At 63.9% G+C, this 57,039-nt stretch carries 50 protein-coding genes, 1 pseudogene and 1 riboswitch (1 of these 52 cut by a window edge); of the genes and pseudogenes, 29 read left to right on the plus strand and 22 right to left on the minus strand.

Annotated elements, in window-relative coordinates; all coding sequences use genetic code 11:
* From L610_RS03895 to L610_RS03920, 6 genes are all read right to left on the minus strand, one after another.
* The coding region (locus L610_RS03895) for an Hpt domain-containing protein (RefSeq protein ID WP_186441311.1) at positions 1-419 on the minus strand (419 nt) is incomplete at its 3' end.
* An 18-nt stretch (positions 420-437) separates the two neighbouring features.
* Complete coding sequence (locus L610_RS03900) at positions 438-803, minus strand: response regulator (protein ID WP_024848945.1); 366 nt, start codon at positions 801-803, stop codon at positions 438-440.
* A 2-nt stretch (positions 804-805) separates the two neighbouring features.
* Entirely contained in the window at positions 806-1,090 is a 285-nt protein-coding gene (locus L610_RS03905) for an STAS domain-containing protein (protein ID WP_024848946.1), read from the minus strand.
* Between the two features lie 12 nt (positions 1,091-1,102).
* Complete coding sequence (locus tag L610_RS03910; RefSeq protein ID WP_024848947.1) at positions 1,103-2,710, minus strand: globin-coupled sensor protein; 1,608 nt, start codon at positions 2,708-2,710, stop codon at positions 1,103-1,105.
* Between the two features lie 262 nt (positions 2,711-2,972).
* A complete protein-coding gene (locus L610_RS03915; RefSeq protein ID WP_024848948.1) occupies positions 2,973-3,320 on the minus strand; it encodes a RidA family protein in 348 nt (115 codons plus the stop codon).
* A gap of 61 nt (positions 3,321-3,381) precedes the next feature.
* Positions 3,382-4,263 carry a LysR family transcriptional regulator gene (locus L610_RS03920; RefSeq protein WP_024848949.1) on the minus strand — a complete coding sequence of 294 codons (882 nt, stop codon included), beginning with the start codon at positions 4,261-4,263 and terminating at the stop codon, positions 3,382-3,384.
* A 145-nt stretch (positions 4,264-4,408) separates the two neighbouring features.
* Between L610_RS03920 and L610_RS03925 the strand changes: the two genes are divergently transcribed.
* Together L610_RS03925 and L610_RS03930 are read left to right on the plus strand one after the other, a co-directional pair.
* A complete protein-coding gene (locus L610_RS03925) occupies positions 4,409-5,905 on the plus strand; it encodes a CoA-acylating methylmalonate-semialdehyde dehydrogenase (protein WP_024848950.1) in 1,497 nt (498 codons plus the stop codon).
* Between the two features lie 166 nt (positions 5,906-6,071).
* On the plus strand, positions 6,072-6,437 hold the full coding sequence (locus L610_RS03930; RefSeq protein WP_024848951.1) for a hypothetical protein: 366 nt from the start codon (positions 6,072-6,074) through the stop codon (positions 6,435-6,437).
* Here L610_RS03930 and L610_RS03935 read toward each other — a convergent pair whose 3' ends face one another.
* Positions 6,438-7,091, minus strand: a complete 654-nt coding sequence (locus L610_RS03935) for a GntR family transcriptional regulator (RefSeq protein WP_256366531.1) — start codon at positions 7,089-7,091, stop codon at positions 6,438-6,440. It lies immediately after the preceding gene.
* Positions 7,092-7,193: 102 nt separating this feature from the next.
* Here L610_RS03935 and L610_RS03940 point away from each other — a divergent pair, with 102 nt between their 5' ends.
* From L610_RS03940 to pyc, 10 genes are all read left to right on the plus strand, one after another.
* Complete coding sequence (locus tag L610_RS03940) at positions 7,194-8,087, plus strand: dihydrodipicolinate synthase family protein (protein WP_024848953.1); 894 nt, start codon at positions 7,194-7,196, stop codon at positions 8,085-8,087.
* Between the two features lie 36 nt (positions 8,088-8,123).
* Positions 8,124-9,368 carry an FAD-binding oxidoreductase gene (locus L610_RS03945; protein ID WP_024848954.1) on the plus strand — a complete coding sequence of 415 codons (1,245 nt, stop codon included), beginning with the start codon at positions 8,124-8,126 and terminating at the stop codon, positions 9,366-9,368.
* A gap of 5 nt (positions 9,369-9,373) precedes the next feature.
* Positions 9,374-10,375 carry a 4-hydroxyproline epimerase gene (locus L610_RS03950; protein ID WP_024848955.1) on the plus strand — a complete coding sequence of 334 codons (1,002 nt, stop codon included), beginning with the start codon at positions 9,374-9,376 and terminating at the stop codon, positions 10,373-10,375.
* Between the two features lie 316 nt (positions 10,376-10,691).
* The gene (locus tag L610_RS03955; protein WP_024848956.1) at positions 10,692-11,621 is read left to right on the plus strand and encodes a branched-chain amino acid ABC transporter permease; all 930 of its coding nucleotides are present in this window, start codon (positions 10,692-10,694) and stop codon (positions 11,619-11,621) included.
* A 3-nt stretch (positions 11,622-11,624) separates the two neighbouring features.
* On the plus strand, positions 11,625-12,983 hold the full coding sequence (gene livM / locus L610_RS03960) for a high-affinity branched-chain amino acid ABC transporter permease LivM (RefSeq protein ID WP_144702658.1): 1,359 nt from the start codon (positions 11,625-11,627) through the stop codon (positions 12,981-12,983).
* Entirely contained in the window at positions 12,983-14,308 is a 1,326-nt protein-coding gene (locus tag L610_RS03965; protein WP_024848958.1) for an ATP-binding cassette domain-containing protein, read from the plus strand. Before livM ends, L610_RS03965 begins: the two co-directional genes overlap by 1 nt.
* Positions 14,305-15,042, plus strand: a complete 738-nt coding sequence (locus L610_RS03970) for an ABC transporter ATP-binding protein (RefSeq protein WP_144702661.1) — start codon at positions 14,305-14,307, stop codon at positions 15,040-15,042. The genes L610_RS03965 and L610_RS03970 overlap by 4 nt, the downstream gene beginning before the upstream one ends.
* Before the next feature lie 10 nt (positions 15,043-15,052).
* A complete protein-coding gene (locus L610_RS03975; RefSeq protein ID WP_024848960.1) occupies positions 15,053-15,415 on the plus strand; it encodes a DUF6867 family protein in 363 nt (120 codons plus the stop codon).
* A 183-nt stretch (positions 15,416-15,598) separates the two neighbouring features.
* On the plus strand, positions 15,599-16,699 hold the full coding sequence (locus L610_RS03980) for a branched-chain amino acid ABC transporter substrate-binding protein (RefSeq protein WP_024848961.1): 1,101 nt from the start codon (positions 15,599-15,601) through the stop codon (positions 16,697-16,699).
* Between the two features lie 133 nt (positions 16,700-16,832).
* A complete protein-coding gene (gene pyc, locus L610_RS03985) occupies positions 16,833-20,291 on the plus strand; it encodes a pyruvate carboxylase (RefSeq protein ID WP_144702664.1) in 3,459 nt (1,152 codons plus the stop codon).
* A 3-nt stretch (positions 20,292-20,294) separates the two neighbouring features.
* Here pyc and L610_RS03990 read toward each other — a convergent pair whose 3' ends face one another.
* Entirely contained in the window at positions 20,295-21,044 is a 750-nt protein-coding gene (locus L610_RS03990; protein WP_186441312.1) for an SH3 domain-containing protein, read from the minus strand.
* Positions 21,045-21,291: 247 nt separating this feature from the next.
* Here L610_RS03990 and L610_RS03995 point away from each other — a divergent pair, with 247 nt between their 5' ends.
* Positions 21,292-22,410, plus strand: a complete 1,119-nt coding sequence (locus tag L610_RS03995) for an MFS transporter (protein ID WP_245263748.1) — start codon at positions 21,292-21,294, stop codon at positions 22,408-22,410.
* A gap of 59 nt (positions 22,411-22,469) precedes the next feature.
* Here L610_RS03995 and L610_RS04000 read toward each other — a convergent pair whose 3' ends face one another.
* The 3 genes from L610_RS04000 to L610_RS04010 all read right to left on the minus strand — a co-directional run bounded on the left by L610_RS04000 (position 22,470) and on the right by L610_RS04010 (position 27,053).
* The gene (locus tag L610_RS04000; RefSeq protein ID WP_034330441.1) at positions 22,470-22,628 is read right to left on the minus strand and encodes a DUF3309 family protein; all 159 of its coding nucleotides are present in this window, start codon (positions 22,626-22,628) and stop codon (positions 22,470-22,472) included.
* 92 nt (positions 22,629-22,720) lie between these two features.
* Complete coding sequence (locus L610_RS04005; RefSeq protein WP_024848965.1) at positions 22,721-25,897, minus strand: efflux RND transporter permease subunit; 3,177 nt, start codon at positions 25,895-25,897, stop codon at positions 22,721-22,723.
* 10 nt (positions 25,898-25,907) lie between these two features.
* Positions 25,908-27,053, minus strand: a complete 1,146-nt coding sequence (locus L610_RS04010) for an efflux RND transporter periplasmic adaptor subunit (protein WP_024848966.1) — start codon at positions 27,051-27,053, stop codon at positions 25,908-25,910.
* A 631-nt stretch (positions 27,054-27,684) separates the two neighbouring features.
* Between L610_RS04010 and ispG the strand changes: the two genes are divergently transcribed.
* On the plus strand, positions 27,685-28,938 hold the full coding sequence (gene ispG, locus L610_RS04015; protein WP_144702725.1) for a flavodoxin-dependent (E)-4-hydroxy-3-methylbut-2-enyl-diphosphate synthase: 1,254 nt from the start codon (positions 27,685-27,687) through the stop codon (positions 28,936-28,938).
* Between the two features lie 9 nt (positions 28,939-28,947).
* Here ispG and L610_RS04020 read toward each other — a convergent pair whose 3' ends face one another.
* Both L610_RS04020 and L610_RS04025 read right to left on the minus strand, forming a co-directional pair.
* Positions 28,948-31,431, minus strand: a complete 2,484-nt coding sequence (locus tag L610_RS04020; protein ID WP_246658913.1) for a response regulator — start codon at positions 31,429-31,431, stop codon at positions 28,948-28,950.
* Between the two features lie 103 nt (positions 31,432-31,534).
* The gene (locus L610_RS04025; protein WP_144702670.1) at positions 31,535-32,452 is read right to left on the minus strand and encodes a polyprenyl synthetase family protein; all 918 of its coding nucleotides are present in this window, start codon (positions 32,450-32,452) and stop codon (positions 31,535-31,537) included.
* Between the two features lie 149 nt (positions 32,453-32,601).
* On the opposite strand from L610_RS04025, the gene mtgA reads away from it, so the two are divergent.
* The 3 genes from mtgA to L610_RS04040 all read left to right on the plus strand — a co-directional run bounded on the left by mtgA (position 32,602) and on the right by L610_RS04040 (position 34,137).
* Positions 32,602-33,297 (plus strand): monofunctional biosynthetic peptidoglycan transglycosylase, encoded by a 696-nt coding sequence (gene mtgA, locus L610_RS04030; RefSeq protein WP_144702731.1) that lies wholly within the window; start codon positions 32,602-32,604, stop codon positions 33,295-33,297.
* A gap of 146 nt (positions 33,298-33,443) precedes the next feature.
* Positions 33,444-33,626, plus strand: coding sequence for a 50S ribosomal protein L32 (rpmF, locus tag L610_RS04035; protein WP_024848972.1), 183 nt, complete (start codon positions 33,444-33,446; stop codon positions 33,624-33,626).
* Positions 33,627-33,735: 109 nt separating this feature from the next.
* Positions 33,736-34,137, plus strand: coding sequence for a hypothetical protein (locus tag L610_RS04040; protein WP_024848973.1), 402 nt, complete (start codon positions 33,736-33,738; stop codon positions 34,135-34,137).
* A 56-nt stretch (positions 34,138-34,193) separates the two neighbouring features.
* Here the strand turns inward: L610_RS04040 and L610_RS04045 are convergent, their stop codons facing one another.
* Together L610_RS04045 and phaR are read right to left on the minus strand one after the other, a co-directional pair.
* Positions 34,194-34,625 (minus strand): heme-binding protein, encoded by a 432-nt coding sequence (locus L610_RS04045; RefSeq protein ID WP_024849318.1) that lies wholly within the window; start codon positions 34,623-34,625, stop codon positions 34,194-34,196.
* A 138-nt stretch (positions 34,626-34,763) separates the two neighbouring features.
* Entirely contained in the window at positions 34,764-35,363 is a 600-nt protein-coding gene (gene phaR / locus L610_RS04050; protein WP_024849317.1) for a polyhydroxyalkanoate synthesis repressor PhaR, read from the minus strand.
* Positions 35,364-35,589: 226 nt separating this feature from the next.
* On the opposite strand from phaR, the gene L610_RS04055 reads away from it, so the two are divergent.
* Both L610_RS04055 and L610_RS04060 read left to right on the plus strand, forming a co-directional pair.
* Positions 35,590-36,768, plus strand: coding sequence for an acetyl-CoA C-acetyltransferase (locus L610_RS04055; protein ID WP_024849316.1), 1,179 nt, complete (start codon positions 35,590-35,592; stop codon positions 36,766-36,768).
* Between the two features lie 115 nt (positions 36,769-36,883).
* Positions 36,884-37,606 carry a beta-ketoacyl-ACP reductase gene (locus tag L610_RS04060; RefSeq protein WP_024849315.1) on the plus strand — a complete coding sequence of 241 codons (723 nt, stop codon included), beginning with the start codon at positions 36,884-36,886 and terminating at the stop codon, positions 37,604-37,606.
* Positions 37,607-37,820: 214 nt separating this feature from the next.
* On the opposite strand, the gene aqpZ is transcribed toward L610_RS04060, so the two are convergent.
* Positions 37,821-38,510 carry an aquaporin Z gene (gene aqpZ, locus L610_RS04065; protein WP_024849314.1) on the minus strand — a complete coding sequence of 230 codons (690 nt, stop codon included), beginning with the start codon at positions 38,508-38,510 and terminating at the stop codon, positions 37,821-37,823.
* A 710-nt stretch (positions 38,511-39,220) separates the two neighbouring features.
* Between aqpZ and L610_RS04070 the strand changes: the two genes are divergently transcribed.
* The 5 genes and pseudogenes from L610_RS04070 to L610_RS04090 all read left to right on the plus strand — a co-directional run bounded on the left by L610_RS04070 (position 39,221) and on the right by L610_RS04090 (position 45,103).
* Positions 39,221-42,313, plus strand: coding sequence for a helicase-related protein (locus L610_RS04070; RefSeq protein ID WP_144702673.1), 3,093 nt, complete (start codon positions 39,221-39,223; stop codon positions 42,311-42,313).
* Positions 42,314-42,598, plus strand: a pseudogene (locus L610_RS04075) (RNA-binding S4 domain-containing protein); the annotation flags it as partial.
* Between the two features lie 128 nt (positions 42,599-42,726).
* Positions 42,727-43,065, plus strand: coding sequence for a ferredoxin FdxA (fdxA, locus tag L610_RS04080; protein ID WP_144702679.1), 339 nt, complete (start codon positions 42,727-42,729; stop codon positions 43,063-43,065).
* Between the two features lie 385 nt (positions 43,066-43,450).
* Positions 43,451-44,023 carry a CarD family transcriptional regulator gene (locus L610_RS04085; protein ID WP_024849311.1) on the plus strand — a complete coding sequence of 191 codons (573 nt, stop codon included), beginning with the start codon at positions 43,451-43,453 and terminating at the stop codon, positions 44,021-44,023.
* A 222-nt stretch (positions 44,024-44,245) separates the two neighbouring features.
* A complete protein-coding gene (locus L610_RS04090) occupies positions 44,246-45,103 on the plus strand; it encodes an RNA polymerase factor sigma-32 (protein WP_144702682.1) in 858 nt (285 codons plus the stop codon).
* 11 nt (positions 45,104-45,114) lie between these two features.
* Here the strand turns inward: L610_RS04090 and L610_RS04095 are convergent, their stop codons facing one another.
* From L610_RS04095 to thiB, 4 genes are all read right to left on the minus strand, one after another.
* Positions 45,115-46,602: a M48 family metalloprotease gene (locus tag L610_RS04095; protein WP_144702685.1), complete on the minus strand. Its 1,488-nt coding sequence runs from the start codon at positions 46,600-46,602 to the stop codon at positions 45,115-45,117.
* Positions 46,603-46,776: 174 nt separating this feature from the next.
* Positions 46,777-47,487 (minus strand): thiamine ABC transporter ATP-binding protein, encoded by a 711-nt coding sequence (thiQ, locus tag L610_RS04100; protein ID WP_144702688.1) that lies wholly within the window; start codon positions 47,485-47,487, stop codon positions 46,777-46,779.
* Positions 47,484-49,127 carry a thiamine/thiamine pyrophosphate ABC transporter permease gene (thiP, locus tag L610_RS04105; RefSeq protein ID WP_246658914.1) on the minus strand — a complete coding sequence of 548 codons (1,644 nt, stop codon included), beginning with the start codon at positions 49,125-49,127 and terminating at the stop codon, positions 47,484-47,486. Before thiP ends, thiQ begins: the two co-directional genes overlap by 4 nt.
* Positions 49,103-50,104, minus strand: coding sequence for a thiamine ABC transporter substrate binding subunit (gene thiB, locus L610_RS04110; protein WP_144702691.1), 1,002 nt, complete (start codon positions 50,102-50,104; stop codon positions 49,103-49,105). Before thiB ends, thiP begins: the two co-directional genes overlap by 25 nt.
* Before the next feature lie 35 nt (positions 50,105-50,139).
* Positions 50,140-50,265: riboswitch (TPP riboswitch) on the minus strand.
* Between the two features lie 74 nt (positions 50,266-50,339).
* On the opposite strand from thiB, the gene L610_RS04115 reads away from it, so the two are divergent.
* From L610_RS04115 to L610_RS20820, 3 genes are read left to right on the plus strand one after another with little or no spacing between them, the layout of a single operon-like run.
* Positions 50,340-50,999 carry a thiamine diphosphokinase gene (locus L610_RS04115; protein ID WP_024849305.1) on the plus strand — a complete coding sequence of 220 codons (660 nt, stop codon included), beginning with the start codon at positions 50,340-50,342 and terminating at the stop codon, positions 50,997-50,999.
* A gap of 3 nt (positions 51,000-51,002) precedes the next feature.
* Positions 51,003-52,820 (plus strand): ABC-F family ATP-binding cassette domain-containing protein, encoded by a 1,818-nt coding sequence (locus L610_RS04120; RefSeq protein WP_144702695.1) that lies wholly within the window; start codon positions 51,003-51,005, stop codon positions 52,818-52,820.
* A gap of 45 nt (positions 52,821-52,865) precedes the next feature.
* Entirely contained in the window at positions 52,866-53,003 is a 138-nt protein-coding gene (locus L610_RS20820) for a type II toxin-antitoxin system CcdA family antitoxin (protein ID WP_084466131.1), read from the plus strand.
* Between the two features lie 3 nt (positions 53,004-53,006).
* On the opposite strand, the gene L610_RS04130 is transcribed toward L610_RS20820, so the two are convergent.
* Positions 53,007-53,378, minus strand: coding sequence for a cell division protein ZapA (locus L610_RS04130; RefSeq protein ID WP_024849303.1), 372 nt, complete (start codon positions 53,376-53,378; stop codon positions 53,007-53,009).
* An 11-nt stretch (positions 53,379-53,389) separates the two neighbouring features.
* A complete protein-coding gene (locus L610_RS04135; RefSeq protein WP_024849302.1) occupies positions 53,390-53,662 on the minus strand; it encodes a DUF4164 domain-containing protein in 273 nt (90 codons plus the stop codon).
* A 249-nt stretch (positions 53,663-53,911) separates the two neighbouring features.
* Between L610_RS04135 and tkt the strand changes: the two genes are divergently transcribed.
* Together tkt and gap are read left to right on the plus strand one after the other, a co-directional pair.
* The gene (tkt, locus tag L610_RS04140) at positions 53,912-55,903 is read left to right on the plus strand and encodes a transketolase (protein ID WP_024849301.1); all 1,992 of its coding nucleotides are present in this window, start codon (positions 53,912-53,914) and stop codon (positions 55,901-55,903) included.
* Between the two features lie 153 nt (positions 55,904-56,056).
* Positions 56,057-57,039, plus strand: partial view of a type I glyceraldehyde-3-phosphate dehydrogenase gene (gene gap / locus L610_RS04145; protein WP_024849300.1) — the 5' portion only. 28 nt of this gene lie beyond the right edge of the window; only the first 983 of its 1,011 coding nucleotides appear in the window; it begins with the start codon at positions 56,057-56,059; its stop codon lies beyond the right edge, outside the window.

The following is a 57,039-nucleotide window of genomic DNA, read 5'->3' on the forward strand; positions in this document are numbered from 1 at the left end:
GGCGCGGCCGCTGCCGGAGCCGCAGGAGCGGGCTCGATGCCGCAGGCCTTCTGCAGTTCCTCAGTCATCTGCGCGACACGAGCCTCGTCGGCCGCACCGCCATCACGGGAGATGCGAACGAGGTCGGACAGGACGTCCGCCGAGCGCAGCATCAGCTTGATGATCTGCTGCGTGATCTCGATGCGGCCACTGCGCATGCCGTCGAGCGTCGTCTCGAAGGTGTGGGCGAACCGCACCAGGGCGTCGAGGCCGAATGCGCCGGCGCCGCCCTTGATCGAATGAACCGCGCGGAACACCGCATTGATGGTCTCGACGTCGCCTTCCTCACGCTCGATGGTGAGAAGGCCGTCCTCGAGTTCGGCAAGCTGCTCCTCGCATTCCTGGAAGAAGGTCTGCTTGATGGCTGCCATGGTATCCATGGGGCGATTCCTCTGGCCTCAGGCTGCGACTCGGTTGATGGCGGAGACGAGCTTGACCGGATCGAACGGCTTGATGATCCAGCCGCTGGCGCCGGCACGGCGCGCGCGATCCTTCTTGTCGTCGGTGCTCTCGGTGGTCAGCACCAGGATCGGTATGGCCCGGTGCTTCTCGCTGCCGCGGACGGCCTCGATGAAGCCGAAGCCATCGAGCCGCGGCATGTTGATGTCGGTGATGATGACGTCCGGGGCGCAGGTCTCCAGCACCTCGAGGCCGTGGATGCCGTCTTCGGCCTGAACGACTTCCATGCCAGCATCGATCAGCGCCGCCTTCAGCATCTCGCGAATGGTCCGCGAATCATCGACGGTCAGAATGGTCTTCGGCATCGTCAGTGGTTCCTTGCCGTAAAGTTTGAAATTTCAAGACCGGCAATTTCGATGGCGTCCGTGAAAGCGGGCGATGGTTCGGAAATCGTCAGTTCAGAGCCGTCAGCGGTCCAAGTAGCGGCCGCCGACAGCAGGATCTGCAGGCACTGTGCGCCGACGCGTTCGATGTGCGATGCATTCAGCATCACATCCTTGCCGCGCAGAGCCAGCAGCTGGCTGGCCAGCGGCCCGGCGGCCTTGATGTCGAGCTCCGTCGGGAGCGTTATGCACTCAGCGGCATTCCCCATTGCCACTCTCCCTTAGAATTCTTCCCAGTCATTTGCGTCCGGTGCGGCGGCAAGCGCGGCTGCACCCTGGCTGCGGTAGGTCGTCTGGCGCGGCGAGGGCAGCGGCGCGACGGCCGGACGGGCCGGCTTCTCGACGCGGCGAGCCCTCTTCGCGCCTTCGCCAAGCATGAAGGCGGAGACATTCTGGGCGAGCGTCGCGGCCTCGTTGCGCAGCGAATGCACGGCAGCCGTCGTCTCCTCGACCATGGCCGCGTTCTGCTGCGTGCCCTGATCCATCTCGCTGACGGCGGTGTTGATGTCGGAAAGGCCGATCGACTGCTCGCGGGACGAAGAGGCGATGCTGGCGACCAGCTCATCGATCTCGATCACGCTTGCGATGATGCGCTCGGACACCTCGCCGGTTTCCGCCATCAGCTTCACGCCCTGCTCGACCTGTGCGGAGCTGGTGGAGATCAGGCCCTTGATCTGCTTGGCAGCCTCGGCGGAACGCTGCGCCAGCGCGCGGACTTCCGAAGCAACAACCGCGAAGCCGCGGCCAGCCTCGCCGGCGCGGGCTGCCTCGACGCCGGCGTTGAGCGCCAGCAGGTTGGTCTGGAACGCGATCTCGTCGATGACGCCGATGATCTGCGAGATTTCCTGCGAGGACTTCGCGATCTCGCTGATGGCGTGGACGGCGTTGCGGACGATCTCGCCCGAATGCTTGGCCTCGTCACGGGTCGACACCACCTTGGCGGCGGCCTGCGAAGCGCCCTCGGCGGCGCGCTTGACGCTTGCGGTCAGCTGATTGAGCGCGGCAGCGGTCTGCTCGAGACGCATTGCCTGGTGCTCGGTGCGCTGGGCGAGGTCATCGGCGGCATTGCCGATTTCGGACGAGCTCGAACCGATGCTGTCGGCCGACTGCGCAACCTGCGACAGTGTCGACGACAACGAGGCGATCGCCGCGTTGAAGTCGTCCTTGAGCTGGCCGAATTCCGGCGCAAGGTCGCCCTCAAGGCGGGTGGTAAGATTGCCGGCGGCGACGTTACGCAGCGCCGCGGTGATGGCTGCGACGGCCTCCTGCTGGCGGCGCTCAACTTCCTTGCGCTCGGCCTCGGCCTTCTGGCGCTCTTCTTCCTGCGCCTCAAGGTAGGTCGAGATGGCCAGATCCATGTCCAGCATGACCGCCTTCATCACGGCGGTGAGCGACTCGCTTACAGCCTCCGGCGTGGAGCGGCGCGCAAACAGCGTCGGCCACTGCTCCTGCACGATGGCTTTGATGAGATGTTCAAAAACCAGCGCGTAGCCGCCGATGTACCAACTCGGCTCGAGGCCGAGGCGCGCGTGCGCACGGCCGATTCGGGTGCTGGCTGCTTCGTAATCCGGGCCGAAATTTCCGTCGGCGATGACGTTCCAGTGCGACTCCTGCAGGCGCTTGGCCGTCGCCATGTGGGCATCGGACTTGAAGAAGTGCGAAATCTGCGGAGTCCGGCTGATCTTGCCATAGAACTCGGTCAGGGCAGGACCGATCGCGCGGGCGAGCGTCGGCTTCAGGTCCCGAATCTTCTGACGCATGGAAGAATCAAGAGCAATGAACGCAAGACGGTCTTCGAGCGACGTCCGGTTGGCATGCGAAACGGCCATATCCTGATAGTCCCGAGCCGCCGGGAAGCGGCTTAATGCTGAATGAAAGTTCGCATTCCGGCGAATCCGGATCGGGTGCGCGGCATCATGCCTTTGGTATCCCCACCAAGCCCCTCCTGAGGGAATAGAGAGGATTTGTTTCTCCATTCTTAACGCAAGCCCTTGGCGCGCAAGGGGTTGGGTGCCCAAGGGGAAGGCTGGCAGCATAAAAAAGAGGCCGGATGTGACCCGGCCTCTTCGGTGTCAGCGTGTCGAAAGGAGCTTACGCGTTCTGCGCGGCGACGACGATGATCTCGACGCGGTATTCCGGCGCTGCCAGCGGCACCTGGCCGGTTGCACGCGCCGGGGTGTTCGCCGGGTCGACCCAGGCTTCCCATGCCGCGTTCATCTCGGCGAAGTCGTTGATGTCGGCGAGCCATACCTGGGCCGACAGGATGCGCGACTTCGACGAGTTCGACAGAGCTAGCAGACGGTCGATCTCGGCCAGCGCGGATTCAGTCTGCTCCTTGACGGTCTTGCCCTCGCCAACCTGGCCAGCGAGGTAGACGATGCCGTTGTAGGCAACGGCCTGGCTCATGCGGGGACCGACTTCGTGACGGATGATGCTCATGAAACTCTCCTGATTGGGCGCCATCTACTACTTAATTTGAGGCCGCTTCCGCAACGGCTGTTCAGACGAAGCTGGATCTTTTGCCATCGACGGCATCGGCGATGAAGGCGGCGACGGTCTGGATGCGGCGCAGCGTGCGGACGGACTCGTGGTAGACCAGCCAGTAGGCGCGGCGGATCGGCGGCGTTACCGGCACCTGCACCAGTTCGTCGTGCATGCGGGCGATAAAGGTGTGGAGGATGCCGATGCCTGCGCCCGAGCGCACCGCCTCGACCTGACCGAGTGCCGAGGAGACCGCAAAGCTCGCGTGCCAGTCCGGCAGGATTTCCGGGCCATAGTCGAGCGACGGGCTGATGACGAGGTCGGGTACGTAGCCGATCAGACGATGCTGCCGCAGCTCCGCGCGGTTCGCCGGGAGACCATGCTTTTGTGCATAATCCCGTGAGGCGTAGAGGCCGAGTGTGTAGTCGACCAGCTTTGAGGCGACCAGCCGGCCTTCGGTCGGACGTTCCACGGTGATGGCGATGTCGGCCTCGCGTCGCGACAAGGAAAACGAGCGAGGCACCGGAACCAGCTGGATCGACAGCGAGGGAAAGCGCTGGGTGAGCGCGCCCAACCGCGGGGCCAGGAAGGCGACGCCGAAGCCGTCCGGAGCGCCAACGCGGACGGTGCCGGAAACGTCGTCGCTTTCTCCGGCGATCTCGGATCGCGCGGCGATCATGTCGGCCTCAATGCGCTCGGCGACGGTGAGGAAGCGTTCGCCCTGCTCGGTCAGCTCCGAACCAGTGGTGAGGCGGCGAAACAGTTTTGCGCCGAGGCTTTCCTCAAGCGCTGCGATCCGGCGCGAGACGGTCGCGTGGTTGAGCTCGAGCCGCCGCGCGGCACCAAGGATCTGACCGGCCCGCGCCACGGCGAGGAATATACGAACGTCGTCCCAGTTCATCGGCACCTCACGTCAGGCATTGCAGCAGATCATGTGCCGCGACGCAAGGAAATCGAATTTTTGCACAACGGATGCGAACTTCCTGACGTTGCATTGCCCGAGGGTAAGCATGACAATGCGGGTAACTTTCGAGGGAGAACGCACCATGATCGAAGTCGGTCACTTTATCGGCGGCAAGCGAGTCGCGGGCACCAGCGGCCGCAGCCAGGATTTTCTGCAGCCGCTCGACGGCACCGTGCGCGGCCGCGTCGCGCTGGCATCCGCAACCGAGGTTCGCGCCGCGGTCGCAAACGCCAAGGAGGCGCAGCCGGCCTGGGCGGCCACCAACCCGCAGCGCCGCGCGCGCGTCCTCATGAAGTTCCTTGAACTCGTCCACGCCGAGTATGACGAGCTTGCCGAGACGCTCGCCCGCGAGCACGGAAAGACCATCGCCGACGCCAAGGGCGACATTCAGCGCGGCCTCGAGGTTGTCGAGTTCTGCATCGGCGCGCCGCACCTGCTGAAGGGCGAGTACACCGACGGCGCGGGTCCCGGCATCGACACCTTCTCCATGCGCCAGCCGCTCGGCGTCGTCGCCGGCATCACCCCGTTCAACTTTCCGGCGATGATCCCGCTGTGGAAGATCGCGCCGGCGATCGCCTGCGGCAACGCCTTCATCCTCAAGCCGTCGGAGCGCGACCCGTCCGTGCCGATGCGCATTGCCGAGCTCTTCATCGAGGCAGGCCTGCCGGCCGGCGTCCTCAACGTCGTCAATGGCGATAAGGAAGCGGTGGACGCGATCCTCGACGATCCGGACATCAAGGGCATCGGCTTCGTCGGCTCGACGCCGATCGCGCAGTACATTTATGCGCGCGGCTGCGCCAACGGGAAGCGCGTTCAGTGCTTCGGCGGCGCCAAGAACCACCTCATCATCATGCCGGACGCCGACATGGACCAGACCGTCGACGCGCTGATCGGCGCGGGATACGGCTCTGCCGGCGAACGCTGCATGGCGGTGTCGGTCGCGGTTCCGGTCGGCCAGGAGACGGCGGATCGTCTCATCGAGAAGCTCGCCCCGCGCGTCGAGGGCCTCAAGGTCGGCCCGTCGACGGACTCTTCCGCCGACTTCGGGCCGCTGGTGACCAAGGAAGCGCTCGCCCGCGTCAAGAATTACGTCGACATCGGCGTGCAGGAAGGCGCGAAGCTGGTGGTCGATGGCCGCAACTTCACGCTGCAGGGCTACGAGAACGGCTATTACATGGGCGGCTGCCTGTTCGACCATGTCACGCCGGACATGCGCATCTACAAGGAAGAGATCTTCGGGCCGGTGCTGTCGGTCGTACGCGCCAATACTTACGAGGAGGCGCTGCGTCTGCCGACCGAGCACGAATACGGCAACGGCGTCGCGATCTTCACCCGAGACGGTGATGCGGCCCGCGACTTCGCCTCGCGCGTCCAGGTCGGCATGGTCGGCATCAACGTGCCGATCCCGGTGCCGATCGCTTACTACACCTTCGGGGGCTGGAAGGCCTCGGGCTTCGGCGACCTCAACCAGCACGGTCCGGACGCCTTCCGCTTCTACACCAAGACGAAGACCGTCACCGCGCGCTGGCCGTCCGGCATCAAGGATGGTGCAGAGTTCGTCATCCCGACAATGCGGTAATCCTCCGAAAAGACTTGAAGATGCGGGCGCCCACGTGGCGCCCGTTTCGCTTCAGCATGTTCCATTGCGCCGCGTCATAAAATCGTGATGGAACGGCACACCCGTCGCTGCCTTTCCACTCCATGACGACTCCCGCTATGCGGGTAGAGAAAGTGGAGGCGTAGCGATGAAACGCATTCCGATATTTGTGGCGATGATCGCGGCAGGCGTGACCCTGGGCGCCTCCCCGCTTGCCTCGGCGGACAACCAGCAGCCGCAGCAGGCACAGCCCGCACCCGCGGGTGAAGCAGCCGATATGATGTCGCTGTCCATGTGCGGCGAGCGCGAGCAGGTTCTCTCCGCGCTCAAACAGCAGTTCAGCGAGGACCCGATGGCCGTCGGCCAGGTCGACGATCAGGCGGTGATGGAGATCCTGGTCTCCGACACCGGCACCTGGACAATACTCGCGACCGGTACCGATGGCGTCAGCTGCATTCTGTCGGCCGGCGAGGGCTTCCAGAGCAACATGCTCGTGCGCGGTGTGGATATCTGATCAGCGGCGAGCGGCGGCTTCCGCAAGCTCGCGCAGCATGACCATGAGCTTTTCCGCTTCGAGTGCGGCGCGGATTTCGTCGCGGTCAAGCACCGCATGGATGAGTGCGACGTGATGGCCGGCGGCGCGGGCAAGTCCCGCCTCGCTGTGGTAGCGGTACCAGAAGCGGCGGCTGTGGGTCTGCAACGGGGCCGCGACGCGGGTTGCGAAGATGTTCTCTGATGCCTCGCCAATGATCTCATCGAGCATCTTGTCGGCTTCGAGGAAGGTGAGCACGTCCGCCTGGACGACCGCCGCGTGCATGGCGCGGGCGGCTTCTTCGAGACGCAGACGATTGGTCGGCGAGGCGTGTCGGGCGGCGGCGCGTGCCAGTACCGTTTCAACTCCCCGGCGTGCTTCCACGATCAGCACCCAGTCCTGTGCACGCAGCGGAGCGATCGCAAGACCCGCGCGAGGTCGGATCTCGATCAGCCCCTCCCAGGCCAGACGCTGGATCGCCTCGCGCACAGGTGTGCGGCCAAGATCGAGGCTGTCGATCAGGACGCGTTCGGTGACCACCGCAGCCGGCGGCAACTCCAGAGTGACGATCATTTTTTCAAGCGCACGATAGGCGCGCTGCGCAGCCGGCTCGGCCACCAGGTTGCGGGTAGGCACTGCTATCTCCTTTACTGCGCAATGATATATCAGAGTGGAGTTGTGCTTGACAGGCATATCAGCGGCGCGATATCGATCTGATATATCAGAGGAGGCATCCCCATGTGGTCTGGCGTATTTCCCGCGGTAACGACGAAATTCACGGACGTGGACAAGCTAGACCACGCTGAGATGGAGCGCTGTTTTGGGCTGTTGATGGAGGCCGGTTGCGATGGGCTGATCGTCGCCGGCTCGCTCGGCGAAGGGCCGATGCTGACCCATGGCGAGAAGCTCGACCTTCTGAAAATCGCCCGCAGCGTTGCCGGCGGCAAGCCGGTGCTGCTGACTGTGAATGAGGCTGCGACGCGCGATGCCTGCATGCTGGCGCAGGCCGCTCGAGTGGCGGGTGCCGACGGCATCATGCTCGTGCCATCTCCGATATATCACACCGATCCGGACGAGACGGTCGAGACGCTGAGGGCGGTCGCGGCGGCCAGCGATCTGCCGATCATGATCTACTCGAACCGCATCGCCTATCGCGTCGATGTCACCGTGCCGGTCCTTGAGCAGCTAGCCGGCGTCGAGAACATTGTTGCGATCAAGGAATCGTCTGACGACATCCGCCGCACAACCGACATCATCAATGCCTTCGGCGACCGCTTCGATGTCTTCACCGGCGTCGACAACCTCGCCTTCGAGGCGCTGGCGCTGGGTGCTGTCGGCTGGGTGGCTGGCCTTGTCACCGCCTTCCCGCGCGAAACAGTCGCGATCTACCAGCTGATGAAGCAGGGGCGCTACGACGAGGCGCTGAAGATCTACCGCTGGTTCCGGCCGCTGCTCGACCTCGATGTTTCGACCTACCTCGTCCAGAACATCAAGCTCGCCGAGGTGCTGGCGATCGGTTCGAACGACCGGGTGCGCATGCCGCGCAAGCCGCTGTCTGGGGAACGTCGCGCCGCGGTGGAGAAGATCATCACGCAGGCCCTTGCGACGCGGCCCGAACTGCCGTCATTCTGAGGCACCCCCAACCGCTTCCAGATTGCGTGCATCTCGATGAGTTACAATGAAATTGCGGTGGTCGGTGCCGGCGTCGTTGGCATCTGCGCCGCAACCTATCTCGCCGAAAGCGGCCAGCGCGTCGTCCTGTTCGACCGCACTGGCGTCTGCGAGGAAACCAGTTCCGGCAACGCCGCCGCCCTTGCCTTCTCCGACGTGCTGCCGCTCGTGCAGAAGGGCATGATGCGCAAGCTGCCGCAGTGGCTGAAGGACCCGCTCGGCCCGCTTTCCATCCCGCCGGCCTATCTCCCGAAACTGATGCCGTGGCTGTGGCGCTTCTGGCGTGCCTCTGCCGACGAACATTACGAGGCAAGCCTTTCGGCGCAGACGGCGCTGATGGGTGTGGCCGAGCGCGAGTGGATGGCGCTCATCAACCGCTCCGGAACGCGTGCCATGCTCAACGAGCACGGTTCGCTCGATCTCTATGAGAGCCAGGCCGAGTTCGCGGCCGAGCTGCCGGGCTGGGAAGCCAAGGCCCGCCACGGCATCGAGTTCCGCCATCTCGACATGGAGGAAGCGGCTGAGATCCAGCCGGGCCTGTCGCCGAGCTTCGTGCGCGCGACCTTCGTGCCGGGCTGGAAGAATGTCAGCGACCCGAAGCTGTTCAGCAAAGCGATCTATGCCTACGCCGAAACCACCGGCCGGGTCCTCTTCGACCGAAAGACGATCACCGGGATCGTCCCCGGCGTCCAGGGCGCGGCGGTGCGGTTCGATGACGGCGGCAGCGAGGACTTCAAGGCGGTCGTGGTCTGCGCAGGCGCCTGGTCGAAGAACCTTGCGGCCCAGCTTGGCGACCGCGTGCCGCTCGAAACCGAGCGCGGGTACAACACGACGCTGCCGCCCGGTGCCTTCGACGTGCGCTGCCAGCTGATCTTCCCGGCGCACGGCTTCGTCATCACGCCGCTGTCGACGGGCCTACGCGTTGGCGGCGCGGTCGAGCTCGGCGGCCTCAAGCGCCCGCCGAACTATGCGCGCTCGCGGGCCATGCTGGAAAAGGCGAAGCGTTTCCTGCCCGGCCTTCGGGCCGAGGGAGGACGCGAATGGATGGGCTACCGCCCGTCGCTGCCGGATTCGCTGCCGGTCATCGGCAAGTCGACCGCATCGCCGTACGTCACCTACGCCTTTGGCCACGGCCATCTTGGACTGACGCAGGCCGCCGCCACCGGCGCGCTGGTGCGCGACCTGGTGCTTGGCCGCACGCCGCCCATATCGCTCGATCCATACTCACCTCAGAGGTTCTGACCAACATGGCGCGCCACTCCTTCTTCTGCCTTGACGGACACACATGCGGTAATCCGGTTCGGTTGGTAGCAGGAGGAGGCCCGCTGCTGCAGGGCTCCACGATGATGGAGCGGCGCGCCCATTTCCTCGCCGAGTATGACTGGATCCGCAAAGGGCTGATGTTCGAGCCGCGCGGACACGACATGATGTCGGGCTCGATCCTCTATCCGCCGACGCGGCCCGACTGCGACATCGCCATCCTCTTCATCGAAACCTCCGGCTGCCTGCCGATGTGCGGCCACGGCACGATCGGCACCGTGACGATGGCCTTGGAGCATGGGCTCGTCACGCCGAAGGAGCCGGGCAAGCTGCGCCTCGACACGCCGGCCGGCCTCGTGCTGGCTGAGTACAAGCAGGAGGGGCAATATGTGGAGGAGGTGCGCATCACCAACGTGCCGTCCTTCCTCTATGCCGAAGGCCTCGAGGTCGAGTGCCCGGACCTCGGCATGCTCAAGGTCGACGTCGCCTATGGCGGCAATTTCTACGCGATCATCGAGCCGCAGGAGAACTTCCGCGACATGGCCGATTATTCGGCCGGCCAGCTGGTCGCCTGGAGCCCAATCCTGCGCGAGCGGCTGAATGCGGCCTACAAGTTCGAGCACCCCGAAAACCCCGCCATCAACCGGCTGACCCACATTCAGTGGACCGGCAAGGCGCAGACGCCTGAGGGCGACGCACGAAACGCGGTGTTCTACGGTGACAAGGCGATCGACCGTTCACCCTGTGGCACCGGCACCTCGGCGCGCATGGCGCAGCTCCACGCCAAGGGCCGCCTGAAGGTCGGCGACACATTCATGCACGAATCGATCATCGGCTCGATGTTCGCCGGCAAGGTGGAAGCCGAAACCGCCGTCGGCGGGCGCAAGGCGATCATTCCTTCGATCGGCGGCTGGGCGCGAATGACCGGCATCAACACCATTTTCATCGACGACCGCGACCCGTTCGCGCACGGCTTCACGGTGCTCTGAAAGCACCGCTTCGCACTTCCCTTGCGTCACGGCGCCGCGTCGTTTGATGTCGCACAGAGGACAATGAAACCAGATAATCGTGAGATGTTTTGGTTTCCAATTTCCTTTTGCGAATAACGCCTTAGCAATAGCTGAGGCGCAGGGAGTCAATCATCTTGTCAGTTCCCGACACGTGTGCAGAAACGCGCCGAAAGTGCGTGTTTTTTTACATGAAGCCGAATTGGGGAGTTGCAATCCGATAGCCGCGTAATAGGACTAAGGAACCAAAGAAAAAGAATGCGCCTCTCGCGGCGACATTCTCGGGGAGCACATACTGATGGAGTATTTTGTCCAGCAGCTTATCAACGGGCTGACGCTCGGCTCGATTTATGGCCTGATCGCGATCGGCTACACGATGGTGTACGGCATCATCGGCATGATCAACTTCGCCCACGGCGACATCTTCATGATCGGCTCGTTCATCGCCCTGACGATGTTCCTGGTGCTGACGTCGGTCCTGGGCTTCACCTTCCTGCCGGTTGTACTTCTGATCGTCTTGATTGTGGCGATGCTGTTTACTTCCGCATGGGGATGGACGGTCGAGCGCCTGGCCTACCGACCCTTGCGCGGCTCGTTCCGCCTCGCGCCGCTGATCACCGCGATCGGCATGTCGATCCTGCTGCAGAATTTCGTGCGCGTCACCCAGGGCGCGCGCGTCAAGCCGTTGCCGCCGCAGATCCAGGGCGGCATCACCCTTTTTGAAGGCAATGCGGAGACGGGCGCGATCGTCGTGCAGCTCTCCTACATGCAGCTGATCATCATCGTGACCACTGTCGTCCTGATGACGATCTTCTCGCTGATCATCGCGAAGACCCCGCTCGGTCGTTCACAGCGTGCCTGCGAGCAGGACCGCCGCATGGCGGCGCTGCTCGGCGTCAATGTCGACCGCACGATCTCGCTGACCTTCCTGATGGGCGCAGCGCTCGCGGCGGTCGCCGGCCTGATGTTCCTGCTTCTCTATGGCGTGATCGACTTCTACATCGGCTTCCTCGCCGGCATCAAAGCCTTCACCGCGGCCGTTCTCGGCGGCATCGGCTCGCTGCCCGGCGCAATGCTCGGCGGCCTGCTGATCGGCCTGATCGAGGTGTTCTGGTCGGGCTACTTCACCGTCGAGTACAAGGACGTCGCGGCGTTCTCTATCCTCGCCATTGTGCTCATCTTCCTGCCGTCAGGTCTCCTCGGCAGGCCGGAAGTGGAGAAGGTCTGAGCCATGGCAACCGCTACAGACAACCGTATTGCGGATTCCGTCCGCGACGCCTTCATCGCCGCGCTTCTGGTTGGGGTGCTGGGTTTCTTCTTCCTGGCGCTTCGCACCGAGATCGCGCCCGGCGGCCTTGCGCTGTCGACGCGCTGGGGGCTCTGGTTCTCGGCCATCGCGATCGTCTTCGTCATTCGCCTGGCGCTGAACCTGTTCCTCTTCAAGGCCAACCGGCCGGTGAGGACGGGTCCAAGCACCTTCGCGAAGATCGGGGCCAGCCTGCCTGACCTCAGCGGCTGGACCGGCACCATTATGCTGGTGGTGGCAATCGCGTTGCCGTTCCTGGTCACGACGTTCCTGCCGGCACAGCAGCGTCAGTTCATCGACCTGATGATCCTGATCCTCACCTATGTGATGCTGGGCTGGGGCCTGAACATCGTGGTGGGCCTTGCCGGCCTGCTCGACCTCGGCTTCGTCGCCTTCTACGCGATCGGCGCCTATTCGTTCGCGTTGCTCGCGCACTACTTCGATTTTTCGTTCTGGATGGCGCTGCCGGTCGCCGGCATTCTTGCCGCGTTCTGGGGCATGATCCTGGGCTTCCCGGTTCTGCGCCTGCGCGGCGACTATCTGGCGATCGTTACGCTCGCCTTTGGTGAGATCATCCGCGTCGTGCTGCTCAACTGGTACGACTTCACCGGCGGCCCGAACGGCATCTCGGGAATTCCGAAGCCGACCTTCTTCGGGCTCGACTTCGGCCGGGGCGAAGGCAATTTTGCCGCCGTCTTCGGCATCCCGTATTCGACGATCCACCGCTTCATCTATCTCTACTTCATCATCCTCCTTCTCGCCGTCATCACCTATTTCGTGACGAACCGCCTGCGCCGGCTACCCATCGGCCGTGCTTGGGAGGCGCTGCGCGAGGATGAGATCGCCTGCCGCTCGCTCGGCATCAACACCACCAACACCAAGCTGACGGCATTCGCCATCGGCGCGATGTTTGGCGGCTTTGCCGGTGCGTTCTTCGCCACCCGTCAGGGCTTCGTATCGCCCGAGAGCTTCACCTTCATCGAGTCAGCGATCATCCTCGCCATCGTGGTGCTGGGCGGGCTCGGCTCGCAGTTCGGCGTCGTCGTGGCGTCGACCGTGATGATCGGCGGCATGGAGATCCTGCGAAATCTCGGCTTCCTGAAGGGCGCCTTCGGGCCTGACTTTGACCCGGTTCAGTACCGCATGCTGATCTTTGGCCTGGCCATGGTGCTGATCATGGTCTGGAAGCCGCGCGGTCTGGTCACGACCCGCGAACCTACCGCCGTCCTCAAAGAGAAGAAGAAGATCGGAGCCGATCTGGTTGCACAGGGCGAGGGGCACTGATGAGCGTAATCTCGCAAGACATCACGAACGGCGAACTCGCCAACTGGGACAGGGATCCGGTGCTCAGCGTCGAGCATCTCACCATGCGGTTCGGCGGCCTCGTCGCCATCGACGACCTTTCCTTCAATGTCGGCCGCGGTGACATCACCGCGCTGATCGGGCCGAATGGCGCAGGCAAGACCACCGTCTTCAACTGCGTCACCGGCTTCTACAAGCCGACCGAGGGGCGCATCGTCATGCGGCACGGACCCGGACGCCAGCAGGAGGCGGTCGACGCCGTCACTGCCGGTGACGGAGCCTGGGCGCGCAGCGCGGAGGGGGCCGTGTTCCTGCTCGAGCGCATGCCGGACTTCGAAATCTCCCGGCATGCCAAGGTGGCGCGTACCTTCCAGAACATCCGCTTGTTCGGCGGCATGACGCTGCTCGAAAACCTGCTGGTTGCCCAGCACAACAAGCTAATGGCCGCATCCGGTTTCACGGTGGGCGGCATCTTCGGCATCCCCCGCTTCCGGCGCGAGGAGAAGGAAGCGGTCGAGAAGGCCGTCTACTGGCTGGAGCGCACCAAGCTGATCGACCGCGCCGACGATCCGGCCGGCGACCTGCCCTATGGCGACCAGCGCCGTCTCGAAATCGCCCGCGCGATGTGTACCGAGCCGCACCTGCTCTGTCTCGACGAGCCCGCGGCGGGCCTCAATCCGCGTGAATCGGCGGAACTCAACGAACTGCTGCAGTTCATCCGCCGCGAGCACAACACGTCGATCCTGCTCATCGAGCACGACATGGGCGTGGTGATGGAAATCTCGGACCACGTCATCGTGCTCGACTATGGCGTGAAGATTTCGGACGGCAGCGCCGAGTTCGTCCGCACCGATCCGCGCGTCATCGCCGCCTATCTCGGCGTCGAGGACGAGGAGATCGAGGACAAGCCGGAGATCGCCTCGCTTGTGGTCGAGGCACTGGGCGAGGAAGCGGCGGAAGAGGCCGGCATCGACGTTCCCACGGATGTAACCCCGGAAGACGTCGCGGCACTTGCCGAAACCGCGTCGCCCGAACAGGCCGCGCATCCCGGCAGGCGTCCCGGCGGCATTGAAGGGCCGCGAGAAGGCGGCTCCGACAAGCTGACCATCATCCAGGGCATTGGACCGGTCAACGAACGCAAGCTCAACGAACTCGGCATCTGGCACTTCGACCAGATCGCTGCTTGGACGCCGGAGGAAATCGAATGGGTAGGGTCCTACCTTGCCTTCCCCGGCCGGATCGAGCGGGAGAACTGGGTCGGACAGGCTCAGGAACTTGCACGTAAGAAGTCGGGGGCGGGCGAATGAACGCGCAACAGGAACAACCGCTCCTGAGTGTGAGGGGCGTGGAGACTTACTATGGCAAGATCGTCGCCCTGCGCGGCGTCGATCTCGACGTGATGAAGGGCGAGATCGTCACGATGATCGGCGCGAACGGCGCCGGCAAGTCGACGCTGATGATGACGATCTGCGGCGACCCGCGCGCCCGCACTGGCCAGATTATCTATGACGGCACCGACATCACCGGCATGCCGACGCACGAGATCATGCGGCTCGGCATCGCCCAGTCTCCGGAAGGCCGCCGCATCTTTCCGCGCATGACGGTGCTGGAAAACCTGCAGATGGGCGCGCAGCTGGTCGACCCGAAGTATTTCGACGACGACCTCAAGCGCGTCTATGACCTCTTCCCGCGCCTCAAGGAGCGCGCGATGCAGCGCGGAGGCACCCTGTCGGGCGGCGAACAGCAGATGCTGGCGATCGCCCGCGCGCTGATGAGCCGGCCGAAGCTGCTTCTGCTCGACGAGCCGTCGCTGGGCCTGGCGCCACTGATCGTCAAGCAGATTTTCGAGGTCATCAAGGAACTCAACCGCAACGAGGGCCTGACGGTGTTTCTCGTCGAGCAGAACGCGTTCCACGCGCTCAAGCTCGCGCACCGCGGCTATGTGATGGTCAACGGCAAGATCACCATGAGCGGCACCGGCGCCGAACTCCTGAAACGCGAAGAGGTGCGCGCGGCCTACCTCGAAGGCGGAAGGCACTGAGGAGCGCGACATGGAAACAGTCGAACATCAGAACTCGCTGATCTGGGAAGTCACTTTCTGGGAATTCGCGCTCGTCACCGTCATCCTGGCGGGCGGCGCGGCGTTCCTCACCGGACGGGCGATGGGCCGGACCTGGCAGAGCGACAAGGTGCTGGTCATCTACATGATCCTGCTGGCGGCGGCGACGCGGTTCATCCACTTCGCGCTGTTCCGCGGAACGCTCCTTTCGCTCCATTACTACATTGTCGACCTGATCGTGCTGCTCGTCATCGCCTTCATCGGCAAGCGGATGATGCGGGCACGCCAGATGGGCCGCCAGTACAGCTTCATCTACGAACGGTCTGGTCCGTTCGGATGGCGGCGAAAGGCCTGAAAGCTAAAGGCGGCCGCTCTACTTCGGCCGCTTCATGAAAATCGGCTAAAACTTCTTCCCTAAGGGACAGAATTGAGATTTGATGCCGATCAAGCGGGGTGAAACCCGCGCTTTGCGGCAACCGGAACAGCAACACCGTCCGGAACCGCTACGGGAACATCAGGGTGTTTAAAGGGAGTAGTCATGAAGAAACTTCTTCTTGCAGGTGCAGCGCTGGGCCTTCTGATGTCCGGCTCCGCATGGGCAGATATCAAGATCGGCACGGCTGGTCCGATGACCGGTCAGTATGCGACCTTCGGTGCCCAGATGAAGGCCGGTGCTGAACTGGCGGTCGAGCACATCAACGCCGCTGGCGGTGTGCTCGGCGAGAAGCTGGTCCTGGAGATCGGCGATGATGCCTGCGACCCGCGCCAGGCGGTGAACGTCGCCAACCAGATGGCCGGTAACGGCGTGGTCTTCATGGCTGGTCACTTCTGCTCCGGCTCGTCCATTCCGGCATCGCAGGTTTATGCCGAGGAAGGCATCATCCAGATCTCGCCGGGATCGACCAACCCGACCTTCACCGATGAGCGTCCGGGCGACGGCATCTTCCGCATGTGCGGCCGCGACGACCAGCAGGGTGAAGTGGCGGGCAAGTACCTGCTCGACAAGTTCCCCGACAAGAAGGTCGCCTTCATCCACGACAAGACCGCGTACGGTCAGGGTCTCGCTGACGCGACCAAGGCTGTCTACGAGGCCAACGGCGGCAAGCCGGCCCTCTACGAAGCCTACACCGCCGGTGAAAAGGACTACACCGCGCTGGTCTCTAAGCTGAAGTCGGAAGGCGTCGGCGTTCTCTATGTCGGCGGTTACCACACCGAGGCCGGCCTGATCCTGCGCCAGATGCGCGAGCAGGGCATGGACACCATCCTCGTCTCGGGTGACGCGCTCGTGACCGACGAATACTGGGCAATCACCGGCGACGCGGGCGAAGGCACGCTGATGACTTTCTCGCCGGATCCGCGCAAGAACCCGGATGCGACGGACATCGTCGAGCAGTTCCGCGCCAAGGGCATTGAGCCGGAAGGCTACGTCCTCTACACCTACGCTGCCGTTCAGGCATGGGCGCAGGCAGCCGAGAAGGCTGGTTCGATCGACTTCGAGCCGGTGGTCGAGAAGCTCCATTCCGAGACCTTCAAGACCGTGCTGGGCGACTCCTCCTTCGACGACAAGGGCGACAGCCGTCTGCCGGGCTACGTCTTCTACGAGTGGAAGGGCGGCAAGTACGACTATGTGAGCGAGTAATCTCGCTCTCATAGGTAGAAACGATGCCTGGCCCCATGCGGCCGGGCATTTTATTTGGCACCTGCCCAACAACTATTGCGATGCAGCATTTTCGGACTAATCTCGGCCAGTCGTCTTTGCCGGAGTGAAGTTCTTGAAGATCCGCAAGCTGCTTGTCGCCAATCGTTCCGAGATTGCCATTCGCGTCTTCCGCGCAGCAAATGAGCTGGGCATCAAGACGGTCGCCATCTGGGCCGAAGAAGACAAATATGCGCTCCACCGCTTCAAGGCAGACGAGAGCTATCCGATCGGCCGCGGCCCGCATCTGAAGAAGGATCTCGGCCCGATCGAGAGCTACCTGTCGATCGACGAGGTGATCCGCGTCGCCAAGCTTTCCTGTGCGGACGCGATCCACCCGGGCTATGGCCTGCTTTCGGAAAGCCCTGAATTCGCCGACGCCTGCGCCGAGGCCGGCATCGTCTTCATCGGTCCGAAGCCAGAGACGATGCGGCGGCTGGGCAACAAGGTGGCCGCGCGCAACCTCGCGATCGAGATTGGCGTGCCGGTGGTTCCGGCAACCTACCCGCTGCCCGACGACATGGACGAGGTCGCGAAGCTTGCCGCCGAGATCGGCTATCCGCTGATGCTGAAGGCGTCGTGGGGCGGTGGCGGGCGCGGCATGCGCGCGATCCGCTCCGAAGCCGACCTTGCCCGCGAGGTGATGGAAGCCAAGCGTGAGGCCAAGGCCGCATTCGGCAAGGACGAGGTCTATCTCGAGAAGCTGGTCGAGCGCGCGCGCCACGTTGAGGTGCAGGTGCTGGGGGACACGCACGGCAATGCCGTGCACCTGTTTGAGCGTGATTGCTCGATCCAGCGCCGCAACCAGAAGGTCGTCGAGCGCGCGCCAGCGCCGTATCTCAACGATGCGCAGCGGCAGGAGCTGTGCGGCTACGCGCTGAAGATCGCGAAGGCCACCGACTATGTGGGCGCCGGCACCGTCGAATTCCTGATGGATGCCGATACCGGCAAGTTCTACTTCATCGAGGTCAATCCACGCATCCAGGTCGAGCACACCGTCACCGAGGAGGTGACGGGCATCGACATCGTCAAGGCGCAGATCCGCATTCTCGAAGGCGAGGCAATTGGAACGCCGGAATCCGGCGTGCCGGCGCAGGAGGACATTGGCCTGCATGGCCATGCCCTGCAGTGCCGCATCACCACGGAGGACCCGGAGCAGAATTTTATCCCCGACTATGGCCGCATCACCGCCTATCGGTCGGCGGCTGGCTTCGGCATCCGCCTCGATGGCGGCACCGCCTATACCGGTGCGATCATCACCCGCTACTACGACCCGCTGCTGGTCAAGGTGACGGCGTCGGGCGGCACTCCCGAGGAAGCGATCGCGCGCATGGACCGTGCGCTGCGCGAGTTCCGCATCCGCGGCGTTGCGACGAACCTCACCTTCCTCGAGGCGATCATCGGCCACCCGAAATTCCGCGACAATTCCTACACGACGCGGTTCATCGACGAGACGCCGGAGCTGTTCAGCCAGGTCAAGCGGCAAGACCGCGCGACCAAGCTGCTGACCTATCTCGCGGATGTCACCGTCAATGGCCATCCCGAGACGAGGGGCCGTCCGAAGCCGAACAGGGATGCCGCGCGGCCGCGCGTACCTTACATCGAAGCGCCGGTGCCGGAGGGTACCAAGCAGCTGCTCGACCAGCTGGGCCCGAAGAAGTTCGCCGAGTGGATGCGCAACGAAGAGCGTGTTCTCGTCACCGACACGACGATGCGCGATGGCCACCAGTCGCTGCTGGCGACGCGCATGCGCACCTTCGACATCGCCGGGATCGCCGGCGTTTATGCCCGCGCGTTGCCGCAGCTGCTCTCGCTCGAATGCTGGGGCGGCGCCACCTTCGACGTGTCGATGCGCTTCCTGACCGAGGATCCGTGGGAGCGCCTGTCGAAGGTCCGCGAGGCAGCGCCAAACCTTCTCCTGCAGATGCTGCTGCGCGGCGCGAACGGCGTCGGCTACACCAACTACCCCGATAACGTCGTCCGCTACTTCGTCAGGCAGGCGGCCCAGGGCGGCGTCGATCTTTTCCGCGTGTTCGATTGCCTCAACTGGGTCGAGAACATGCGCGTCGCGATGGACGCGGTGATCGAGGAAGGCAAGCTTTGCGAAGCGGCGATCTGCTACACCGGCGACATCCTCGATCCGAACCGTGCCAAGTACGACCTCAACTACTACGTCAATCTGACGAAGGAGCTCGAGGCCGCCGGCGCGCACATCATCGCGGTGAAGGACATGGCGGGCTTGCTGAAGCCTGCGGCCGCGAAGGTGCTGTTCAGGGCACTGCGCGAGGCGACGGATCTTCCGATCCACTTCCACACGCATGACACCTCCGGCATTGCGGCCGCCACCGTGCTGGCCGCTGTGGAGGCAGGTGTCGATGCGGTCGATGCGGCGATGGACGCATTCTCGGGCGGTACCTCGCAGCCCTGCCTTGGCTCGATCGTCGAGGCCCTGAAGGGCGATCCGCGCGACACGGGCCTCGACACCGAGTGGATCCGCCGCATCTCGTTCTACTGGGAAGCGGTGCGCAACCAGTACGCCGCCTTCGAAAGCGACCTGAAGGGGCCGGCCTCGGAAGTCTATCTGCACGAGATGCCGGGCGGCCAGTTCACCAACCTAAAGGAACAGGCGCGTTCGCTCGGCCTCGAGACACGCTGGCACGAGGTGGCGCGCGCCTATCACGACGCCAACCTGATGTTCGGCGACATCGTCAAGGTGACGCCGTCGTCGAAGGTGGTCGGCGACATGGCGCTGATGATGGTCTCGCAGGAGCTGACCGTCGAGGACGTGCTGAACCCCGCTCGCGACATTGCCTTTCCGGATTCGGTCGTGTCGATGCTGCGCGGTGACCTCGGCCAGTCGCCGGGCGGCTGGCCGGAAGCGCTGCAGAAGAAGGCGCTGAAGGGAGCGAAGCCGATTACGGTGCGCCCGGGCTCGCTGCTCGCCGATGCCGACCTTGAGGCCGAGCGCAAGCAGATCGAGGAAAAGCTCGAGCGCGAATTGAGCGATGCCGAGTTTGCCTCGTTCCTGATGTACCCGAAGGTGTTCACCGACTTTGCCGCCGCGCAGGCCGAGTACGGCCCGGTGAGCGTGCTGCCGACGCCGTCCTACTTCTACGGCATGGCACCGGAGGAAGAGATCTTCGTGGACCTCGAGCGCGGCAAGACGCTGGTCATCCGCTGCCTCGCCATCGGCGAGACCGATGATCAGGGCATGGTGACGGTGTTCTTCGAACTCAACGGCCAGCCCCGCCGCGTCAAGGTGCCAAACCGCAACGCCGGTGCGAGCGCCGCCAAGGTTCGCCGCAAGGCCGAGGCTGGTAATGCCGCGCATGTCGGCGCGCCGATGCCGGGCGTCATCTCGACCGTTGCGGTGGCTCAGGGCCAGAGCGTCAAGGCAGGCGACGTGCTGCTGTCCATTGAAGCGATGAAAATGGAAACGGCCCTCCATGCGGAGCGAGATGGCGAGATCGCCGAGGTGCTGGTCAGGACCGGCGAGCAGATCGACGCCAAGGACCTGCTGATCGTCTATGCCTGACGATCAGCGGTAGTCGACGAAGTTCTTGTAGATGTAGCCGGTCTTGCCCTCGTAGCTGACGGCGCACCAGCTCTTGCAGTCGGACTCTGCCTTGATCTCTGCATTGGCGGGAACGATTGCCAGAACCTCGGCTTCGTCGCTGGGGCCGGCACGCATGTTGACCGACGCTGACGCGACGGCTGTGCGTAGCGGATCCGCATCCGCCGGAGCGTCGCCTGACGGCTGGCGCTGTTCACGCGCGCCTTCATTCTGCTGCAGCTGCATCTCCTCCAGCCGCTCGATGTCGTCCTCGGTCTCCGCGACCGGCACCGGCGGCACGAATGTGCTTTCGTGCGGCATCGCTTGCAGGATGGAGTTGGTCTGGGCGGGATCGGCGAGCTGCAGCGGCTTGGCGGACTGGATCAGCTGCGCGGCGGTCTCGACCGGGGGCGAGGCCTTTGCCGGCTGCGCGGTCTTTACCGGTTCTGCCGGTACAGCGGCGGGCGCATCCGGAAGGATCGTTGCCGTCGCGGGCGGCGCCTCGACGCTTGCTTCGGGTGCGGCTGCCTCCCCGGCAACGTCGTTGCCGTCCGACAGGGCTCCAAACAGGAAGAACAGGGCCACGGCACCAAAGACCGTCACCGCGAGCGGGGCCGCAGCGGGCGGCAAGTCATCGATGAAGATCTGGGTTCTCTTACGGGGCCGGCCCTCGGATGTGAGCGGGGCGAGGAAAGGTTCGGGCTTCTGGCGTTTGCGCCAAGGTAACTTTTCCACTGGGCTACTCCTTGCGAAGCGATCAGCCGCGCTGCGCAAAACTCTGGACGCGGAATCCATGGAATCTGAATGTGGCCTCGTTTGGTCGCCTTTGTGGCAGTTGATCCGGCTCCCCCGGAAATTGGCCCCTGTGGCCCATTGACCGGCCCCGCGAACGCTTTAGGTTCCGCGCGTCACGCAGGGATTTCACTGAACAATGCAGGATCAAAGACAAGCAGCGCGCCTCGGTCGCTGGGCGGTTGCAGCGATGTTTTTCGCGAACGGTTTTGTCACTGGCAGCTGGGCGCCGCAGGTGCCGGTTCTCCTGTCACGCTTTGACATTGCCGAGACGGTGGTCGGCCTGCTGATCCTGATCTTCGGCATTGGCGCGCTGGTGGCGATGCCGACCTGCGGCTGGCTGATGGGCCGCCATGGTTCGCGCGCGGTCCTGCGCGGGTTTGCGGCGCTGCTGGGGTTGGTGCTGCCAGCCGTGGCACTGGCGCCCAATCTCGTTCTCGTCATCCCGGCGATCTTTGCGCTCGGGGCGATCGTCGGCGGCATGGACGTCGCGATGAACACGCATGCGGTGGAGACCGAGCGCCAGCTGGGCAGGGCAATCATGTCCTCTTCGCACGGCTTCTGGAGCCTCGGCGGCTTTGCCGGAAGCGCCACCGGTGGCCTGCTCATCCAGAACACGGGACACATCATGCAGGCGCTCATCGTCGGCGCGATCGCCTACGTCCTCGTCGCCGGCGCCTGGCTACGGCTCGTCGACGGCGAGATCCGCACAACGTCAGGCAAGCGCGAGCCGTTCTCCTTCCCGAAGGATCCGCTGATTTACTTGGTGGGCATCGTCTCGCTGTTCTGCATGATCCCGGAGGGCTCGGTGCTCGAATGGGGCGCGCTGCATCTCCAGCGTAGCCTTGGCGCGGAGATCGGCCTTGCCGGCTTTGCCTTCGGCGGCTTTGCCGTAACGATGGCGATCATGCGCTTTATCGGCGACGGCATCCGCAACCGCTTCGGCGCGGTGAAGACGCTGCGCGTCTCGGCGCTGATTGCCGGCGTCGGCGTCTTGATGGCTGGCCTTGCGCCCAATCCCTACATGGCGATCGCGGCGTTTGCCTTCGCAGGCATTGGTGTTGCTAACCTTGTGCCAATCGTCTTCTCGGCCGCGGGAAACCATGCAGGCGTTGCTTCGGCGACCGCGGTGAGCGTCGTCACTACCATGGGCTATTCCGGCATGCTGGTGGCGCCGTCCGCCATCGGCTTCATCGGCGAGCATCTCGGCTTCCCGGTTGTCTTCGCCGGCCTGTCGCTGTTCCTGTTCGTCGTCAGCGCGATGGCCCGCATCGTCAAGCGCGCGGACTTCGTGCACTCGCAAGAGTAACCGCCAAAACGGAAGAGGCTGCCCGCAGGCAGCCTCATCACGTTACGCAATAATCAAAGCTATAGCCGTCCCATAAGGACCAGTATCAACACGATGACAAGGACCACGCCGAGGATGCCGGAGGGTCCGTATCCCCATCCGCGCGAGTAGGGCCAGGCCGGAACCGCGCCCAGCAAAATCAGGATGAGGATGATGATAAGAATTGTACCGAGGGTCATCTCGTCGCCCTTTCATGACCAATCACGCATCAACAATGTGATCTTCACGATATTGTTCCCGAACGAGTTTTTCGGGCGGCGCTGGCGGCGGATTACTCCGCCGCCCGGCTGTAGGCAGGAGTGGCGCCGACAGGTTCGTCATTCGAGGCCTTGTCGCCGCCGGCGCTGCGGCGCCGCCAGAAGAACAGGCGTCCGAGCAGGCTGCGGTTTTCCTCGCCCTCACGTGGCGTCTCGCGGGTAAACACCATCAGCGCCGCCGGGGTTACTATCAGCGTCAGGACCGTCGCGAAGGCGAGGCCGAAGACAATCGCCGAGGAGAGCGAGATCCACCACTGTGTCGACGGCGCGTTGATCGTCGTCTCATGGTGGAAGAGCTCGAGGCCAAGGCCCATCGCGATCGGCAAGACGCCGAGGATCGCCGCCGCCGCCGTCAGCACGACGGGGCGTGCACGCTCGCGGCAGGTCTGCAGCACCGCGTCCATCTTGCTCCAGCCCTCGTGGCGCAGACGGTCGTAGGTGTCGATCAGCACGATGTTGTTGTTCACCACGACACCCGCGAGTGCGATGACGCCGATGCCCGACATGATGATGCCGAAGGCCTGACCGGTGATCAGCAGGCCGAGGAACACGCCGATCGTCGCCATCACCACAGTCATCAGCACCAGGAACACGCTGGTGAACTTGTTGAACTGGGCAAGCAGCACGATGAAGATCAGGAACACGGCCGCGCCGAATGCCCGCGAAAGGAAGGCGCTGGCCTCATCGCTTTCTTCGCTCGAACCGGCGAGCTTCCAGCGTGCGTTGCCGAGGTCCATCTCGCCTACAGCCTTCGCCACTTCCGCCTGCACGGCGGCGACCTGGAAGCCGTTGGCGACATTCGCCTGAACCACGATCGTCCGCTGGCCGTCGATGCGGTTGAGGACGCCCGTGCGCGGCTCCGCCTTACGCGAGACGAAGTTCGAGATCGGCACGGAGCCCTGCGGGGTCTCGACGCGCAGCTGGTCGAGGGTCGAGAGCGTGCGCCGGTCCTCGGGCAGCCGCAGCCGGATATCGACCGCGTCATCCGCGCCGGCCGGGCGGTAGTCGGTCAGTTTGAGGCCCGTGGTGACGAGCTGGACGACTGTGCCGACCGCGATGGGGCTGATGCCGTACTGCGCGGCCTTCGTGCGGTCGACCGTCAGTGCCCAGTCCACACCGGGGGGCGGCAGACCGTCGGCAATGTCGATCACGCCGGGGACCTGTCCGATGCGCGCAGCCACTTGCCGCGCCTTGTCCTCAAGGCCGGCCGGATCCGCCGCGGAGATGCGAAGCTGGATCGGCTTGCCGGTCGGCGGGCCAGCATCCGGGACGCGCACCTCGACGTCGACGCCGGGAATGCCGGCCATCGTAACGCGCAGGTCATCCAGAATCTCGTTGGCAGGCTTGCGCTCACGCCAATCGACGAACTCGTACTGGATCACGCCGACCACGTCTTCGGGGACGTCCTGCCCGCCGCCGCGCGTCTGGCCCACCGTCGTGTAGACGGACTTGATGCCCGGCCAGCCGAGCAGCCGGTCCTCCGCAACGCGGGTCGCCTGGTCCATTTCCGCGAGCGAAAGGTTGCCGCGTGCGTGGACGTACAGCAGGCCATAGTCCGGCTCGACGTTCGGGAAGAACTCGACGCCTGCGCCATAGTGCGAATAGGTGTACATGACGCCGAACAGCAGGGCGACCGCGCCCACCAGCACCGTCTTCGGGTAGCTGACCGCCTTCTTGACGAGCGCCATGTAAGCGCCGTCGCGGCGCTCTTCCTCTGGAATGACGTGCGCGTGAGCGAACTTCGCGCCAATGGTCGGCGTGAAGACCAGCGCGTACAGCATCGAAGCGGCCAGCGTCACGATCAGCGTGATCGGCATGTACATCATGAAGCTGCCGACGATGCCGGGCCAGAACAGCAGCGGCGAGAACGCCGCAATACGCGTCAGCGTCGCGGCCGCGACCGGGCCTGCCATGCGCTTGGCGGCAAGCTCGAACGCCTGCTCGCGCGGCATGCCTTCCGACATGCGCCGCTCGGCGAACTCAACGACGATGATCGCGTCGTCGACCAGCATGCCGACCGCAAGGATGAGGCTGAACAGCACGATCATGTTGATCGTGAAGCCCATCAGTGCCAGCAGCAGGATGCCCATCAGGAACGATGACGGGATCGCCAGGCCAATGATGAGCGAGGACCTTCCCGACAGCGCATAGAGGATCACGATGAAGACGAGGATGACCGCGATCAGCACGTGGTTCTGCAGGTCGCCAAGCAGCTGGATGATGAAGGTGGACTTGTCCTGCGTGTAGGTGACCTGCATCCCCTCGGGCAGGTTCTTCTGGAACTCGTCGGCAAGCGCCTTCACCTGATCGACCGTCTCGACGAGGTTCGAGCCGATGCGCTTCTTCACCTCGATCGCGATCGCAGGTTTGCCGTCGATGCGGCTGATCGTTTCCGCGTCCTTGTGGGTCGAGCGGATGGTGGCGAGGTCCTGCGCGCGCACGATGGCGTTGGGACCGGCAACGACCGGCAGGGTGGCGACGTCTTCGACCGTCTCGATCAGCGCCGGGACCTTGACCGAATAACGGCCTTCAGAGCCTTCGAGTGCGCCGGCGGCGACAAGGCTGTTCGAGGCGCCGACGCCCTGAATGAGCTGGTCAAGCTGGAGTCCATAGGACGAAAGCTTCATCGGGTCGATGACGACCTCGACGAGATCGTCACGGGCGCCCTTGAGCACAGCCTCGAGCACGCCCGGTACTTCCTCGATGCGGTCGCGCAGCTCGCGTGCCGCGGTCGTCAGGGTGCGCTCAGGCACGTCACCCGAAAGCGTGACGACCAGCACGGGGAACTCGGAAATGTTGACCTCGTGCACGGTTGGCTCTTCCGCGCCTTGCGGGATGTCGGGCCGCGCGTCGGAGACCTTGTTGCGCGTGTCGTCGAGCGCCGTCTTCAGGTCCGTCGACGGGTCGAACTCGAGCAGGACGTAGCCCCCGCCTTCATAGGCGGCCGAGCGCATTTCCTTGACGCCCTTGATCGTCTTCAGCTTCGTTTCAATCGGGCGCAGCAGGAGCCGCTCCGAGTCCTCGGGCGAGATGCCCTGATAGATCAGGCTCACATAGATGATCGGAATGGGAACGTCGGGCTCTGCTTCCTTCGGGATCGAGATGTAGGAAAGCGCGCCCGCGATCATCAGGAACACGAGCGTGGTCAGCGTCAGGCGCGCGTTCCGGACCGCAAGTCGTACGATATCCATGACATGCCCCTTAGAGGGTGCCGCCAGCCGCTACTTCGGCCAGCTTCTTGATGGTTTCCGGGTCGGCGTCGACCGGATTGACCGTGTCGCCCTCGGAGATCATCTCCTGCCCCGCCACGATGATGCGCACGTCGTCGGGAATACCGGCGAGGACGAGGCCGTGAGGGGTGTCGTCGACGAGGTCGATCGGGAAGAACACCACCTTGTCGCTGGCGTCGACCGCACGGATGCCGAGGTCGCCGTCGGCGCTGAGCGTGACGACGGAACGCGGCAGGATCGTTGCGGGCACCGGATCGGCACGCAGCGTAATCTCTGCGGTCATGCCCGACGGAACCTTGCCGTCCGGGTTCGGGATCGCGATCTCGACGCGGAAGGTGCGTGTGGTGGTCGTGGCGTCGCGGCTCACATGCCGCAGTTCGCCCTCGACCTGCATGCCATTGACCAAGCGCACTTCGGCCTTGTCACCGGGCTCGACGAAGCCAAGGTCACGCTCCGACACCTCGCCGCGAGCAAGGATCGGATCGAGATTGAGGATCGTTGCCACCGGCGCTCCGACCTGCACCGCGGTCCCGAGCTCGACGTCGATCTTGTCGATCGTGCCGGGGAAGGGGGCGCGCACGATGTTGCGGTTGAGTTCCGCCTCCGCGGCTTCGAGCCCGGAACGGGCAAGCGCAAGTGCGGACATTGCCGTATCGAGCTGCTGCTTGGAGACGCTGCCCTGCTTGTGGAGCTTTTGGGCCGCTTCGGCTTCGGTCTCGCGCTGCTTCAGCGTCTGGCGCGCGGCCTCGACCGCGGCTTCCTTGCCCTCAGCCTCGAGCTTCAGGATGACGTCGCCGCGATTGACGCGATCGCCGAGCTTGACCGGCAGTTCCTCGATAACACCAGCCGTGCGTGCCGCCAGGACCGCGCGCTGGTCGGCGTCGGTATAGCCGGACATGCGGATGGCGCGCGAATGCTCGATACGGATTGGCTTGAGAACGCCGACGGTGCGCAGCGGCGTGGAGACCTGCTGCTCTTCAGCCGGTTTCTTTGCAGCCGCAGCCGGATCCTCACCGGCCGCGCTGCCGACCGAGGAGAATTCCCCGGTGGCAACCCACGCAACAGTACCGATCAGGACGGCAATCGCCGCAACCTTGTGAAACTTTATCCTGGGCATTCGAGATATCCAGCGCACGCTTCTCGTTCAGGCCCCACGCCGAGCGAGTGATATGGAGGTCACGGGGGCCGCGTTCAATAGATCTCAGGTTCTGACCTTATGAGCGCGTGACCTTTACAGTAGTAATCATCCTCGAAATAGTCAGAAAAACTGAAGTGATCATCAATGCGGTGGCAGTAATGGCTCATAACTGTTAACAGAACAACGGTTTCGCCCACGAGACTCGCCTTCGCGGGAGGGATGGCTTGTTCCTGAAACACGATGCGCGCGAGAGCAGGCCACGACGATCCCATCGCCGACTTCAGGGCTGCTCCGCGTAGCCAATCGCTACATGCCCTAGCGTGATGCGCAACCCTTCATCCTGAAGGCTGGTGACAGGGTTTGTCAGGAGGAGTTGCCGTAACGTCAGTTCTTCTGTCAGCTTGTACGGAATTTCCGCCGGACACTGGCAATTGCGACCTATGCGCGTTCTCGCAGCGGCGACACCGCGAAATGGTCACGATCCTCATGTTGAGGGATACGGGCGGCGACCACTTGCCTCGCGACTTTGTCATGTGCGCGCGCGCGGTTTGTGCTAGAAGGCCGCAAATCCCCATTCCGCCGCTGACAGGCGAAAACGAGTTTGACCGCGATGTTTGAATTCCTCGACCGTCCGCTGGAGCGCCGCATCACAGTTGGCGTGAAGGTTGGCGACGTGATGGTAGGCGGTGGCGCACCGGTCGTCGTCCAATCCATGACCAACACGGATACTGCCGACGTCGATTCCACCGTTGCCCAGGTGGCGGCGCTGCATCGGGCAGGTTCCGAAATTGTCCGCATCACCGTCGACCGCGATGAATCGGCTGCCGCGGTGCCGCACATTCGCGACCGTCTGGTCCGGCTCGGCATCAACGTGCCGCTGGTCGGCGACTTTCACTATATCGGCCACAAGCTGCTTGCGGACCATCCGGCCTGCGCCGAGGCGCTGGCGAAGTATCGCATCAACCCGGGCAATGTCGGCTTCAAGGACAAGAAGGACAAGCAGTTCGGCGCGATCGTCGAGACGGCTATCCGCCACGACAAGCCGGTGCGCATCGGCGTCAACTGGGGCTCGCTCGACCAGGAGCTGCTGACGCGGCTGATGGACGAGAACCAGAAGAACGGATCGCCCATGACCGCGCAGGAAGTCATGCGCGAGGCGATCGTGCAGTCGGCGCTGATCTCGGCCGAGATGGCCGAGGAGATCGGCCTGCCGCGCGATAAGATCATCCTGTCGGCCAAGGTCAGCCAGGTGCAGGACTTGATCGCGGTTTATGTCGAGCTGGCCAAGCGCTCGAACCACGCGCTGCATCTGGGTCTCACTGAAGCCGGTATGGGTTCGAAGGGCATCGTCGCCTCGTCGGCCGCGATGGGCATTCTGCTCCAGCAGGGCATCGGCGACACGATCCGCATTTCGCTGACGCCGGAGCCCGGCGGCGACCGCACCCGTGAGGTGCAGGTGGCGCAGGAACTGCTGCAGACAATGGGCTTCCGCCAGTTCGTGCCGATCGTTGCCGCTTGCCCCGGCTGCGGCCGCACCACCTCGACCGTATTCCAGGAACTTGCCGCGACGATCCAGGAAGACATTCGCCGCAACATGCCGGAGTGGCGTAAGAAGTATCCGGGCGTCGAGGACCTGAAGGTCGCGGTGATGGGCTGCATCGTCAACGGCCCGGGCGAGTCGAAGCATGCCGACATCGGTATTTCGCTGCCGGGAACGGGCGAGACGCCGACGGCACCCGTGTTCATCGACGGCCAGAAGGCCGCGACGCTGCGCGGCCCGAACATCGCCGAGGATTTCCAGAAGATGGTCGCCGATTATATCGAGCGCCGCTTTGGTATCGGCAGCCAACGCGCCGCCGAATAGGCCTGCGCGTCAGGCGCTGAGCGCCACCGGCGCGCGAGGACGATCCAGCCAGGCGTCGAGCTTGTCAGCGAGCTTGTCCGGTGAGATCGGCTTGGACAGGTAGTCGTCCATGCCGGCCTCGATGCACTTCTCGCGGTCCCCCTTGAGCGCGTGGGCGGTAACACCCACGATCGGGGTGTGGATACCGAGGCTGCGCTCCATGCGGCGGATCGCGGCGGTGGCCTCAAGGCCATTCATCTCCGGCATCGACACGTCCATCAGGATCAGCTTCGGTTTGAGCTCCGAGTGGAGCTCGACCGCCTCGCGTCCGTTCTGCGCGATGCGGTAGCTGAGGCCGAGCCCGTTGAGGATCTGGGAGAAGACCAGCTGGTTCACCTCGTTGTCCTCGGCAACGAGGATGTCGACGTGGCCGGGATGATCGGCGACCTTATCTTCCGGCCCTGCCGTCGCTGCGGCACGGGGCAGCGGGATCACTTCCGTGTTGCCGGCGTCGGTCTGGCGTGACGCCTGCATCACATGGACCAGCGTTTCCAGCAGCACCGCCGAGCGGACAGGCTTCGGCAGGTGAGCTGTAATGCCGGTTTCTGCCGTGATACGTCCCGCTGCCTGGTCGACCGAAGACAGCACCACGATCGGGATATGGCGCAGTGCCGGGTTGGCGACGATGCGTTTCGCCACCTCGACGCCGTTCATGCCCGGCATCTGGTAATCGAGAACGATGCAGTCGACATGCGCGCCAAGCTCGATGCAGCGGTCGAGGAAGGCAAGGGCGATCTCGCCGTCCTCTGCGGCGGCGCAGTCGAAGTTCCAGCCGCGCAGCTGCTCGAGCAGGATGTTGCGGTTTATCTTGTTGTCGTCGACGATGAGGACGCGCGCACCGGACACGTCGACGGGGACTGGCTTCGGACGACGGACGTCCTCGTGAACGGGAAGCGGCAGCATCACCCAGAACACCGAGCCCTTGCCGAGTTCGCTCTCGACGCCGATCTTGCCGCCCATCAGCTCGACGAGGCGCGAAGCGATGGCAAGGCCAAGGCCAGTGCCCTCATGGCGGCGGGTCGATGAGGAGTCGACTTGGCTGAACTTCTCGAAGATCCGCTGCTGCATGTTTTCGGGAATGCCGATGCCGGTATCCTCAACGCGGATGGTGATGCTGGCGACGTCCTTCTTCACCTCGCCGCTGACGTCGACGAGGACGTAGCCCTTCTCGGTGAACTTGACGCCGTTGCCGACGAGATTGGTGACGATCTGGCGGATGCGGCCGACGTCGCCCACTACGCAGGCCGGCAGCGCCGGATCGATGCGGACGATCAGTTCGAGATCCTTCTCGGCGACCTGGCTGGAAACGAGCGTTGCCACATCCTCAATCGCCTCGGCGAGGCGGAACGGTGCCGGGTCGAGCGTCAGCTGGCCTGCGTCGATCTTCGAGAAGTCGAGGATGTCGTTGATGATCGTCAGCAGCGCGCTGCCCGACTTTAGTATCACATCGGCAAAGGTGCGCTGACGGGTGTCCAAATTGGTTCGGATCAGGAGTTCCGCCATTCCGAGGACGCCGTTCATCGGCGTGCGGATCTCGTGGCTCATGTTGGCAAGGAACTCGGACTTGGCGCGGTCGGCGGACTCTGCCTTCACCCACGCAGCCTCGAGCGACTTGTTGGCGGCCTCGAGCTCTTCCTGGGCCTTGGCGATGTTGCGCATCATCGGCACGAACACCCAGCTCGAGGTGAGCACGGCGATCAAGAGGATGATGCCGGCGACCAGCAGGAGCATGCGGGGCAAGCTGTCGTAGCTGTCGATCATATCGCCGCGCAGTTCGGTCATCGTCGCCTTGAGGTTGATGTTGACGCGATCGCGCGCGAGCTTCTGCAGCTGGCTGAAGACGCGCTGTGCTGCCGGCGACGAATAGTCCGTGAAGATGTCGAGACGCCGCGCGAGCGAGATGACCTCACGCATGTCCTTTTCGAGCGACGGACGGGTCTCGTCGCCCTCCCAAATGTGCAGGAAGGCGGGGGACATCTGCAGCCCGCGAATGTCGCTCAGGATCGGATCAGGCGAGTCGAAGACGTGTTCCGTCGGCGTGGAACCCCGCTCCTCCGCCGCAATGCGGCGACCTTCCTCGGTCTGTACGTCGCCACGCACGGCGGTCGAAAAGGCGCGGTAGAGGCTGTCGAGGCGCTCGACGACGCGCCCGAGTTCCCGCCGCGCTTCGACGGCCGCGGGATTGTCCTCCAGCGTGCGTCCCGGGGCGCCTGCGGTGCGGGCGGCCTGCAGTTGCTGCTTCAGGCGCAACTGGTCGAGCGCCAGCGCCTGGTAGATGACGTCGCTGGTTGCCTCGCTCATGGCAACGAGGACGGCCGCGAACTTGATGTTGGTGCGCGCGTTGGACGAATGCCAGTTCACGAAGAACGCGCCAATGCTGACGGCGAGCAAAAACCCCGTCATGATGAAGATCAGACGGCCGCGCATATAGGAGCGCGTGACAGCGATGGACATCGACCCCGCCATAAAAATCCCCAGTTCAGCGGGGAAGAATGGCGAAGTTCCCTTAAAGTGCTGTTAACTCAGGGAAATGTTAGCGCTTGCTTGAAGGCGGGCGTCACGACGAGCGATAGGCAACGAATTCTGCCGCGCGCCGCAGCATCGTGGCGCGCTCACCGAAGGGCGCGAGAATTTCGCTTGCCTGCTCGACGAGGCCCTTGAGCTGCTTCCTCGTCCACTCGATCCCGTGCAGCGAAACCAGCGTGCCCTTGCCCGCGGTGGCGTCCTTGCCGGCCGCCTTGCCAAGGGTGCCGACGTCGGACGTTGCGTCGAGAAGGTCGTCGGCAAGCTGGAAGGCAAGGCCGATCGCAGAGCCGAACTCCCCAAGCCGCTCGCGCTCCTCCGGGGTGGCGTGGCCGATGAGAGCGCCGGCTTCGCAGGCGTAGCGGATCAGCGCGCCGGTCTTCATCGCCTGCAGGGTGACGATCCCCGCCTCATCCGGCTTCACCTTCTCCGCAGCAAGGTCGAGCGCCTGGCCGCCGGCCATGCCACCCATGCCGGAAGCGCGGGCAAGGCCCTGGACGAGGGAGAGGCGGGTCGCAGCCGGAAGCTCCGTTGCGTCGTCGGCGATAATGTCGAATGCGTAGGTCAGCAGGCTGTCCCCGGCGAGAATCGCGGTCGCCTCGTCGAAGGCGCGGTGGACCGTCGGCTGGCCGCGGCGCAGGTCGTCATTATCCATCGCCGGCAGGTCGTCGTGGATCAGCGAATAGCAGTGGACGCATTCGAGCGCGGCTGCCAACCGCAGGGCCGCTTCGCCATCCGCCGAGAACAGCGCGGCGCTCTCGATGACCAGAAAGGGGCGCAGCCGCTTGCCGCCATTGAGCACGCCGTGGCGGATGGCGCGCAGCAGATTTTCGGGGCGGTTGATCTCGCCGTCCAGAAGGTGAGGGCCGAGGAGCTGGTCGAGCGCAGCTTCGACGCTGGCGGCGTGCCGCGCGAGAGCCACTTCAAATTCGTGGATGGGCGTGTCGGTCATGCGCGGAGCGATGGCCCTAAAATGCGGCCGGGTCAAGCCGTGCGGCGTTGCGCTGAGGGGTAGGCGTCTGTATTCCAGAAGGCAGTCAAGCAAGAGGAGTTAGGGTGGCTCAAGGGACGGGCGAGCCGGGAATCGGCAAGCTGTCAGGGATGAAGCGGTCGCGTAAGCCCCGCAAGCGCAGCTGGATTCGCCGGCTCCTGCTGATCCTGATCGTGATCGGTGCAATTCCGGTGGCGCTCACCATCTTCTACCTGCCGCCTTTCATCCATCCGGTCTCGACACTGATGGCGAAGGATCTGGTGACACTGCGCGGCTTCACCCGCGAGTGGAAGCCGCTCAGCGAGATCAGCCCGCGCCTCGTCAATTCGGTCATGATGTCGGAGGACGGGCAGTTCTGCGCGCATCACGGCATCGATCTCGGCGAGTTCAGGGCCGTGCTGCAGGATTTCATGGAGGGCGAGCCGTCGCGCGGCGGTTCGACCATCACCATGCAGACGGCCAAGAACCTCTATCTCTGGCACGGCCGCTCCTATGTGCGAAAGGCGATCGAGCTGCCTTATGCGGTCTTCCTCGACGCCATCATGCCGAAGCGGCGGATCATGGAGATCTATCTCAACATCGTCGAATGGGGCCCAGGCATCTATGGCGCGGAAGCAGCCGCGCAGCACCATTTCGGCAAGTCGGCAAGCAATTTGACGGCGCGCGAGGCAGCACTGCTGGCGGTGACCCTGCCGAACCCGATCGCCCGCACGCCCGGCAAGCCGACCGCGGCGCTCAACCGTCTCGCATCGCGCATCGAACGGCGTGCGCGGCAGGCCGGCGGCTACAACCACTGCGTCCGATAGCTGCGGATCGCAAAAATTTGCGACGTGGTCTGGTCAAATGCGCGTCAGCGGTGTATAGGCACGCGACTTTCCTGGTCATCGGCCGAACTGCGGGCCCTTCAACGAGGGTGGCTAAGGCATGTTGACCGAAAACCGGAGCAGGATCCATGGCCGTACCTAAAAGAAAGACCTCGCCGTCGAAGCGCGGCATGCGCCGCTCAGCCGACGCGCTGAAGGCACCGACCTACGTCGAGGACAAGAATTCGGGCGAGCTTCGCCGTCCGCACCACATCGACCTGAAGACCGGCATGTACCGCGGTCGCCAGGTTCTGGAGCCGAAGGAAAGCTAAGGCTATCCGCGGACATTCCGTATTGAGGAGAAGGCCGGCGCTTGCGTCGGCTTTTTCTTTGCGTGCATGATCGCGGCCCTTTGACCGAGCCTGACTGCTGGAGACCCGAATGCTGTTTCAAATCCCCCTGATGATCGTCCCGTTCATTGTCTACAATCTGGGACTCATCGGCGTGTTCGGCGACATTCCGGATCCCTGGAAGTCAGAAGTCTTTTCGCTCGGCATGCTGTCAGGCGGGGTCTGGTCGATGACGCTGGCCGACATGCTAGTGCTGCTGGCGCTGCTCTTGCTGTTCGTCGAGATCGTGAAGGCGACGCGTACCTCAAACGCCTCGGTGCTGGATCACCTCCTGTCGACCTTCGTGTTCATCGCCTTCCTGGTCGAGTTCCTGCTGGTGCAACGCGCGACGTCGTCGCTGTTCTTCATCCTGATGACGATCGCCTTCGTTGACGTGCTGGCGGGCTTCGTCGTCTCGTTGCGCGCCTCCTCACGCGACATCAATCTCCGCTAGTCAGAAAAAGAAAGAGCCCGGAACCCGGGCTCTTCTTGTGTCTGCTCGCGGCAGGATCAGGCGTTGTCGCTGACGAAGCCGGCTGCCTCGATGCCGACCTTGGCGACGAGCTCGTCATTGTCGGATGTGTCGCCCGACACGCCGACCGCGCCGACAAAATCGCCGTCCTTCGTCTTGATGGCTACGCCACCTGGCACCGGGATCATGTTGCCGCCCGTCAGCGCGACAAAGGCGTTGACGAAGTGCGGGCGCTCGATCGCCGCCTGGTTGAGCTTGCGGGTATCGGCACCGGTTGCGGCTGCCCCGAACGCCTTGCCGCGGGCAATTTCAATTCGCATGAAGGGCGAACCGTCCTGGCGCTGCGCCGAGATGGTGTGGCCACCGGCGTCGACGACGACGACGCAGAGCGGATTGAGCTTGAGCTCGGCAGCCTTCGCCAGGGTTGCCTCGATGATGGTGTTGGCCTGAGCCAGCGAAATTTGCGTCATGCGGGTGATCCTCCTCATTCCATCGCGGCTCTGACTTAAGGGAACATTGCCGCTTTGGTAATGGGCTGCGTGGATGCGGACGCGCAAAAGGCCGCGCCATTCACAGGTTGCGAACAGGGGATTGAGGCTTCGGTCGGATCAGCTGCTCAGCTGGTCGAGCTTGCGCTGCATCGCAGCGATCTGCTCCTTGAGCTCCTGCAGGTCGTCCTTCTGGCTGGACTCGGAGCGCGGTGCCGGCTCCTCGCGCTGCGGGGGCTGCGGCGGGAACGGCGTGAACATACGCATCGCGTTCTGGAACAGCTCGATGTTGCGGCGGGTCTGCTCCTCGATCGCCTTCATCGGCATCGCGGCTTGCATCATCTCCATCGGCGTCTTGCCGATCGCTTCCTTCATCTGCTCGCGGAAGCGCTCCTGCTCCTTGGCAAAGGCGATCATCGATTGCTCAAGGAAGCTCGGTACGACCATCTGCATCTGGTCGCCATAGAAGGAAATCAGCTGCCGCAGGAACGAGATAGGCAGCATGTTCTGCCCTTCCTTGTTCTCCAGCTCGAAGATGATTTGCGTCAGCACCGGGTGGGTGATGTCCTCGCCCGTCTTGGCGTCCTGCACGGTGAACTCCTCGCCGCGCTTCACCATCTGGGCCAGGTCTTCCAGCGTCACATAGGTACTTGTCCCTGTGTTGTAGAGCCGTCGGTTGGCGTATTTCTTGATGACCACAGGGTCCTGTTTTGCTGGCATTCGTGACCTCCCGGTTGGGATGCTGCGTAAGCGGGCAATTACCCTCGGCCTCTCCCCCGACGCCGAAGCCTGAGGATATGCCCAAACGGCAGATGATGGGAAGGGGTTTGGTGCAGTGCAGTGAAACTATACCGCTTTGCACTTTGGGGTTTGACTCGCTCGCGCGAAAGGGGACAACATCGCCTCAAGCACCCCAACTCCCAAAGCTTCACAGCGAGGAAACCCGATGTCCGAAATTGTTGTCGCGAGTGCCGCTCGCACTCCCGTTGGCTCCTTCAATGGAGCGTTCGCCGATACGCCGGCCCATGTGCTTGGTGCGACGGCCATCAAGGAGGCGCTGGCTCGCGCGGGCGTCGCCGGCGAGGAAGTCGACGAGGTCATCATGGGCCAGATCCTGACCGCTGGTCAGGGCCAGAACCCGGCACGCCAGGCGGCGATGGGCGCCGGCATCCCGCAGGAAGCGACCGCATGGGGCCTCAACCAGCTGTGCGGCTCGGGCCTGCGCGCGATTGCGGTGGGCATGCAGCAGATCCTGACCGGTGACGCGAAGATCATCGTCGCCGGCGGTCAGGAATCGATGTCGCTCGCGCCGCACTGCCAGCACCTGCGCGCCGGCACGAAGATGGGCGACCTCAAGTTCATCGACACAATGATCAAGGACGGCCTGACCGACGCCTTCTTCGGCTACCACATGGGCAACACGGCGGAGAACGTCGCCCGCAAGTGGCAGCTGACCCGCGACGAGCAGGATGCCTTTGCGGTTGCTTCGCAAAATAAGGCCGAGGCCGCTCAGAAAGCCGGCCGCTTCAAGGACGAGATCGTTCCGGTGACGGTGAAGACCCGCAAAGGCGAGGTGATCGTCGACCAGGACGAGTACATCCGCCACGGCACCACGCTCGAGGCGGTGCAGAAGCTGCGCCCGGCCTTCGACAAGGAAGGCACCGTCACCGCGGGTAACGCGTCGGGCATCAATGACGGCGCCGGCGCGGTCGTCCTGATGACCGAGGAAGAGGCCGTACGCCGCGACATCACCCCTCTGGTCCGCATCGTCTCCTGGGCGACCGCCGGCGTTGATCCGCAGGTGATGGGCACCGGTCCGATCCCCGCTTCGCGCAAGGCGCTGGAGAAGGCCGGCTGGTCGGTCGACGATCTCGATCTCGTCGAGGCCAATGAGGCCTTTGCCGCGCAGGCTTGCGCGGTCAACAAGGAATTGGGCTGGAACCCCGACATCGTGAACGTCAATGGCGGCGCAATCGCGATTGGTCACCCGATCGGTGCATCGGGCGCACGCATCTTCAACACGCTGGTGTACGAGATGAAGCGTCGCTCGGCGAAGAAGGGCTTGGCCACCCTCTGCATCGGCGGCGGCATGGGCGTCGCCATGTGCGTTGAGGCGATGAACTAGTTTTCCTGATCACCAATTTGAGGCAGATACGCGCGGCCGGACGCCAGGGGCAGACAGAACAAGGGGAACCTCCTGTCGGCCCGTCCGTGCGATCAGAGAAGGGGGGACAGCCCTTATGACAAGAACTGCACTCGTGACCGGCGGGTCGCGCGGTATTGGCGCTGCAATCTGCGTGGCGCTGAAGAACGCCGGATACAAGGTTGCCGCTAACTACGCCGGCAACGACGAGGCCGCGCGCAAGTTCAACGAGGAGACGGGCATCCCTGTCTACAAGTGGTCGGTTGCCGACTACGAGGCCTGTGCGGAAGGCGTGAAGCAGGTCGAGGCCGACCTTGGGCCAGTAGACGTGCTGGTAAACAACGCTGGCATTACCCGCGATGCCATGTTCCACAAGCTGACGCCGCAGCAATGGCGCGAAGTGGTCGACACCAACCTCAACGGCATCTTCAACATGAGCCACCAGGTGTGGCCGGGGATGCGCGAGCGCAAGTTCGGACGCATCATCACGATCTCGTCGATCAATGGCCAGAAGGGCCAGGTCGGCCAGGCGAACTATGCCGCCGCCAAGGCAGGCGAGATCGGCTTCACCAAGGCGCTGGCGCTGGAAGGCGCGCGCTTCGGCGTCACCGTCAACGTGATCTGCCCGGGCTACATCGCGACCGAGATGGTGATGGCGGTGCCGGAGAAGGTGCGGGAGTCGATCATTGCCCAGATACCCGTCGGCCGTCTCGGCGAGCCTGAAGAGGTCGCGCGCTCGGTGCTGTTCCTCGCCTCCGACGAGGCGGGCTTCATCACCGGCTCGACGCTGTCGGCGAATGGCGGGCAGTACATGGCCTGAGCTTGAGGCTGAGAGCGGAAACGGAACGGCCCCTTTTCGGGGCCGTCAGACTGCTGACAAAGTTCCGCGAGCCTTCAAATCAGGCTTGTTGATTCCGATCCGTTCTCACTTTGAATCTGAGACGTTCCGTGAATCTCGGGCTCCGGAAAGGTGCGTCGAGGGTTTGTCAACAAACTGACGGCCCCTTTTCGGGGCCGTTTTTATCGGTGCGTCACTATTCGTCGGTAAGCAGCGCCTTGTAGACGACACCCGCAATCGCAGCGCCGACGATTGGCGCGACCCAGAACAGCCAGAGCTGAGCGAGCGCTGGCCCCTCGGCAAAGAGGGCGACGCCGGTGGAGCGCGCCGGATTGACCGAGGTGTTGGTCACCGGGATCGAGATCAGGTGTATCAGGGTCAGCGCAAGGCCGATTGCGATTGGTGCAAAACCGGCCGGGACGCGCCCGCTGGTCGAACCCAGAATGATCAGCAGGAAGAAGAAGGTCAGCAATACTTCAGTAATCAGCGCCGAAGTCATCGAATAGCCGCCGGGCGACGCCTCGCCATAGCCGTTCGAGGCGAAGCCGCCGACCGAAGTGAAATCGGCCTTGCCACTGACGATCAGGTAGAGCGCTGCGCCAGCAAGTACCGCACCCACCAATTGCGCGATGACATATGGAATGAGGTCTTTACCGTCGAAGCGGCCGGCGACCAGCAGGCCAACGGATACCGCCGGGTTGAAGTGGCCGCCCGAGATGCCACCCGCTGCATAAGCCATCGTGAGGACGGTCAGTCCGAAGGCGAGCGCTACGCCTGAGAAACCGATACCAAGTTCCGGAAAAGCCGCGGCGAAAATCGCGGAGCCGCAACCACCAAACACCAGCCAGAAAGTGCCGAAGAACTCGGCCACAAGGCGCCTTGTCATGAAAATCCCTCCTAAGACGCACGAGCCCCCACGCTGGAAGATGTGCGCCCAAGCTTCGGCGGTTGACAATCCGACTGGTTGCAGTCGGCGAGCCACTGCAGGGAAAACTTGCGGGAATTTCCGCTCAACTGGCGGAAATTGTTAACGCGAGCGCGAAAAAGTCTGTGCGATTCGCTGTGCGTAACCTGTGGATTAGTTGTGGGGAGGTTGGGGATAATACCAGATGTTGTGGAGAACAAACCGGGAAACTGGGCGCGGCAGTGATTCGTCGCTGATTCGTTCCGGCTTTGGCCTGAATGTTAACAGGGATGAGCGGTGCGGCCGCAACAGGTAAATTTCACGTAAATGAAACCCTAATGAATTCTTAAAGTTGAAGGGCGGAGGGGAAGGCCTTGTTGGTGCCTGCAAAGGGCGAAGGTTGGCGTCGTTAACGATTCCAGCCGCTCCCTGCGGTTGTTCCCTGCGCGGTCGCACGAATGCGCATGCATATGGTGGTTAATATCGCCAAGGATCTACATATAGCGGTGAACGCAACGGGAACGACGCCGAGTCAGCGATTCGTCGCTGATTCGTTCCAGACTCGTTCCGTTGATTAACAGCGGTAGTTTCCGCCGCCCTTTTTGCTACAAAACACTGCGGTATCTTCCGCTTGTGGGGTGGGGTGTGCTAACGGAGGCATCCGCCGCGCCGAGGAGAGCGAACCCCGCATTATGAGCCTCCAGAAAAGACACGACGCTCCGCTCGTCCTATCCGGCCGGGACGTGACCGCCGTGCTCGGTCCGACCAACACCGGCAAGACGCATCTGGCTATCGAGCGCATGGTGGCGCATTCGAGCGGCATCATCGGCCTGCCGCTGCGCCTGCTCGCGCGCGAGGTCTATACCCGGGTTGTCGAAAAGGTGGGTGCCGCCAACGTCGCCCTCATCACCGGCGAGGAAAAGATCGTCCCGCAGGGTGCGCGCTATTCGGTCTGCACCGTGGAGGCGATGCCGCGCGAGGCGGACGTCGCTTTCGTCGCGATCGACGAGGTGCAGCTCGCCGCCGACTTTGAGCGCGGCCACATCTTCACCGACCGCCTGCTGCATTTGCGTGGGCGCGAGGAGACTCTGCTGCTTGGTGCCGCCACCATGCGCGGCATTCTCGAAATGCTCCTGCGCGGTATTTCGGTCATCACCCGCCCGCGCATGTCGCACCTTGCCTATGCGGGGCAGAAGAAGCTCACCCGCCTGCCTCGCCGCTCGGCCATCGTGGCCTTCTCGGCTGACGAGGTCTACGGCATCGCCGAGCTGGTACGCCGTCAGCGCGGTGGCGCGGCGGTGGTGCTGGGCGCGCTGAGCCCGCGCACCCGCAATGCGCAGGTCGAGCTCTACCAGTCCGGCGACGTCGACTATCTGGTCGCGACCGACGCGATCGGCATGGGTCTCAATCTCGACCTCGACCATGTCGCCTTTGCCCAGAACCGCAAGTTCGACGGCCACCAGTACCGCGAGCTGACGGCAGCCGAGATCGGCCAGATTGCTGGCCGCGCCGGCCGTCACGTTCGCGACGGCACCTTTGGCGTCACCGGCCAGGTCGATCCGTTCCCGGATGAGCTCGTCGAGCGGATCGAGTCGCACACCTTCGATCCGGTGAAGGTGTTGCAGTGGCGCTCGGCAGCGTTCGATTTCTCAAGTCTTGATGCGCTTCGCCGCTCGATCGACGTGACGCCGCCGGTCGAAGGGCTGACGCGCGCGCTTCCGGCTGTTGACCAGCGGGCGCTCGAGCATCTGGCGCAGGATGAGGCCGTCCGCCGCCTTGCCACGACGCCCAAGCGGGTCGAACTTCTTTGGGAAGCATGCGCTCTGCCCGACTACCGGCGTATTGCTCCGGCACAACATGCCGACATAATTGGCAGTATCTATTTTGATCTGGCCCGGAAAGGCCATGTCGATGAAGATTACATGGCCGAACAGGTGCGACGGGCCGATACGACAGAAGGCGATATCGACACGCTGTCGCACCGGATTGCGCAGATTCGTACCTGGACCTTCGTTTCACACCGCCCTGGCTGGCTTGCCGATCCGGCACACTGGCAAGAAAAAACACGCGAGATAGAGGACAGGTTGTCCGATGCGCTTCACGAGCGATTGACGAAACGCTTTGTAGATCGCAGGACTTCCGTGCTCATGAGGCGCCTGAGAGAAAATGCAATGCTTGAAGCTGAAATAAATCCGTCCGGCGACGTTACTGTCGAGGGGCATCATGTTGGCTCCCTTCAGGGCTTCCGTTTTACGGTTGACCAGACAGCGGCGGGCGAAGACGCAAAGGCGATGAAGGCGGCTGCGCAGAAGGCGCTGGCTGCCGAGTTCGAGGCGCGTGCCGAACGGTTCGCCAACGCCCCGAATGGCGACTTCGCGCTTGCTTCGGACGGGCTGCTGCGCTGGATCGGTGCTCCGATCGCGACTCTGGTTGCTGGCGATGATCCGCTTGCACCGCGCGTAATCCTGCTCGCCGACGAGCAGCTGACGGGCCCGGCTCGCGAAAAGGTCGTGGCGCGTGCCGAGCGCTTCGTGCGCTTCCAGATCGAGACGCTGCTCAAGCCGCTGTTCGACCTCAAGGCTGCCGACCAGCTGACGGGCATTGCGCGCGGCATCGCGTTCCGCCTCGTCGAGAATTTCGGCCTGATCAATCGCCGCGAGATCTCTAACGACGTCAAGTCGCTCGATCAGGAAGCTCGCGCGGCGCTGCGCCGCCTCGGCGTGCGCTTCGGCGCTTTCCACATCTTCACCCCGGCGCTGATCAAGCCGGCTCCGGCGGGTCTGCTGACGCTGCTCTGGGCACTGGTCAATGACGGCAAGGAAAAGCCGGGCTTCGGCGACGTCGTCACCGCCCTTGCCTCTGGCCGCACCTCGATCGTGGTCGATCCGTCCTTCGAGCCGATGTTCTATAGCCTTGCCGGCTACCGCGTCCTTGGCCGCCGTGCGGTGCGCGTCGACATCCTCGAGCGCCTTGCCGACCTGATCCGCCCGGCGCTTGCCTGGCGTGCCGGCTCCGGCCAGCGTCCGGACGGCGCCTTCGACGGGGCGTCGTTCTACGTAACGCCCGCGATGATGTCGATTCTCGGCGCCACTTCCGAGGACATGGAAGAGACGCTGAAGGGCCTCGGCTATCGCGCTGAAGCGAAGCCCGCAGCGGAAGTCGCTGCGAAGCTTGCGGAGCTTGACGCTGCTGCCGAGGCCAAGGCTGCTGCCGAGCAGCCGGCTGAGGCACCTGCTGAAGCCGCCGTCGAGGTTGAGGCTGGCGAAGCGCCCGCTGCAGACGCAACTGCTGACGATGCCGCTCCGGAAGCCGCAAGCGAGGCGCAGGAAGCTGCTCCTGAGGCTCCCGCCGCCGAGGCCGCACCGGTTGAGGCCGCTGCGGAGGGAGCTCCTGCTGCCGAAGCTGCTGCTGCAGAGCCTGCCGAAGAGCCGAAGCCGATCCTGCTGTGGCGTCCGGCCCGCTTCGAGGGCCGCCAGCAGCGCCAGAACCGCAACCAGCACGGTCGCGGCCAGCGCCGCGACGGCGAGCGCCAGGAAGGCGGCGAGGGCAGGGGCGAGCGCCCGGCTCGCGGCAAGTTCCAGGGCAAGCCTGGCGAGCAGCGTGGTGAGGGCAAGCAGCAGCGCCGCGAAGGCGGCCGTGGGGACCGCCGCGAGGGCGGTAAGCCGCAGTTAGCCGACAAGCAGGCACGTCCGCAGAAGCCGCGCGAGGAGCGCCCGGTCAAGCTCGATCCGGATTCTCCGTTCGCCAAGCTCGCGGCCCTGCGCGAGCAGCTGACCAAGAAGTAGATGAACGGCGTCGAGCGGCAACGCATCGACAAGTGGCTGTTCTTCGCGCGCGCGGTAAAATCCCGCTCGCTAGCAGCAAAACTGGTTCAGGCGGGGTATGTCCGCCTGAACCGCGAAAAGATCGACCAGGCCGCGCAACTGGTGAAGACCGGCGACGTGCTGACGATGAAGCTGGAACGCGGCGTGGTCGTCTGGCGGGTGCTTTTGCCCGGCAAGCGGCGCGGCCCAGCCGAAGAAGCGCGTACCCTCTACGAAGACCTGACGACGCGCGAGGAACCACCAGCCTGAGGGGCGATGCGCAAATGCATTCCTGCATTGCGCACTTGCGCGGATTGGTCACCCTTGCGCACATCCGGCGAAGGGTTTACCTCACCGCCGGACCCTAGCAGACTGAAAGCCGGGCGGAGCCACTCATGACCTATGTCGTCACAGACAACTGCATCCGATGCAAATACACCGACTGTGTGGAAGTATGCCCGGTCGATTGCTTCTATGAAGGCGAGAACATGCTCGTCATTCATCCGGACGAGTGCATCGATTGCGGCGTTTGCGAACCGGAGTGCCCTGCAGACGCTATCAAGCCGGATACCGAGCCCGGCCTCGACAAGTGGCTGCAGATTAATGCCGAATATGCGGCAAAATGGCCCAACATCACGGCGAAGAAGGACGAGCTTCCGGAAGCCAAGGAATTTGACGGCGTGCCGGACAAGTTCGACCAGTACTTCTCGTCCGAGCCCGGCTCAGGTGACTGAAATACGTGGATTTTTGGGGCTTCCTTACGCAAGGTAAGGTTGTGCCATCCGACCTGCGATTGATTCGCCCTATAGCGCGAAATGCGGCAACGCAAGTTCGCGCATGCGGCAAATTGTTGAATCTCGCGACTTTTTATGTTACATATCTAGCAACATGCCGATGACAAATTGTCGATTCATGGCGCTAGCGCTTTAATCTCGAAAGGCTGCAACTCATCCGAACCAGGGCGACCTGGGTCGGGCCGGTTCTTTGACCTTGCCCGACACAAAGGCTTCCTTCGGATGACGCGGCCTTTTTGTCATGCGTGGCAGTTGGCTGGCCGGCTTGTCGGCCGCGAATCCACGCGCTCTCGATAGCGCGTGATAAAGAAGGAGTACAGGGCGTATGGCAACCCAGCAGAAGAAAACCGCGACTAAGCACGGCTTCAAGACCGGGGAATTCATCGTATACCCGGCTCACGGCGTCGGTCAGATCACTGCCATCGAAGAGCAGGAAGTCGCGGGACACAAGCTGGAACTCTTCGTCATCGACTTTCAGAAGGACAAGATGCGCTTGAAGGTGCCGGTGGCCAAGGCCGCCACGATCGGCATGCGCAAGCTCTCCGAGACCGACTACGTCGACCGCGCGCTCAAGGTTGTTCAGGGACGTGCCCGCGTGAAGCGCACCATGTGGTCGCGCCGCGCCCAAGAGTATGACGCGAAGATCAATTCGGGCGACCTCATCTCGATCTCCGAGGTTGTCCGCGACCTGTACCGCGCCGAAAACCAGCCCGAGCAGTCCTATTCCGAACGCCAGCTCTACGAGGCTGCCCTTGACCGCATGGCGCGCGAGATCGCTGCCGTGAACAAGATGTCGGACACCGAGGCTATCCGCCTGATCGAGCTCAATCTCGCCAAGGGCCCGCGCCGCGGCGCGAAGGCGGACAACGAGGAGTCCGAGCAGGAAGAAGCCGCATAAGCTTTCCAAAGCTTCAAGTACTTCCAAAAGACCCGGTCGCTCACGGCCGGGTCTTTTCTTTTGCTCCTGCTGCGCCACCTTTGGAACTTATGGACCGGGATCTGCGTATTTACTGACGCAGCATCCGGCCACCCCTCATGCTGCACTGGCCGATCTCCCGATCGGTCCCATTTCCTGTGCGCGAGCTTTCCCCCCGCTCGCCCGCGACGAATGGAGCGCGACATGGACGATTCCGCACGCCGCAGCATGGTTCGCGAGGCCATGAAGGCCCCCTATCTCGAACGCGAGCAGGAACACGAGCTGGCCCTGCGCTGGCGCCAGGGTGACCAGAACGCCATGCATCAGATCGCCACCGCGCACATGCGGCTGGTCATCTCCATGGCTGGGAAGTTCCGCCACTTCGGGCTACCGACTGCAGACCTGATCCAAGAAGGCCATGTCGGCCTCCTGGAGGCAGCCTCCCGATTCGAACCAGACCGGCAGGTCCGCTTCTCGACCTACGCCACCTGGTGGATCCGTGCCTCGATGCAGGACTTCATCCTGCGCAACTGGTCGATCGTGCGCGGCGGCACATCATCGGCGCAGAAGGCGCTCTTCTTCAATCTCCGACGCCTGCGGGCTCGGCTCGCGCAGGACAATCGCGAGCTGACCGGCGAGGCGCTTTATCGCGAACTCGCAGAAGCGCTCGGTGTGCCGGTGAGCGACGTCGAGACGATGGACGCGCGGCTGTCTGGCTCCGACACCTCGCTGAATGTGCAGGTGGGTTCGGAAGGTGAGGGCACGGCAGAGCGCCAGGATTTTCTGGTCTGCGATAAGCCGCTACCGGATGAGGTTGTTGGCGATACGATCGACACCGAGCGACGGCTCCAGTGGCTGCAGCGGGCGCTGAAGACGCTCAACCCGCGCGAGTTGCAGATCATCCGCGAACGCCGGCTGCGTGACGAAGGAGCTACACTCGAGTCGCTCGGCACGACGCTTGGGATTTCCAAGGAGCGTGTGCGGCAGATTGAGGGTCGCGCCATCGAAAAGTTGCGGTTTGCCCTGAGCCACAACGAGCCGCGCAACCGCAACGCTGCCTAGGCAGCGCTTCGCTACCTGTCCGTGATGATCTTCACCTTGCCGCCGGCTGAAACGGTGGCGCTTTCGCTCATCCCGTTGATCAGGCGGAACATGTCGATCTTGCGATCGACGCCTTCCATGCGAGCCGCGAGCGTTGCCACCGTATCGCCCGGGCGGACCGTCACGATCCTCACCCGCAGCGGGTTGAGCGACTGGCGCTCGGCGGCGCTGAGTACGCGGAAGCTGTTGCTGACGGCGCTTGCCGTTGACTCCAGCCGGGTGCTGGCGGCCGGGGCAGCCGTCAGGAGGCGGTAGACCTCGCCCTCGGCTCGGATCACTGTCACGTCGAACTGCCAGCCCTCGGCGCGCGCGCGGGCGGAGACGGCTTCGTTGCCGTTGATCGAGCGCTTGCGGATACTGCTTGGATCGAGCCCTGCAACCCAGCCGGACTGGATGTAATCGGTAAGCGGCACGCGCCGGTCGATCGACACGCCGTCGAAGCGGATGGCGATGTCGCCGGGGCCGGCCGCCGTTACCGCTGCCGCCGAATTGTCGATGACGAAGCCTTCTGGTACCGAGAATGAGATGCCCAGTTTCGGATGCAGGAAGGTGCGGCCGCGCACGAACCCTTCCTGCGGCGTGTCGCCGAAGAGCATGCCGTCGATGCCGGCAAGGAAGGAGTCGCGGTCGCGGTTGCCGGTTCCGGGCGGCGCATACTGGCGAGCATGGCGAAGCGCCAGTTCAATGCGCTGCGGCGCGGTCGGGTGACTTGCAAGGAAGTCGAGACCCTGGTCCTCCTGGCCGGTTACGCTGCGCGAGGCGCTATAAGCGGCCATGGACTGCAGGAAGCGGGCTGCGGCGAACGGATCGTAACCGGCGCGAGCGATGGAGCGGATGCCAACGGCGTCGGCCTCGAGTTCCTGATTGCGCGAGAATTGGGCAAGGCGCAGCTTGCCGCGCACCAGCGCCACGCGTGCAGCCGGGTCACCGCCAAGCACTTCCGTGGCAACCTTGGTCGCCAGGACCTCCTCGGCCTCACGCTGCTGGCGCTGGACACCGTGATTTGCGGTCACGTGCGCCATCTCGTGCGCAAGCACCGCCGCGAGCTCAGCCGAGTCGTTCGCGAGCGCGAGCAGGCCGCGTGTCACATACAGATAGCCGCCGGGCAGCGCGAAGGCGTTGATGTTCGGCGAGTTGAGAATAGTGATCTGGTAGGTCTGGTTCGGGTTTTCCGGATCGAGCGTCAGCGAACCGACGACGCGCGCGACCATGCGCTCCAGCTTCGGGTCAGAATATTCGCCGCCATAGGTGGCAAGGATGCGCGGATGCTGCTCGCGCGCCAGCGCCGTCAGGCGGTCGCCGCGGGTGACCGTGTCTACCGTGACAGGGTTGGCTGACGGCTTGAAGGCACTTTCGTCGCCGCTCAGAACCTGGCAGCCAGTCATGCTGACGCCAAGCGCAAGCGCAATCAGCCCGCGCCGCACGAGGCGGGCCGGCGACTGCGAGGTCCGGTCCCTCATCGGATCAACCAATGCTGTCGGCAGATTCCAGCCCTTTCCTCTAACCATCATGAAACGAAGCAGATCGCGAAGGGTTGCTCCGTTCGCAAAGCCGATTTCGCAAACGCACACATACCATGTAGTCAGCGAGCAATGCGTGGCAAATATGTCCGCATCCGGGCGAAATGGACGCAGTCAGGCACCAATATAGGCACGGAAAGCGTCAGGTGCAGTGCGCGAGAACATGGTAGTGGTGTCCTCGAATGCCACGATGCTACCCGCCTCGATGAAGGCGATTCGATCGGCAATCAGCTGCGCATCTTCGGGGTGGTGGGTGACCATCAGGATCGTCATCCCATGGTCGAAGTGGAGCTGACGGACGAGCGCCAGCATCTCGCGTCTAAGCGCAGGCCCAAGCGAGGCAAAAGGCTCGTCAAGCAGTAGCACCGGGCGGTCGCGAACCAGCACGCGCGAGAGCGCCACGCGCTGGCGTTCGCCGCCCGAAAGCTCCGACGGCAGACGGCGCTCCTTCCCGGCAAGGCCGGTTTGGGCAAGCGCCCGGGCGATGTCGGCGCGGTCAGCATCGGTCAGGCGCAGGGAGGGCGAGCGGCCGAGGCCGACATTGTCCTCGACAGAAAGGTGCGCAAACAGGTTGTTTTCCTGAAACACCATCGAGACGGGGCGTTCGGCGGGCTCGAGGCCGGTGACATCTCCGCCGTCGATCAGCACCTTGCCAGAGACAGGCTTCTCGAAGCCGGCAATCAGGTTGAGCAGGGTGGTCTTGCCGGATCCGCTCGGTCCCATGATCGCAATCACGGAGGACGCAGGTACCGAAAGGCCGAACTCCATGCGGGTCTCGCCGTAGCTGAAGACGAGATTGTCGAGTTCGATCGATGCGCCACTCATGCGCTTCTCCGTGTGCGGTCGACGAGCATCATCAGCGCGAGGCAGACGATGCCGAGAAAGAGCGCAACGCCGGCGGCATCGGCGGTGCGATAGCTGCCCATGCGCTCGAACAGCAGATAGGGCAGGGTCTTCACCACGTCGCTGCCGAACAGCGCAATGACGCCAAGATCGCCGAGCGACAGCGCCATCGCGAAGGCAAAGGCGGTGAAGGCCGGGCGGCGGATCGACGGCCAGTCGATCAGGCGCAGGCGGTTGATACCGGAAATGCCAAGCGAGGCGCAGAGCCGGTCGTGGCGCTCGGCTGCGCCGTCCCAGGCGGGGCGGATGGCGCGGATGGCAAACGGCATCGCCATCACCGCATTGACCGTCACCACCATTACCGGCGCGACCGAGAAGACGCTGCCGCTGTCAATGAGGAGGATGAACCAGCCAGCACCCACCACGACGGGCGGCACGACAAGGACGAAGCTGGCGCCGGTGTCGAACAGTCGCTCGAGGAAGCTGGGTGAGGCTGTCCGACCGCGGCTGCGCTCCATGGCGCTGCGGGCCATGGTGAGCGACAGCGACAGCAGCAGACTGAGCGCTGCGGCAATGAAGGCAAGGCCAAGGCTGGTGAGCGTGGCGCGATGGACAGCTGGATCGCTCGCCAGCCGGACAAGGTCGGCCTGAACCCCGGAGATGATCGTCGAGACGAAGGGACCTGCGACGAAGGCGAGGGCCACGAGGATGACCAGCGCGTTGAAGAAGGTTTCGGGGCCGCGCGCCATATTGGGGCGCCGACGCGCGACCGGCATGTTGGCGTCGGCAACCATGTCTGCGCCCGCGCGTACCAAAAGGATCACCACGACGACGGTGAGCGCGATCTGCAGCGCGGTCAGCGCCACCGCCCGGGCAGGATCGAAGTCGAAGCGCAACGCCTGATAGATCGCGACCTCCAGCGTCGTCGCGCGCGGACCTCCGCCAAGCGTCAGGACGATGGTGAACGAGGTGATGCAGAGCATGAAGATGAGCCCTGCAACGCCCGGCAGCGCCGCGCGCATCACCGGCCATTCGATCAGGCGGAACGTTGTCCGTGGCCCCATGCCAAGCTGGGCGGCGAGCCGCCACTGATCTGTCGGCACCGTGTCAAGCGCATGCAGCAGAAAGCGGGTGGCGAGCGGCAGGTTGAAGAAGACGTGGGCAACCAGAATGCCGGAAAGGCCGTAGATGCCCTGCCACGGCTCGCCGGTAAGCCAGGCGAGCGCATCGGCGAAGATGCCGGCGCGGCCGAGCAGAGCAAGGATGCCGAGCGATGCTACGATCGCCGGCACTGCCAGCGGCAGCGCAAACAGCCGCAGGATAAAGCTGCGGCCCCAGAAGACTGGGTGGCGTGCAAGAGCGCGGGCGACGAGGATTGCCGGGCAGACCGACAGCAGCGTCGACAGCAGCGCCTGCCACAGCGTGAAGCGGGTGATGCGGAAGAGGTAGGAGTCAAACGCAGAAGCAGCGCCCGACCAGTCGTCGAGCGCCTCGCTGATCAGCCCTGCGAATGCCCCGCCAATCAGCAGCCCGACCGCCGCGAGACCGGCGATGCCGACAAGGACGCGGCTGTCGCGGTAGACTCCCATCCGCGCGCTCAGCGGCTCATGACGTCGAGCCATTCCCGGATCCAGGCATCGCGGTTGGCCGCGATCTCCTCGGGCGAGAAGGCGAGCGTCTTCGCCGGTTTCACCGCGCGGTCGAAAGCCGGGTTGAGCGGGCCGGACGTCTCGCCGGCCGGGAACATCCAGTTGGTCTCGGGGATCGCGTCCTGGAAGCCGGGGCCAGTCATGAATTCAAGGAACTGCTTCGTCAGCGGGTTCTCCGCGCCTTTGGTGGTCGCGGCGGCGACTTCCACCTGCAGGTAATGGCCTTCCTCGAAGGCCATCGCCTTATAGCGGGTCGAGTCTTCGTTGATCTCATGATAGGCGGGCGAGGTAGTGTAGGACAGCACCATCGGCGCCTCGCCGCTGGTGAACAGGCTGTAGGCCTCACTCCAGCCGGGGGTGACGGTCAGGACGCGCAAGCTGAGATTCTCCCAGGCTTCGCTCGCCTTGTCGCCATAGACCGCCTTCACCCACAGGAGCAGGCCAAGGCCCGGCGTCGAGGTGCGCGGGTCCTGGATGACGATCTTCTGTTCCGGATAGCCGTCGACGAGGTCCTTCAGGCTCTTGTAGGGCGTCGAAAACGCCTCCGTGTCCTGGATGATGGCGAAATAGCCGTAGTCGAAGGGGACGAAGGTGTCGTCGCTCCAGCCGCCGGGGACGTCGACCTTGTCGAGCGAGATACCGTGCGGCGCGAACAGGCCGGTTTCCTTCGCCTCATGGGTGAGGTTGGTGTCCAGGCCGAGCACGATGTCGGCGGATGTGCTCTTGCCCTCGAGCTTGACGCGATTGAGCAGGGCCACGCCGTCTGCCACCGCGACGAAGTCGACGGTGCAGTTGCAGATCTCCTCGAAGTTCTTCTTCACGACAGGGCCGGGGCCCCATTCGGCGGTGAGGCTTTCGTAGGTGTAGATGGTGAGCTTGTCCTGCGCCGCGGCCGGAACGGCCACGAGAGCGGTCGAAAGAGCAAGTAGCGAAAGAAACTGTCTGCGCATCGGCGCCTCCTCTGGTTGTTGCAAGGGAATTGGCGCCATGTCGAGCGTCTAATCCCTCCGCCGGTACGAGCCGGATCAGGTTCAGCGGGTTGGCTGGACTTGCGTCCCTTGCCTCTCAGCCCGGACACGCCTTCGCGTACCGGGCACCCCGTTAGAGCAGGGAAAGAGATAGAGCGGGTCCTGTGCACATGCAAGCGGTTTAACTTCCGCTGCGTGGCGTGGTAGAGGCGAGCCCATGACGCATCCGACCACCCGTTTCGCGATCCTCCTTGGCGGCGATCTCGTCGTGACTCCGCGCCTGCTTGCGCAGGTGGAGGGCGCGCGCGTAATCGCAGCAGATTCCGGCATGCGGCATGCGGCGGGGCTGGGTGTTGCGCCGGAACTGTGGACCGGAGACTTCGACTCCGTCGACGAGGCGATGCGCGCCGAGCATTCGGCAACGCCAGTCGAAGAGTTTCCGCGCGACAAGGACAAGACCGACGGCGAGATCGCGGTGCAGGCGGCGCTGAAGCGCGGCGCGCGCGAACTCCTGCTGGTAGGCGCGTTCGGCGGCGCGCGGGCCGACCATGCTTTCCTGCATCTGGCGGCCGCGATGCGTCTTGCCGAAAGCGGCGTTGGCTGCCTGCTTACCAGCGGCGTGCAGGAAGGCGTGCCGTTGCTTGTGGGCAAGGACCGCAGCTTCGACTACGACGACGGCACGCTGTTCAGCGTGCTCCCCTTTTCCGAGCTCAACGGGCTCACCATATCGGGCGCGAAGTGGCCGCTGACGGACCATCACGTTCCGTTCGGTTCGTCGCTTACCCTATCCAATGAAGTGCGCGGTACCCTCACTGCGCGTCTTGCTTCCGGCAGGGCCCTGCTGGTCGCTCATCCTGTTTCCTCCTTCTCGATGTGACCCATGGCACCACCGCTTCTTTCCCTTGACGGCATCAGGCTGACCTTTGGCGGCACGCCGCTTCTCGACGGCGCCGATCTCGCGGCTTCGGCCGGCGACAAGATCGCGCTGGTAGGGCGCAACGGCTCCGGCAAGTCCACCCTGCTGAAAATCGCGGCGGGGATGGTCGAGGCGCAGGACGGCGAGATCTTCCGCCAGCCCTCGGCGACGATCCGCTACCTGCCGCAGGAGCCCGACATGGAGGGCTTCGATACGGTCCGCGCCTATGTCGAGGCGGGGCTGGGGCCGGCGGATGACGTCTACCGTGCAGCCTATCTCATCGAGAATCTCGGCCTCACCGGCGACGAGAACCCGAAGACGCTGTCGGGCGGCGAGGCGCGCCGCGCCGCGCTTGCGCGCGTCATGGCGCCGGAGCCGGACATCCTTCTCCTCGACGAGCCGACCAACCACCTCGACCTCACCACAATCGAGTGGCTGGAAGGCGAGTTGCAGCGCACCAAGTCGGCGCTGATCATGATCTCGCACGACCGCCGCTTCCTCGAGCGCGTCTCTCGCGCCGTCATCTGGCTCGACCGTGGCGTCACCCGCCGTCTCGAGAAGGGCTTTGCGCATTTCGAGGAGTGGCGCGACAAGATCCTCGAGGAAGAGGAAAAGGAGCACTTCAAGCTCGGTCGCCAGATCGTTCGCGAGGAGCACTGGCTGCGCTATGGCGTGACCGCCCGGCGCAAGCGCAACATGCGCCGTCTCGGCGAGCTGCAGACGATGCGCGTGCAATACCGCCAGCGCAAAGGGCCGGAGGGTCTCGCAACCATGACGGCGGCGGATGCGAACGAGTCCGGCAAGCTGGTCATCGAGGCGAAGAACATCGAGAAGCGTTTCGGTGACATGGTGGTCGTCCAGGGCTTTTCGACCCGCATCCAGCGCGGCGACCGCGTCGGCTTCGTGGGACCGAACGGAGCAGGCAAGACGACGCTGCTCAAGATGCTGATCGGCGAGCTTGCGCCCGACGGTGGTACGGTGCGCCTTGGCGCCAACCTAGAAATCGCCACGCTCGACCAGAAGCGCTCGCTCGATCCGCAGGAGACGCTGACGCATTACCTCACCGACGGACGCGGGGAGAACCTGATCGTCAACGGCGAGCAGAAGCACGTCGTCTCTTACATGAAGGATTTTCTGTTCAAGCCGGAACAGGCGCGCACGCCGGTGCGGGAGCTTTCGGGCGGCGAACGGGCAAGGCTGGTGCTGGCCAGGCTTCTGTCGCGGCCGGCGAACCTTCTGGTGCTCGACGAGCCCACCAACGACCTCGACATGGAGACGCTGGACCTTCTGCAGGAGCTCGTCGCGAACTTCCCCGGCACGGTGCTGCTGGTCAGCCACGACCGCGACTTCCTTGACAGGACCGTGACGAGCACGATCGCGCCGGCGGGCGATGGCCGCTGGATCGAATATGCCGGCGGCTACACCGACATGCTCGCGCAGCGCGGCGGCGAGAAGCTCGACGAGCGCGCTCCGCGTCAAAAGAAGGAAGAGCCGGCGGCGAAGAAGGAAGCAGCCGCGTCCGCATCCGCAAAGCCGGCATCGGCGAAGAAGCTGTCCTACAAGCAGAAGTTCGCGCTCGAGAACCTGCCCAAGCAGATGGCGGAACTCGAGGCGAAAATCGCCGGGCTTGAGCAGAAAATGGCCGATCCGAATTTCTACAACCGCGACCCGAACGGCTTTGCCAAGGTGGCGGCTGAGATCGACGCCCACCGCGCCAAGCTGGCGGCCATGGAAGAGGAATGGCTGGAACTCGAGATGCTGCGCGAGGAGATCGAGGGCTGACGGCCGTGCTAAAGGCCGGTAAGATTCGCCGCGATCGAGTGCATCATGTCCGGCAAAACTCGCTCAACTGACCGAGACGAACACGCAAAGCGGTGGGTTGAGGAAAACCGCGATGCGTTAGAAAGCTGGAACAAGTGGACGAAAGAGGAATGCATTCCTCTTTCCCACTACCGCTACTTCTGACTGTCAGCTTCCCGCGCGGTCGGCGTTGAGCCGGGCTGCGAGATTTTCCATCCGCTCGGCGAGGTTGGCCAGCGCGCCGGTGAGTGCCGCATCGTTCTTGTCGGCCTTGGCGAGCGCGTCGTCACGCGTCTTGCGTAGCGTCGCGATCTCGGTCTCCATGCCCTTCACGCGCTTCTGCAGCTCGACAAGCTCGTCCATGACCATAATGCCGGCCATGACGGTCAGTCGCTGGTCGCCGATCTCGCCGAACGAGTTGCGCAGGTGGGACACGTAACGGTCGAAACTGGCGGCGAGGTCCATCAGGTGCTGTTCCTGGCCCTCGTCGCAGGCCATCCGGTAGGCCTTCCCGTCAATGCTCACCGTGACCTGTGGCATCTTGCGTGTTCCTATCTGTCGAGCACGGCCCGGATGGTTTCCATCGCCGTCACGAGCCGGCGTGAAACTTCCTTGTTCGCTTCCTCAAGTCTCTCGGCACGTGCTTCCGACGCGTCAAGTTCCTGCGCAAGGCGTGCGCGGTCAGCGTTCATCCGCTGAACCTCCGCCTCTGCCTCGCCGTAGTCCTGATCACGCTCAAGCCTTGCCGCCACAGCGTCTTCCAGCAGGTCGATCGCCTTCCCGAGGCGGGCAATTACTTCCTTGAGGGTAGCTTCCCCAGTCATGGTCTTCGCTCCAGCGCCGATCCGGTGCCGAATCGCACGCTTTCCCAGCGTGTTTAAAGTGAAACATTAGGCAGCGCGCGGAGGAACCGTCAACGCGTGACCTTAACTGTCCCCTTGAAAGCGTAGCGACCACATTCCTTCGACTGAGGCTCTCCGTTGACTCGCGCGGCACGCCTGCTATGTGTCCCATCGCTCTTTCAGGGTTAAATTTGCCCTTTCCCTTTCGCAGGAACGACAAGCGAGCCACTCATGACTACACGTGAACAGCATGACCGCATGGCCAATGCGATCCGCTTCCTTTCCATGGATGCGGTCGAGAAGGCCAACTCAGGCCACCCCGGCCTTCCGATGGGCGCAGCCGACATTGCCACCGTGCTGTTCAGCAAGTTCCTGTCGTTCGACCCGAAGGCTCCGAACTGGGCCGATCGCGACCGCTTCGTGCTGTCGGCGGGCCATGGCTCGATGCTGCTCTACTCGCTCCTCTACCTGACCGGGTACGAGGACATGACGATCGACGAGATCAAGAACTTCCGCCAGCTGGGCTCGAAGACCGCTGGTCACCCCGAGTGGGGCCACGCGTCCGGCATCGAGACGACGACCGGCCCGCTCGGCCAAGGCATCGCCAACGCGGTCGGCATGGCGATCGCGGAGCGCATCCTCAATGCGCGCTTCGGTGATGACCTCGTCAATCACTACACCTACGCCCTCGTCGGCGACGGCTGCCTGATGGAAGGCATCAGCCAGGAGGCGATCTCGCTCGCTGGCCACCTGCGGCTCAACAAGCTGATCGTCATCTGGGACGACAACAACATCTCGATCGACGGCGCGATTTCGCTGACCGACTCGACCGACCAGCGCGCCCGTTTCGCAGCTTCCGGCTGGAATACGCTGAGCGTCGACGGCCATGATCCGGAGCAGATCGCGACCGCGGTCCAAACCGCGAAGAAGTCGAACCGCCCGACCCTGATCGCCGCAAAGACTACGATCGGCTTTGGCGCCCCGACCCGCGCCGGCACCAACAAAGCACACGGTTCGCCGCTCGGCGCAGAAGAGATCGCCGGTGCACGTGCCAAGCTGCACTGGGAATATGCGCCGTTCGAGATCCCGAGCGACATCCTCGAGGCATGGCGCGCCACCAGCGCACGCGGTGCCGAGAAGCGCGAGGCCTGGGAAGCGCGTCTTGCTGCTGCCGATGCAGCAACCCGCGCCGAATTCGAGCGCCGCATGCGCGGCGAGCTGCCGGAAGGCCTCGATGCAGCGATCGAGGAGTACAAGCGCAAGCTTTCCGCCGACAAGCCGAAGGTCGCGACCCGCAAGGCTTCGGAGATGGCGCTCGAGGTCATCAACGGCGTCGTGCCGGAGACCATCGGCGGCTCGGCTGACCTGACCGGTTCCAACAATACCAAGACCAGCCAGACCGGCCCGATCAAGGCAGGCGACTTCTCCGGCCGCTATGTCTATTGGGGCATCCGCGAGCACGGCATGGCTGCTGCCATGAACGGCATGGCGCTGCATGGCGGTGTCATCCCCTATGGCGGCACCTTCCTGACCTTCTCGGACTATGCACGCCCGTCGATGCGCCTTGCCTCGCTGATGGGCATCCGCTCGATCTTCGTCATGACGCATGACTCGATCGGCCTTGGCGAGGACGGCCCGACCCACCAGCCGGTCGAGCACCTCGCCGTTCTGCGCGCGATTCCGAACCACATCGTGCTGCGTCCGGCAGACGCCGTCGAGACGGCGGAAGCATGGGAAGTTGCGCTGAAGTCGACCCGCACTCCTTCGACCCTGGCGCTCACCCGTCAGAACCTGCCGACGCTGCGCACGGAGCACACCCCGGAAAACCTGACCGCCCGCGGTGCCTACGAGCTCGCTGGCGCGGAAGGCGAGGCCAAGGCGACGATCTTTGCTTCGGGCTCCGAGGTCGAGATCGCACTCGCTGCCAAGGCCGAGCTCGACAAGCGCGGCGTTCCGGCTCGCGTCGTCTCGGTTCCGTCGTTCGAGCTGTTCTTTGCGCAGGACGAGGCCTACCGCCAGGCAACGATCGGCAATGCGCCGGTCAAGATCGCCATTGAGGCCGGCCTGCGTCTCGGCTGGGATGCCATCATCGGTTCCGACGGTCTGTTCGTCGGCATGACCGGTTTCGGCGCCAGCGCCCCGATTGATGCCCTCTACAAGCACTTCGGCATCACAGCCGAGGCGGTTGTTGAGGCCGTTGAAGGTCGCCTGAACAAGGCGTGAGCCGCGTTCCTGTGACCTTCATCCTGTACTAATCGGTTTTATCCCAAAGGGCCGCTGGATTCTTATCCAGCGCCCCGCTATGGGAGGCCTGACCCGGCGAAAGCTGCGGAGTTTCCGCCGGATAGCTAGTTTTAGCCCTCGGGAGACCGCTCTATGACCGTGAAAGTCGCTATCAACGGATTTGGCCGTATCGGCCGGAACATCGCCCGCGCCATTTATGAGAGCGGCCGCAAGGACATCGACATCGTTGCCATCAACGATCTCGGCCCGGTCGAAACCAACGCCCATCTGCTTCGCTACGACAGCGTCCATGGCCGCTTTCCGACGGAAGTAACCGTCGAGGGCGACACGATCCGCGTCGGCGATGAATCGTTCAAGGTGTTTGCCGAGCGCGATCCGTCCAAGCTGCCGTGGGGCGACCTCGGCATCGACATCGTGATGGAGTGCACCGGCATCTTCACCTCGAAGGAAAAGGCTTCGGCGCACCTTGCCGCCGGCGCCAAGCGCGTCATCGTCTCGGCTCCGGCCGACGGCGCTGACCTGACGGTCGTCTACGGCGTCAACCACGACAAGCTGACGAAGGACCACATCGTCATTTCGAATGCGTCGTGCACGACGAACTGCCTTGCGCCGATCGCCAAGGTCCTGCACGAGGCCTTCGGCATCGAGAAGGGCTTCATGACGACGGTCCACGCCTACACGGGCGACCAGCCGACCCTCGACACGATGCACAAGGACCTCTACCGCGCCCGCGCTGCGGCACTGTCGATGATCCCGACCTCGACCGGTGCCGCCAAGGCCGTCGGCCTGGTGCTGCCGGAGCTGAAGGGCAAGCTGGACGGCGTGTCGATCCGCGTCCCGACCCCCAACGTCTCGGTCATCGACTTCAAGTTCGTGCCGAGCCGCAAGGTCACGGTCGAGGAGGTCAACAACGCGCTCATTGCTGCCGCCGATGGCTACCTCAAGGGTATCCTCGCCTACACCAAGGACCCGCTGGTCTCGATCGATCTCAACCACAACCCGGCCTCGTCGACCTTCGCGCTCGACCAGACCAAGGTCATTGAGGGCGACCTCGTCCGCGTCATGTCCTGGTACGACAATGAGTGGGGTTTCTCCAACCGCATGGCCGACACGGC

The organism is Aminobacter sp. J44 (genome assembly GCF_007829415.1).
Taxonomy (GTDB): domain Bacteria; phylum Pseudomonadota; class Alphaproteobacteria; order Rhizobiales; family Rhizobiaceae; genus Aerobium.

What these genes read in the sequence shown, in the direction of transcription:
- L610_RS04000 (WP_034330441.1), bottom strand. Translation starts at nt 22,628, where the DNA reads ATGACCCTCGGTACAATTCTTATCATCATCCTCATCCTGATTTTGCTG.
- L610_RS04095 (WP_144702685.1), bottom strand. Translation starts at nt 46,602, where the DNA reads ATGAGGGACCGGACCTCGCAGTCGCCGGCCCGCCTCGTGCGGCGCGGG.
- thiQ (WP_144702688.1), bottom strand. Translation starts at nt 47,487, where the DNA reads ATGAGTGGCGCATCGATCGAACTCGACAATCTCGTCTTCAGCTACGGC.
- L610_RS03980 (WP_024848961.1), top strand. Translation starts at nt 15,599, where the DNA reads ATGAAGAAACTTCTTCTTGCAGGTGCAGCGCTGGGCCTTCTGATGTCC.
- L610_RS03955 (WP_024848956.1), top strand. Translation starts at nt 10,692, where the DNA reads ATGGAGTATTTTGTCCAGCAGCTTATCAACGGGCTGACGCTCGGCTCG.
- L610_RS04020 (WP_246658913.1), bottom strand. Translation starts at nt 31,431, where the DNA reads ATGTCCATCGCTGTCACGCGCTCCTATATGCGCGGCCGTCTGATCTTC.
- fdxA (WP_144702679.1), top strand. Translation starts at nt 42,727, where the DNA reads ATGACCTATGTCGTCACAGACAACTGCATCCGATGCAAATACACCGAC.
- L610_RS03970 (WP_144702661.1), top strand. Translation starts at nt 14,305, where the DNA reads ATGAACGCGCAACAGGAACAACCGCTCCTGAGTGTGAGGGGCGTGGAG.
- mtgA (WP_144702731.1), top strand. Translation starts at nt 32,602, where the DNA reads ATGAAGCGGTCGCGTAAGCCCCGCAAGCGCAGCTGGATTCGCCGGCTC.
- L610_RS04115 (WP_024849305.1), top strand. Translation starts at nt 50,340, where the DNA reads ATGACGCATCCGACCACCCGTTTCGCGATCCTCCTTGGCGGCGATCTC.
- rpmF (WP_024848972.1), top strand. Translation starts at nt 33,444, where the DNA reads ATGGCCGTACCTAAAAGAAAGACCTCGCCGTCGAAGCGCGGCATGCGC.
- L610_RS04010 (WP_024848966.1), bottom strand. Translation starts at nt 27,053, where the DNA reads ATGCCCAGGATAAAGTTTCACAAGGTTGCGGCGATTGCCGTCCTGATC.
- phaR (WP_024849317.1), bottom strand. Translation starts at nt 35,363, where the DNA reads ATGCCAGCAAAACAGGACCCTGTGGTCATCAAGAAATACGCCAACCGA.
- L610_RS03995 (WP_245263748.1), top strand. Translation starts at nt 21,292, where the DNA reads ATGTTTTTCGCGAACGGTTTTGTCACTGGCAGCTGGGCGCCGCAGGTG.
- L610_RS04055 (WP_024849316.1), top strand. Translation starts at nt 35,590, where the DNA reads ATGTCCGAAATTGTTGTCGCGAGTGCCGCTCGCACTCCCGTTGGCTCC.
- L610_RS04120 (WP_144702695.1), top strand. Translation starts at nt 51,003, where the DNA reads ATGGCACCACCGCTTCTTTCCCTTGACGGCATCAGGCTGACCTTTGGC.
- L610_RS03930 (WP_024848951.1), top strand. Translation starts at nt 6,072, where the DNA reads ATGAAACGCATTCCGATATTTGTGGCGATGATCGCGGCAGGCGTGACC.
- L610_RS03940 (WP_024848953.1), top strand. Translation starts at nt 7,194, where the DNA reads ATGTGGTCTGGCGTATTTCCCGCGGTAACGACGAAATTCACGGACGTG.
- L610_RS03915 (WP_024848948.1), bottom strand. Translation starts at nt 3,320, where the DNA reads ATGAGCATCATCCGTCACGAAGTCGGTCCCCGCATGAGCCAGGCCGTT.
- L610_RS04045 (WP_024849318.1), bottom strand. Translation starts at nt 34,625, where the DNA reads ATGACGCAAATTTCGCTGGCTCAGGCCAACACCATCATCGAGGCAACC.
- L610_RS03950 (WP_024848955.1), top strand. Translation starts at nt 9,374, where the DNA reads ATGGCGCGCCACTCCTTCTTCTGCCTTGACGGACACACATGCGGTAAT.
- L610_RS03975 (WP_024848960.1), top strand. Translation starts at nt 15,053, where the DNA reads ATGGAAACAGTCGAACATCAGAACTCGCTGATCTGGGAAGTCACTTTC.
- L610_RS04060 (WP_024849315.1), top strand. Translation starts at nt 36,884, where the DNA reads ATGACAAGAACTGCACTCGTGACCGGCGGGTCGCGCGGTATTGGCGCT.
- L610_RS04135 (WP_024849302.1), bottom strand. Translation starts at nt 53,662, where the DNA reads ATGACTGGGGAAGCTACCCTCAAGGAAGTAATTGCCCGCCTCGGGAAG.
- L610_RS20820 (WP_084466131.1), top strand. Translation starts at nt 52,866, where the DNA reads ATGTCCGGCAAAACTCGCTCAACTGACCGAGACGAACACGCAAAGCGG.
- L610_RS03905 (WP_024848946.1), bottom strand. Translation starts at nt 1,090, where the DNA reads ATGGGGAATGCCGCTGAGTGCATAACGCTCCCGACGGAGCTCGACATC.
- tkt (WP_024849301.1), top strand. Translation starts at nt 53,912, where the DNA reads ATGACTACACGTGAACAGCATGACCGCATGGCCAATGCGATCCGCTTC.
- L610_RS04090 (WP_144702682.1), top strand. Translation starts at nt 44,246, where the DNA reads ATGGACGATTCCGCACGCCGCAGCATGGTTCGCGAGGCCATGAAGGCC.
- L610_RS03965 (WP_024848958.1), top strand. Translation starts at nt 12,983, where the DNA reads ATGAGCGTAATCTCGCAAGACATCACGAACGGCGAACTCGCCAACTGG.
- L610_RS03945 (WP_024848954.1), top strand. Translation starts at nt 8,124, where the DNA reads ATGAGTTACAATGAAATTGCGGTGGTCGGTGCCGGCGTCGTTGGCATC.
- thiP (WP_246658914.1), bottom strand. Translation starts at nt 49,127, where the DNA reads ATGGCTCGACGTCATGAGCCGCTGAGCGCGCGGATGGGAGTCTACCGC.
- livM (WP_144702658.1), top strand. Translation starts at nt 11,625, where the DNA reads ATGGCAACCGCTACAGACAACCGTATTGCGGATTCCGTCCGCGACGCC.
- L610_RS04005 (WP_024848965.1), bottom strand. Translation starts at nt 25,897, where the DNA reads ATGGATATCGTACGACTTGCGGTCCGGAACGCGCGCCTGACGCTGACC.
- L610_RS03900 (WP_024848945.1), bottom strand. Translation starts at nt 803, where the DNA reads ATGCCGAAGACCATTCTGACCGTCGATGATTCGCGGACCATTCGCGAG.
- thiB (WP_144702691.1), bottom strand. Translation starts at nt 50,104, where the DNA reads ATGCGCAGACAGTTTCTTTCGCTACTTGCTCTTTCGACCGCTCTCGTG.
- L610_RS04085 (WP_024849311.1), top strand. Translation starts at nt 43,451, where the DNA reads ATGGCAACCCAGCAGAAGAAAACCGCGACTAAGCACGGCTTCAAGACC.
- L610_RS03910 (WP_024848947.1), bottom strand. Translation starts at nt 2,710, where the DNA reads ATGGCCGTTTCGCATGCCAACCGGACGTCGCTCGAAGACCGTCTTGCG.
- L610_RS03920 (WP_024848949.1), bottom strand. Translation starts at nt 4,263, where the DNA reads ATGAACTGGGACGACGTTCGTATATTCCTCGCCGTGGCGCGGGCCGGT.
- L610_RS03925 (WP_024848950.1), top strand. Translation starts at nt 4,409, where the DNA reads ATGATCGAAGTCGGTCACTTTATCGGCGGCAAGCGAGTCGCGGGCACC.
- L610_RS04130 (WP_024849303.1), bottom strand. Translation starts at nt 53,378, where the DNA reads ATGCCACAGGTCACGGTGAGCATTGACGGGAAGGCCTACCGGATGGCC.
- L610_RS04025 (WP_144702670.1), bottom strand. Translation starts at nt 32,452, where the DNA reads ATGACCGACACGCCCATCCACGAATTTGAAGTGGCTCTCGCGCGGCAC.
- aqpZ (WP_024849314.1), bottom strand. Translation starts at nt 38,510, where the DNA reads ATGACAAGGCGCCTTGTGGCCGAGTTCTTCGGCACTTTCTGGCTGGTG.
- L610_RS04040 (WP_024848973.1), top strand. Translation starts at nt 33,736, where the DNA reads ATGCTGTTTCAAATCCCCCTGATGATCGTCCCGTTCATTGTCTACAAT.
- L610_RS04070 (WP_144702673.1), top strand. Translation starts at nt 39,221, where the DNA reads ATGAGCCTCCAGAAAAGACACGACGCTCCGCTCGTCCTATCCGGCCGG.
- ispG (WP_144702725.1), top strand. Translation starts at nt 27,685, where the DNA reads ATGTTTGAATTCCTCGACCGTCCGCTGGAGCGCCGCATCACAGTTGGC.